The organism is Psychrobacter sp. PAMC 21119, assembly GCF_000247495.1.
GTDB lineage: Bacteria > Pseudomonadota > Gammaproteobacteria > Pseudomonadales > Moraxellaceae > Psychrobacter > Psychrobacter glaciei.
Map to the genome: position 1 here is coordinate 1 of NZ_AHVZ01000011.1, position 57,671 is coordinate 57,671.

A 57,671-nucleotide genomic window follows, 5' to 3' on the forward strand; every position below is an offset into this window, starting at 1 on the left:
TGTTCAAGTAGTTTGGCTATATTTGGCATGTCTATTGAATATTTAGGATTCAGTTATATACTTTGAGGTTTGAAACTACTTTTGCAAGAGGTCTAGTTATCAAAGACGAATTATCAAGTTGATTCATTTAGACATACTAAAGCTGAGTTAGACTCAGAAATTAAAGAAATTGATGGCAAGCTTAAGAAAGTAAAAAAAGAAATAGCTGAAATTAGATCTATCGAAGAGAAGTTGAAAAATAAAGAAGATCTTGATAATCAAGCTAGTAGATACGTAGGTAGATTAGAGGAGTATTTGGAAAGTCTTGATAGTTTGAGTGATTTTAATGATAGAGGTTATGACAGTATTATTAAAGATATAGAATACATTGAGTCTCAATTAAAAGAAGAGTTTAATGTAGATAGTAAAATAAGAACAGCTGAAACGTATATCAATAAACAAATGAATAAGATAGGCGAAAAATTCGACTTTGAAGAAGATTATAAACCTATCAACTTAAAGTTCTCATTATTAAATTTTGATCTTTACTACAAGACAGACGATGATGAGAAAGTATATTTACGCTCTATGGGTAGTGGTGCGAATTGGCTATATAGCCATCTTTCATTATTTCTAGCATTGCATAGATACTTTTGTAAGATAGGTGATAAATCAGTTATACCTCCTATTTTATTTATTGATCAACCTACTCAAGTATATTTTCCTGCAAACATAGAAGACAATTCAAACAAGTTTGATGCTAAAGAGCTTGTTAAAAAAAGGGGTAAGCCTGAAAACCTTGATGCTGATATGAAATCAGTAAAAAATATTTTCGAGCAGTTAGTACAGTTCTGTACAGATACTAAAGATTTAACAGGTATAGAACCACAAATTATTATCACTGATCATGCTGATGGACTAACCTTAGATAATGTTACTTTCGATGATTTAGTCGTAGCAAGATGGCGGAATCGTGGATTTATTCATCCTTTACCTGATGAAGGTTATAATGTTGTTGAAGATAACGTCGTTGATGAAGAACAGGCAGTTGATGGTGTTAAAGCTGAACAACTTAATCTTCTAGATCCGCCTAATTAACTGAAAGATAAGTAAAGTCTGACTTTAAATTAAACTTTGTCATGAAGGCGCGTTTTAGCCCTGACATGAGAGCCGTAAAAAAATTGCAGTGCAATTTTAGGCTTGCAAGAGAAACTCTCTTAAATGAGAGTTTCTTAAGGCTATCCAAGCAGATAATAGCGAATGGCAGGATTGGCTCCAACTTTATAATAACTCTAATAACCACGAAATCTAACGCGGTACTTCGAAATCCCATCATATAAACTAACCATACCAACCAAAAAAACCTCGCAATCGCGAGGTTTTTTGCTTTATCTAATATTACTAACTTATCAAGTATGACTGTTTGTAACTGCACCAGCGTTAGCAACTTGGCTCTGATTGACTATGACTATTTAGCCGACTTGTAGTAGTCAACCATCATAGTGCCTAACGTGCCATTGTCATCGATAGTGACGATTCTGACCGTACCTGACTGTGCTGCGGTACTAGATTGCACTTGTCCAGCATTACCTAAGACGACTTGGTTATTTTTCGCCGCCATTGCTCCGTTACCGATAGCGATGCTATTTATGCCGCCAGCCATAGATTTATTGCCTAACGCTACCGAGTTTGCACCTTGTGCGGCTGCCGCTTCACCAACTGCGGTAGAGCGTACACCGCTAGCATTGGCTATATGGCCAAACGCTTGCGCGCGTTCAGCGGTGGCTTTTGACTGCCAACCGATAGACGTTGAGCCTAAACCTGCGGCATTGGCTTCGCCGCCGACAGCCGTTGCGGAGTTTAGACCTGCATTGGCTTTATTACCGACAGCGACGGTGTCATTGGTGCCACCAGCCATGGCGGCTTCACCAACAGCGGTAGAGCGAACACCGCTAGCATTGGCTAGATGACCAAAGGCTTGTGCACGTTCGGCAGTGGCTTTTGACTGCCAACCGATAGACGTTGAGCCTAGACCTGCGGCATTGGCTTGACCACCGACAGCGGTTGCTGAGTTCAGACCTGCATTGGCCATATTACCGATAGCAACTGTGTCGTTAGTGCCGCTAGACATAGCACTATTGCCTAAAGTAATGGCAGTAGAGTTAGCGTTTGCCATCATTTGAGCGTTTGCAGTAACAGGTTGAGCCTCAGCGCCTGTTGCCATAGCAGTGCATGCAGAAGTGGCGGCAATGGCGAGAGTAAGCGCACTAATTTTTAGTGTTGATTGTAGTAGAAAGTCCATTTTCATGAGTAAATCCTTTTTAAAAGCCCAAAAGGCTGGTTGGTGTGATTAAAGAGTACGTGCAGTAATAAGTAAAATAGACATACCGCAAGAAACCCCGCAATCGCGAGGTTTTATTGAGTTAAATAGCGATTGGTTGAGTCGATATTTTTGCGCCATTTACCAAGCGAAGGTTACCCCGCCACGTGCCCCGACTTTACCAGTATCAAGACCAAATCCTGCACCCGCTGAGATCGTCATGCTGTCATTCACGCGTCCAGCAAATGAGGTGCTCAGTGCTGAGCCACTATTATAATAGCCTGTGCCAATGGTCATGGCGTAGCGTTTGCCTGAAGGAATGACTGGTGTCTCGAGCGCTAGCGCCATTGCGATACCGTCTTCCGCTTCATCTAAGCGATCTTCTTGACGGTTGTACTCGTTGCGTAGATCGTTAATTTGTCTCGCGTTGCTAACTGAGGCTGTGCCTAAGTTGGCGACTTGAGCATCTGTGTTGGCTAGCTGGTTTGCAGTAGCCAAAGAGTTGACAGAGACGCTAGCGCCTAACGTGCCATTGGCATCGGTAGTGACTATGTTGGTTGCGCCTGACTGTGATCCCGTACTGGCTTGTAATTGACCGGCATTACCTAAGACGATTTGGTTGTCGCTTGCTGCTGTTGCACCATTACCGATAGCGATAGCATTTGCGCCACTAGCACTAGATTTATTACCCACTGCTACAGAAGAATCACCTTGAGCTGCTGCCGCTTCGCCTACTGCCGTAGAACGAACACCGCTAGCATTCGCTAAATGACCGAAAGCCTGTGCACGTTCAGCAGAAGCGGTCGATTGCCAACCTACCGCGGTAGCACCCGCTTGAGTAGCTTGAGCTTGAGCACCGACAGCCGTTGAAGAAGTGCCAGAAGCTGTGGTTTGACGGATACCACTTCTATCACCACCAATGGCCACACCATCAAGACCCGAAGCGACTGAGTTGTTACCGATAGCGATGGCGTTGTCTGACTCAGCGCTGGCCGCTTCACCGACAGCAGTAGAGCGTACGCCGCTGGCATTGGCTAAGTGACCGAATGCTTGTGCACGTTCAGCCGTTGCTTTTGATTGCCAACCCACTGAGGTAGAACCCAATCCTGCTGCATTGGCTTGACCACCGATTGCAGTGGCTGAGTTCATGCCAGCGTTTGCCGCGTTACCGATGGCGACGGTATCATTAGCACCAGCTGCGGTAGCTGCTTCACCGACAGCAGTAGAGCGTACGCCGCTGGCATTGGCTAAGTGACCGAATGCTTGCGCGCGTTCGGCAGTTGCTTTTGACTGCCAACCGATAGAGGTAGAGCCTAATCCTGCAGCATTGGCTTGACCGCCAACTGCAGTGGCTGAGTTCATGCCTGCGTTTGCCGCGTTACCGATGGCGACGGTATCGTTGGTGCCACCTGCCACGGATTTATTACCTAACGCTACCGACGCTTCGCCTTGAGCAGCGGCTGCCTCACCAACTGCTGTAGAGCGTACACCGCTTGCATTGGCTAAATGACCGAATGCTTGCGCACGTTCGGCACTAGCGGTTGATTGCCAACCTACCGCAGTAGTACCCGCTTGAGTGGCCTGCGCCTGCGCACCGATAGCCGTTGAAGAAGTACCCGAAGCAGTCGTCTGACGTACACCACTTCTGTCACCGCCGATCGCCACGCCGTCATCGCCTGAAGCAACGGCAGTGTTGCCTATCGCAACCGCATTAGTACCTGAAGCCACGGCATCTTCAGCGCCAGCAAAACTTTGGTCGCCTGATGCGGTCGTTTGATGACCGACTGCGGTAGCCATAGCCCCAGAAGCTTCTGCCTGCCAACCCAAAGCGGTTGCACCTGGGGTGTTCGCTAAGCTTTCGCCACCAATGGCAGTTGTCGAGTTGCCTAATGCCTGCGCACCTGCGCGCGAGCCATTTTCAGATACACCACCGCCAAGTGCTACGGCATCGACACCGTCAGCTTGTGAGTTCGCACCAATAGCGGTAGCATTTTCAAAAGAGGCGAAGGCAGTGTTACCGATCGCCACAGCGTTTTCATCCGACGCAAACGCATTTTGACCCACTGCGGTGGCGTTGTCGGCAAAGGCGCTGGTGTTCGGGCCACAAGCTAGGGCATCTGTCCCAAAGCTGGTTGCGCCTCCTGTGTCCCCACTGCCTAATTGACATTCAGCCGCCATCACAGCGGAAGTACTCAAAGAAGCAGCGGCAATGGCTAGGGTAAGCGCACTAATTTTTAGTGCTGAGCATGGTAGAAAATCCGTTTTCATAATGCTATATCCTTTTTTAAAAGCCCTCGGGGCTAATTGGTTGGTAGAGGTCAATGTCTATCTTAACGCTCGTCATATCAGCGTACTCTGACGTAAACGACTAGGGCGTGTCATCATTTAGATTGTGAGGCTTAAAATGAGGAAAATTGCAGCCAAACAAGGAAGAAATTGCCGTAAACGTGAACATATTGACAATATTTCTGACGATGTTTGGCTAAATTTAGCCATTTTAAGACCACTAAATGTATCCATGTGCTAATTGATGATACGCCCTAGATATTGTTCAGAATTCGCAATATAAATGTAACATTAATGTTTGATAGAAATCTAACTATTGTTAGCATTATTTGCTTAAAGGTCGTTTAAGCCGATGAATAGATAAGTACGGTTGAAAGAGACTAAGACTGCTAGGGCGCGTCCTAATCATTCAAACAGTAAAGACAACGCTATTATCTAGACTATAATAAGTGACCACTATCTGTTAGGAGAATGTCAGTGCTATATAACTTTGATGAGATAATCGATAGGCGTGATACGGGGTCAGTCAAATGGCACTATACCGATGACACGATTCCACTATGGGTGGCGGATATGGACTTTGAGGCCGCCCAGCCGATATTAGACGCGATTGAGAAAATTGCGCAGCATGGCATATTGGGCTATACCAAACCCACTGCGGCTTTGTATAAATCGATTATTGACTGGCATGGTAGTCGTTATGATTTGCGGTTGGATGAGCAGCATATTTTGTTCTCACCCGGTGTCGTGCCAAGCCTCGCACTGATGATGAGCGTATTTACTGAAGTAGGGGATGCGGTATTGGTCAATGATCCCATTTATACACCCTTTATGACTAAGGTGGAGCAAAACGGTCGCAAGCTGGTGACCTCTGCATTAAAAGAAATTGAGGGTAAATATCAACTTGATTTGGCTGATATCGAAGCCAAAATAGTTGAGCATAAGGTTAAGCTTTATCTCCTTTGTAATCCGCACAATCCGGGTGGACGAGTGTGGAGGAAAGAGGAGCTAGAAGCGCTGCTTGCGGTTTGCAAAAAGCACAATGTAGCGATTGTCAGCGATGAGATTCATCAGGATTTAACCTTACAAGGTCACACATTCACGCCTTTTTTGACGCTAGCAAAAGGTTATGAGCACAAGGTAGTAAGCCTTACCTCTATGACCAAAACCTTTAATATCGCTGGTATCAAAGGCTCACTGATATTTGCTAAAGATGAGTCATTAATCAAAAAAATCAGCCAACAGCAGCAATTAAATGACGAGTATGAGCTGAATTTATTTGCTTATGCGGCTATGCGTAGTGCTTATGAACAGGGCGGTGAATGGCTTGAGCAGGCGCTTGGTTATATTGAGTCCAATATTGAATTAACCCTACAATTTTTAGAAGGGCATCTACCTAAGATTAAGGTGATGCGCCCAGAAGCGTCTTATTTAATCTGGCTAGATTGCTCGGCGTATGGCGAGGATGATCAGACGCTTTATGACACGCTTAGAGACGCTAAAGTTGAGCTAAATTCTGGTGTCAAATATGGTAATGAGGGACACCTTAAAATGCGTATTAACGTGGCCTGTCCTCAAGCGGTGTTGATAGAAGGCTTGAATCGTATTTATACAGCCTTAAGTAGTGATGACAGTTAAACAGCAACGCAAGCCATAACGCCTAATCAAGATTAAGGTTAGGCTGACGCAGATGTTTTATCTCATTTGGCAGGGTAGCCAGTGATGTCTTGAATGCTATGATACAAGGGCTGTAAGCGCTCGTACATCTTTAGATAGACTTCATTATACAAGCGCTTGTACAGCTGGACATTGGCATCAATGGGTAAGAATTCATCGCCCAAATGGGTCATCGCTTGTGTCGCGGTTAAATGGTCAGGATAAACGCCAAGACCCACCGCACAGTTGATGGCAGCGCCTAAGCCTGAGGCTTCATAAGTATGCGGTCGGTAGGCAGGCATGCCAAAAATATCTGCTGTGAGCTGCATGGCTGAGTCACTTTGGGAGCCGCCGCCAGAGACGCGCAAGTGTTTGATGGGCTTGCCCGTGCGCTTCTCAATGGTATCAAAGCCAAGTTTAAGCTCGTAGGCCAGTCCCTCTAAGATAGCGCGGTAAACGTGCGCCCGCGTGTGCACATCGCCGAAGCCAATGAGCGCACCTTTGCCCTCAAGCCCCGGATGACGAACACCGGGCGACCAATACGGCTGCATCATCAGACCCATAGACCCTGCTGGAATGTCTTTGACCGCTTGGTCGAGGAGCTTTTCGGTATCGATACCCTGAGTCTGCGCCAGCTGCTCCTCGTAGTGAGCAAACTGCTCTTTAAACCAGCTGACCATCCAAAAGCCACGATAGATCATATACTCATGGTTGTAATAGTTTGGCGCGGCGGCGGTGTAGGCGGGCATGTGCTTGAGGACTTCGACGTAATCGGTAGAGATGGTGTTAATAGTGGCAGTGGTACCAAAGCTTAAGCAGGCCGTGTCGGTAGCGAGACCCGCTGCCCCCAGAGCTTCGCAGGCTTTATCGCTGGCGGCAGCAATCATCGGTGTGCCCTGTAGAATACCTGTGGCCTCAGCGGCTGCCGCGCTGATTTGACCGAGCTTTTGACCGGGCGAGATAATTTTGGGCATTTGATCAGAGGTACAACTGAATAAGCGCCATTTGAGATCTGTGGGTTTTAGCCACTTTTGTGCTTTAAAGTTGTAAGGCAGGTAGCCAACCGAATGACCTGTCGAATCAGCGAGTTCGCCTGTGAGCTGATAAGTGAGGTAGGCGGAGAGATTGACATAGTGCGCAGTCTTCGCCCAGATTTCAGGCTCGTTTTGCGCGAGCCAATTACAGCGCGCTTTTTGCTGAGCTTCTTGTACTAGCTCGCCCATGCCGATGATTTTGGTCAATGGACTTAGGAAACCAATATCATTGGTCTCAGCGCGGCGCAAATCCATCCAGACGATAGCGGGGCGCAGCGGCTGTTTATCCTTATCCAAACAAATCATCGTATAGCGCTGGGTCGCGAGACTGACACCGGCGATTTGTGCTGGGGTGACATCGCAGCTTTGCCATAACTGCTGACATGCCTCGCTGAGCTTTTGCCAATAATAGTCGGCATGCTGCTCGGCATAGTTGGGCTGATTAGAGAAATATGGCTCGATAGGCACACGGGCTTTGGCGATCTCAGTGCCGAATTGATCAAAGATAAGCGCTCTGACGCTTTGGGTGCCGTTATCGATAGCTAAGAAATAAATCGGGTCATCAAGAGTGGTCATAGTTGTCCTTAACTATGTGGTGATAATCATAAACGTCAAAACGTGCTACTGAAATACATTTTCCTTGCTTGCTGTGCGACCTCAAAACTCCAGAGGCTGCGCAAAATATATCCCAGTAGCACTGACCTTGAATATCAACGTAACTTTAAAAAAATTAAGCCGCAGGCAGATGATAATAGCGTTGCCATAAGTTTTGATAGCGCTCAATTTCTTGCTGCCACCTTTGCTCATCCCATCCCAGCGCCTCTTGGCAGATTGGCTTCAGTCTGGCGCTAATTAATGGCGTCATCGCGCCATGCGGGAGGATTAAGCCTAAGCGCGTGCGCCGCAATAGTAAGTCATCTAAATGAATCACTTGCTCATAATGCGCGGCAAAGCGAATCTCCGCCCAAATGGTATTGCTATCGGTGACGTAAGCTAAGTCTTCATCATGGGCAAGTTCAAGCAATCTATCAAGTTGTAGACCGTAAAACCCTTGTAAGCGCTGTTGTAAAGGTTCTGGCAAGGTCGCAAATTTAGGATTGGTTGGGATTTGATTGCTAAAGACTTGGTCGCTGTCTAGGTTGTTGTTTTGAATAACTGACTCATCAAGGGCAAGCACTTCTTGACACTTTTTAAGGACATCAAGAGCAATCAGGCGAAAGGTCGTCAGCTTCCCACCGCTGACGGTCACTAGGTTATTATCCAGCCACACGCTATGGTCGCGTTTTTCTTTGCTCGGACTGACGCGCTTACCATCGCCACCCTCAGAAATCAGCGGACGCACGCCTGCCCAAGTGCTGATCACATCCTCTCGGTTTAGGTTGACGTCATCAAAGAGATCGTTGGTCGCGGTTAATAGATAGTCCACCTCTTCGCTGGTGATGCCGACCTCTTCATCGCCTAACGGTGGATGATCTAAATCGGTGGTACCAAGGACGGTGCGGTTCTCCCACGGGAAGACAAACACCGCTCTCTTATCGACAGGGTGCAAGAAGGTATAAGCTTGCGTAAGCGGTAAGCGCTCTTGGCTAACCACCAAATGACTGCCGCGAGACGGACGAATTTGCTTATTAAAGGTTTGCTCGGTTTGTTGGCTGGCTTGCATCCGTAGCGTATCTGCCCAAGCGCCCGTCGCACTGACCACGACTTTGGCATGAACGTTATAAGTCTGAGCATTGTTAGCTATAGAATCTGAATCAGCGGTATCTTTTAGCGCTGCCCCTACCACCAATCCTTGCTCATTAGTGAGTAACGTCTCAGCTTTTAAATAGTTAATCGCCTGTGCACCGTCATGTATCGCTTCGTCCAGCACGCGCATCACGAGTCGTGAGTCATCGGTAACGGCATCGCTAAACTGACTGGCACCCAAAAAATTATTTTGCTTGATATGAGGATTCAGACGCAAAAAAGCGTCCTTTTTAAAGTAGGTAAAATAGCGCTTGCCTGCCAGCTTATCGTAGACACGAAGCAAAGTATTGAATATCCAAGGCGGTGGAAACTTGCCTTTATAGTGCGGCATGACGAAATGCATCTCGTTGACCAAGCCGCCAGCTTCACTCAGCATGCGCTCACGTTCACGCACGCTAAGCAAAGTCGTTTTATAGTCGCCTGATGCAATATAGCGCAGCCCACCATGTACCATTTTACTAGAGCGGCTAGACGTGCCCCAAGCAAAGTCTTTTTGCTCGATAAGTAATACCGCCAAGCCGCGCCGCGCTGCTTCGCGGGCAATCCCAGCACCAGTAATACCGCCGCCAATAATGAGCATATCCCAAATCTGTGATCGAGATAGGGGCGCTAGGGCTTGCTCACGTTGTGTGGTTTGGTTCATAGATGATTCATCTTAGTTATCCATTGATATGACATAGGCAGTTTTAAACAAAAAAGCGTGATGATTACGGTGTGTGACAGCAATGATTTTTTCTTGCGTGCTGCGTGCTGTGCTAGACAGAGGCTGCTTAAAAAATATTGCTATAGTACTTATCACTCCTCTTTTTAAGCAATCACTCTTCAAGTAAAACGCCCGGATTCATACGTTGTTCAGGGTCTAAGCTTTTGATCATATCACTGGTAACTTGTAGGCCAAGCGCGCCTTTTTCAGCGCGAAGATAAGGGGCGTGATCACGACCAACGCCATGCTGATGCGATATCGTGGCTGTACCATTAGCCAAACTAACACTGGCGGCATGTTTGATTTTTTGCCAGCGTTTTAAGGTAGCAGCGTGATCTTTTGCCGCGCGGAAGAAGTAAGTGGTATAAAGACTGGCACCTTGTTTATAAACGTGCGAGATATGAGTAAAGGCCATGACTTCCTCGCCTTCATCCGCGAGCGAAGTTTTCACCGCCTCTTGCATCTGCGCCATTTGCTCATCGATATTAATCCAGTTGGTCGCGGTCTCAAAGGTATCGACCATGATGCCTTTTTCCCACAACGTACCACGCAAATAAGGAAACTTAAAACGTCCATGTGCCCAGATATTGCCCATGATATCGGTTAGCTTACCCGTGATACTGCCGTGCTGCTTTAGTAGTTTTTTGAACTGGGTAAGTGCCAATTTATTCTGTGCTTTGTCACCTGAGACGCCATAAGTCAGCATGACTTTATCTGAGCTGAGTCCGCGCGCTTTTAGATAAGTGCTAATCGCTAAAAACTGACTAGGCGTAGTGCCCAGATGTAAGTGAGCGTCAGTCTCGACCGCATTACTTAGGCGTAGCATAGACAGGCGAGTATTACTTTGCACCGCTTGTTTTAATACGGCTTTACCTGCTGCCCAATTGGGTAAAAAAGCAACTTTGAATAGCTCTTCTTCTGGTTGTGACTGTACGCGCATTTTGACTGTCGTAAAGATGCCAGCACGACCTTCGGTGCCCATCATCATCTCACGCAAATCAGGCCCTGCCGATGACGCTGGAATATCAGCGATATTTAGCACACCTTGTGGGGTAACTAGCGTACCGCCCGCAAACATTTGCTCGATACGCCCGTAGCCCAACGACTGCTGACCACTAGAGCGCGCGGCGATCCAACCGCCAAGGGTTGACAGCTCCCAAGACTGCGGATAATGTCCTAGACGGTAACCGTGCTCGTCCAATTGTGCCTCAACCGCAGGCCCTTGCGTACCCGCACCAAAGGTTGCGATTTGGCTCTCGGTATCTAAGTCAATCAGCTGATCCATCTTGCTCATAGCGATAGTTAATACGGCACGCGAGCCCTTTTGCGGATTAATATGACCGACGACTGACGTACCGCCACCAAAAGGAATGACGATAAGATCATGCTCTTGGGCTAATTTAACTAATTGCTCGACATCATCAGTCGATTCAGGGAAAGCGACACCATCAGGGAAGACTTCAAAGTCACCACCGTGCATAGCGATCCAATCGGGGAAGCTTTGCCCACGCGCGTGTCTGAGTCTAATTTCACTATCGATAGATACCGTCTCAAGATCGGTAAGGGCAGTAGGTAAACGCGATTTGGGCACAGTTTTGAGCACTTGTTGCAAGCTCACAGACTTTAGCTTATTGGTTTTGCCGATGTGCGATTTGATCAATTTTGCGCCATGTGGCGAGACTTTTTTATTGATACTGACATTGCCCCAACCATTCCAGCGCGTTTGTTCGATGGGGGTATTTAAAGAGGTATTATCTTTTGAGACGCTATCTACACTGACGTTATCGATATTTTTATTATCAGAATTTACGGCGATAGGTGCAGACTGGTCAGATTCAGGACTTTTACGGATAAGGGATTTGATTTTGCTCATAGAGAGTTAGCCTTTCGATTTATTATATAGTCAAATCCTATATAAATCGGATGCGAGGTCAGGCGCGCTCAGTCTACTATCCTGTAGACACTTCACTCGTCTTCCTTGTATCCAAATTATCTTGAACCGACTATCACTTTTATTTAGGTTTGGATTGAGATATGGTGTTAATAATTAGAGCCAATTTAGCGACCGCCCAATGTCTGGTAATGAGCGTGAGCTAACGATACTAAATCTATCGCATTAAAGCCAAATTGCTTATCATTCGAGCATATCACAATATAAACAAAATTTTTATACGTACTCGTCATTTGTATAATAAAAAATTATCGTCTTTGGCGAATAATCATCAATATTCACTAATAATTATCGATAACCATCAATAATCGCGAACAATTACGCATCTAATAGCCAATAGAGGGCGTAAACTTGTTAAAATAGGCCACCAATTTATTTATTGATGGACATCGATTTATGACCACTGCCGCTGCCACTTCTGCAATACCGACTATCAAGCAAGACCGCATTCTTATCCTCGATTTTGGCTCGCAGTACAGCCAGCTTATCGCCCGCCGTGTGCGCGATTCTGGGGTGTTTTGTGAGATGCTACCCTTTGATATCGACACTCAGCGCATTACTGATTTTGGTGCCAAAGGCGTCATCTTGTCAGGCGGCCCTGAGAGCGTACACGCAGAGAATAGCCCGCGTATCAATGATGTGGTGTTTGACTTGGGCGTACCAGTACTGGGTATTTGCTACGGTATGCAAGCGATGGCAGATCGTTTTGGCGGGCAGGTTCATGCCAGTGATATCCATGAGTTTGGCGCAGCGACGATCAACATCAATGGCACTTCTACCTTGATCGATGGTATCGAAGATGCGGCTGGCACGCTCAATGTCTGGATGAGTCATGGCGATAAAGTGATTGAAGCACCACAAGGCTTCGATATCGTCGCCAGTACGCCAAGCTGTCCGATTGCGATTATGGCCAATGACGACAAGCAATATTACGGTCTACAGTTTCATCCAGAAGTGACGCATACTCTACAAGGTCAAGCGCTGCTTGGTCGTTTCGTTCATCACATCTGCGACTGCGCAGGCGATTGGACGCCAGACAATATCGCTGATATGCGTATCGCCCAGTTAAAAGAGCAAATCGGTGACAAGCAAGTATTGCTAGGTCTGTCAGGCGGTGTTGATAGCTCAGTCGTAGCCGCGCTATTACACAAAGCAATCGGCGATCAGCTGACTTGTGTATTTGTCGATAACGGTCTATTGCGCTTGCATGAAGGCGACCAAGTGATGCAAGTTTTTGCAGAAAACATGGGCGTTAAAGTGATTCGTGTGGATGCAGAAGATTTGTTCTTAAACGCATTGGCAGGCCAGTCTGATCCAGAAGCCAAACGTAAAATCATCGGTAAAACGTTCATTGACGTATTCGCCGAAAGCGCCCGTCAAGTAAGCGAGCAGAGCGATGGCAAAGTCGTTGAATTCTTAGCACAGGGTACGATTTATCCTGACGTTATCGAATCTGCTAAGTCGCATCAAGGCAAAGCACACGTGATTAAGAGCCATCATAACGTTGGTGGTTTGCCAGATGACTTGGCATTCAAGCTGATTGAGCCGTTACGTGATTTGTTCAAAGACGAAGTACGTAAACTGGGTATCACGCTTGGCTTGCCGCCTAAAATGATCAATCGCCATCCGTTCCCAGGTCCAGGTTTGGGCGTGCGTATTTTGGGTGAAGTGACCAAAGAATATGCAGATATCTTGCGTCAAGCTGATGCCATCTTTATGGAAGAGCTTGAGCGTTCAGGCTGGTATGCCAAAACTGCGCAAGCATTTGCTGTATTCCAACCTATCAAATCTGTCGGTGTGGTCGGTGATGGCCGCCGCTATGCATGGGTCATCGCGCTACGTGCGGTTGAAACCGTAGACTTTATGACGGCTCGCTTTGCGCATCTGCCATATGATTTGATCGAGACGGTATCGAACCGCATTATGAATGAAATCGCTGAAGTATCACGCGTGACTTATGATGTTTCGAGTAAGCCGCCTGCGACGATTGAGTGGGAATAAATCGTTTAAGTATTCTAAACGGTAACGGTGTTAACCTCGCTAGATGTACAAACACGTACTATCTGCGCTCGGTTGCCTTGTTACCATCTTAGACTACGTAAACTTATCTAAATAGCTTTTCAACTCAGATTTTTTGAATTGATATACAGCTTGTCGTCAATGAAAAAACACTCAACTTGGTTGGGTGTTTTTTATTGCTCAAAATCATCAGATAGTTGCAAATACCCCAGTTTTTTATTGAACATTTGTCTTTATTGTCTATAATATGGTCGACTTTAATCGGTTTTATTTATCATTGAAGTTGAGATAAAACTACAAACTGTTCAGTAAAACTAAGGGATAAGATGCTTTGTAATAACTGTGGTCAAGAAAACTCAAATGAAGCGCCTTTGTGTTCAAACTGTGGACACAATCTGTCTGACATTCAAGGACAAACACCACCACCGTTAACAGCGGTCAATATTTCTAAAGATGCGCAAAGCATGCAAAACACACCATCATCTGACTCTCAGACAGCTGATAGTTTATTGGCAGCCTTCGTCGGTGACAAGTATGACAGTTTTTACCGTGATAAATGGTTTAAAAATCATAAACCTACTTTAAGTACTGATAATAAAAAAATTAATTTCCAAAGTTTCAATCTAGCTGGTTTTTTCTTGGGCTCTTTTTGGTTTTGCTATCGAAAAATGTATCTAGCCGCCTTTTTAATCATACTTGGTATAACAGTCGTTGATCTAACTCTAATGTATTTGTTGGGCATGGAAAAATATAATATGTTAGGGCAGTCTGTTTTTATAGGAGCATGGGCTGGCCTAGCAGGCGTTTCAGGTAATTACTTTTATCTTAAACACAGTGTTAAAAAAATTACGAAGATTACGGAGACTCATGCAGATTCGGCTGTAATTAATGAACAATTAGCCAAGCAAGGTGGCACGTCGTGGATTGGTTCAATCGGTGTTACTCTCTTACTTATATTACTTTCGGGCGGTATAACCTACTTACTCGCGCCTGAGTGGTACTGGATAGTGTAGTACTTCTAATAAATAAGGTTGATCTAAGGAGGCGAGGTAAGAGTGATGGAACCATTAAAACAAGCATATGATTTGGAACTAACGGATAAAGATCATGGGCAAGGTTGGGCTTTTGGTCGCCCAGTCGGTATTGCCACGGATCAATGGCCGCGAAGCAGGATTAACGGTCTACCGATGGCGCACTTATGGACGATATTAGTGCCTGAAGCGTATCGCGTAAAAGGGAAAGATCTCGTGGCAATATCGCTTTTTCAAGCGGATGATCATGTTGAAGATAGGGTAGATGGTGTTGAAGATATGATTGCTAATCTCACTGAGGTAAATCATACAGACGCTGAGAATTTTTGGGCGTCACTGAGTCGCTATGCTAATCATCGTCACCCTCAAGAAATCTATCTTGAAGATATGATTGGTGGTGGCTGGGCATTGATTTGGCTAACCAAGGAGGAGTTTGAAGGTGAAACGACAACACTGCCTAACAAAGAAAATGGTATATATCCAGACTATGAAATTGAAGAGTGGAGTAGCACTTGCTTTGTCAAAGATGCACCTGCTCAGTTTATTCAGCACGTTGTCCGAATAGATGATCCTAATGTCGGAAAAATGCTTGATGAGTGGCCAGATGAAGGTGATGAGAATACTTATATTCCGATGTTCTCTGAAAAAGGTGAGATATTAAAGCTTGATAGGTTTCATGCAAAAAGTCATTTTGGTGGTACAGCTAATCCCATTCAGGGTATGCCAGAATTTAGCCCTTTTTATATTGAGTTTGAAGAAGAGTTTGGCGATGCCAATATGGGTGGTGGTAATGGGCAAATTGATTTGCTGAACGATCAGTTTGACTGGGCGTGTGGCTAAGTGTTGATTGGGTTAGGATGGTCATGTCAGCTCAATATGGCAATAAAAACACTCAACTTGGTTGGGTGTTTTTTTTATTACCCAAAGAAGTAGAAGACAAGTAAAGGTTAGTGCTCTGTCTCACTAACTATTATGCTATCTTTAAAATTGATTTTGGACAATTAAAAACGGTTCAATAAAAGGAATTTGGAAATGGATGAAGAACCTAGAAAAGAATACAAACTACCATCGATGTTAGAAATGTTTGATAAAGTTCAGAGTCAAATGAACCCGTTATCCTACCAGCTTGAAAAATTAAACAGTATACAAGAGATAGCAAACCAGTATGAGCATCTTAACCCAGCTGTAAATATTGCAAGAAAAGCTGTTCAACCAGTAGATTTGGCTTCCAGCAGTGTTGTAGACCATATTGCAGTAGCAATGAATGCTCAGTTGAGAGTTCCAGAAGCAATGGCCGTGCAAGATAATTTTCTTGAAATGAAAAAGGGGATGGGTGCCTACAATAATAGTCTCATGTCTGTGAGAGAGAGCCTGATACAAAGTACAGGAGGAACTAGTGTATATGAAAATATGATGTCATCAGTAAATCTAATCAGGGATTCGTTAGAACCATATAGAAGCACTTTTGATGCAGTGCGTACCTCATTTGAAGCAAGCGAATCTTTTAAACTTGTAAGAGAGCTACAAGCTCAAGTAGCTTTGGCTAATTCATTCTCATCAGAATATTCAAGTCTTTTTGAGCAGTTTGATTCGTTACGCAACTTTGAGTCCTTCCAATCAATATTTAGACTAAATGACGTTCAGTTTGAAGAGGTCATAAGTACTAATTTGACGCAAGAAGACATAACTAATTTTTCTAGCAAGCCAATTTCTGAAATTGATTCCGACTTAAGCGATGAAATAGAGTCAGGCAAAGATTTTAGTTTATATTCAGAGAAAGCTAAAAAGATTTTACATTTCATCTGCACCGTCATCTTATTACAGTACATAATTGGTATGGCTAGTAGCGTAAGCGTTAATTATATTCAGCAGTTCCAAGAAGAATCAAAAAATTTAGAGACTTCTAGAGAGATAAAGTCTTTTATTAGATCACCTCTTCCCTTAGTTGACCGACGAGCGCTAAAAGGACATCGAGTTACAACAGTAAATACTTTAAATTTTCGTGATAACTTGGGTAAGAATTCAACGATAGTTGATACTATCCCTATTGGGACTATAGTGAGAGTTATGGATAAGTCAGATAAATCTTGGCTGTTAGTAGAAGTTGAAATTGACGGTGAACTAGAGCAGGGTTGGGTTTTGAGACGTTATACGACTTATTTTAAGTAAATTAGTTATAGAAAAATTAGTTTTTAAAATCTACTTTGTGAACGCAAATGAACGCAAAATCTATTTGGTATGTATAGGACTATTTAATGACTAATGAAAACGAAACGTTTAATTACGATCTAATCATACCAAAAGGTGGAAAAATAGATGGTTTAATATTTGAGAATGACCATGTCAACATTCCTATGACACTATTTTATAGTATAGAAGTTGAGCTAGAAACGTTCGAGATCGAAAATGAAGTTACTGATACTTCTTTGATTCTAGACTTCATAAGCTTTAATATCAATGATCTAAAGGAACTCGAAAATAGAGCTTTTGATTTTCGAATTTATCCTGAGAAAAATTATATCGATGCTTCAGTTTATATATTATGGACACATCATCCTGTATCTGTGTCAAAGCTGACTTTTGGAAAGATAGACAACGGTTATATAGCAATCACCATTGATTATAATATTCAATATTTGCATTCGAATGTTCAAGACTCAGTGGTTAGAACATTGAGTACCACCCTTAAATTAGACAAACTATCTATTTACTCTGAAATACTAGAGCCGACTCAAGATAATTTTGCTAGTGCAATAAAGCTAATGTCCAATTTCTATAATATTGAAGGATTAGAGACGCCAAGAATTAACTGTAACGAATTTGACGTTAAAAACATTGTATTCGATATCAAACAATAATCTTTTAAAAAATAAAAAAAGCAGCACCTCAAAAGAGATGCTGCCTTCTATGTATAAAACTAGCTCTTAAAAACCTAACCCTTCACATTCACTACATAACGCCCAACCGTCTTGCTCGCCATAAAGCGATCTAAGTATTCAGGTGTTTGTTCAAGCGTAATCTCTTCGCCATAGCTCTCTAAATTAAGTAGTTTCATATCAGTCGCGACACGCTGCCAAATGGCTTCTTTGTCAGCCAGTGGAATATATACCGAATCGATACCCAATAATGACACCGCACGGGTGATAAAAGGTATCACAGACATCGAAAACTCAGCGCCGCCCGCCAAACCACAACTGGTTACCGCGCCGCCCGCCTTGGTTTGCTTGAGCAAGTTTGCTAAGTAATCGCCGCCTATGGTATCAATGGCATTTGCCCATAGCTCACGGCCGACAGGCTTGTTACCGATTTCATTGATGGTGTCGCGATGACGTACTTCGCTCGCGCCCAATGCCTTTAAGTGCTCGCTTTGCTCAGGCTTACCTGAGAATGCAATCACTTCATAGCCCAGTTGCTTCAATATCGCGATACTGATGCTGCCCACGCCGCCCGTTGCGCCTGTGACAGCGACTGGGCCATCGCTTGGTTTTGCGCCCATTTTTTCTAACTTTTGCACACTTAACGCTGCGGTTAGACCACCCGTACCGTAAATCATCGCTTCTTTTAATGTCAGCGACGACGGGCAGGGAAGCGCCCAATCGGCAGGGATAGAAATCATTTGTCCCAAGCCACCATCGGTATTCATGCCGAGATCATAGCCAAAGACCACGACTTCTTGCCCCTCTTCAAAAGTGCCAGACTTATCACTGACCACGACGCCTGCCGCATCGATACCAGGAGTGTGCGGATAGTTTTTAGTGATTCTCTTATTACCTGATGCTGACATCGCATCTTTGAAATTTAACGAAGAATAATGCACTTCGATCAGCAGATCGTTCTCAGGTAAATCGCTGACGTTACGCGTTTGGATGCTTTTGTCAAATTTACCATCGCTGGCCTCGTGAACGACCAAGGCTTTAAAGGTTTTATTATTAGACATTATATTATTCCTATTTTATTGCTCTTGTATTGAATGTATTTTCAACGAATCTCTTAAACGAGCAGCTTAAGGCTTAATCAATACCTTGCCTTTTTTACCCGACTGCAATTCGCCATCGACCGCTTTGGTGATATCTGCCAAATCAAAAGTGGCTTCGACCGGTAGCTTTAATTTGCCATCGACCGCCCGTTCAATGAGCTCATTCACTAGGCGCTGCTTATGCTTCACGCTCATCTCTTGGCTGAGCTTGCTGCCCCAGAAGCCTTTCATTATGGCTTGTTTAAAAATCATATCAGTAGGATTGATGGCCATGGGCTTACCTGACATCAGACCAAAAGAGGCCAAAGTACCATAATGACCTAGCAAGGATAATAGCTCGCCACTGTTCTCACCACCGACGGAATCAACCGCTGCACTGATAGCCTCATCACCGACGATATGACGGACTTGATCCTGCCAGTCTTCATCTGAGGTATTAATATTGTTTTTGATCCCCAACGCTTCCAATTCTTTTATTGCGTCACTGCTGCGCACCACGTTAATGGTTTTGATACCGCGCGCCGCTGCCAGCATCGCAAGCGACTTGCCGACTGCGCCATTGGCAGCGTTATGGATGACCCATTGACCCGGTTGTAATTCTAGGAATTCAATCATCATTAGAGCGCTGAGCGGCATCGCGATAAGTTGCGCAGCCATCTCATCGTTCAGACTGTCGGGTACAGGAAATATCATATCGGCTGACGCTACGAAGTATTCCGCCCACGTCGCTTGTACACTTGCTGCTGCCACGCGCTGTCCGACTTTTAAGTCTTTGACCTCACTGCCAACTGCATCGATGACGCCAACTGCTTCAGAGCCGCCAATCGCTGGCAATTCTGGCTTGAAGCCGTACTGACCGCGAATAGTGAGCAGATCATGGTTGTGAATGGAGGCGAGGGTGGTTTTGACGCGTACCTCATTGGCTTTGGGTTCTGGAGTAGGACTGTCGCCTAAACTGAGGACTTCCGTTGGTTTGCCAAAGTTGCTATAAGTTGCACTACGCATAAGGTATTCCTTTATTTATTTTTGAGTGTAGTCAATCCTATATAAATCAGATACAGCGTCAGGCTCGCTTAGACTACTACTTGTAGTACTTTCACTCGCCTTCCTTGTATCCAAATTATGTTGAATCAACTATTTTTTTTTGATTATGTATAGGGATTGGTCATGGCTGCTAGGGCATGTCTTCATATTAAAAATGAGGATGCGCCCTAGTCATAAGCCAAGATCTACAGTAACAAGGGATGCTTAAGTACCTCAATATTACTTTGGTTAAGTGATGTTGTCGGTTATCCACCGTTGTACAGCACTAACTATATAGCGTTGCGTCTCATCAGCTTTCGCTTTATCAATGTCACCCTCTTTTGTCTCGACCACTTGATATAGTCATTCCAAGATGAAGAAAATACAGCAGGACTGGGATGCTTCGTTTTTAATGTTGGTTTTGCAGCCTCTATCAGCATAGGCACAGCAAGCCAAAAAATCTATACCAGTTTCACGTTATTAAACAACGTATCCATTCTACTTAGTATTAACTACACTTTGATTTCACGCGATTTTTTAACAGCGACTCACCTCTATCATTGATTTGGACCCGTCTATATTCGCCTGTATTCATTAGCACTATAAAATGTCAAACAGATGTCAGCTACAATTAATAACATCAGAGTAGTGTTTTGACGAGTGATGCGTTTTTTATGAAGAAAGTGTACAAATATTTGTAGAATTCCATGAATTAGTATGTTTTTTGTTCATTTTCACTGATTGTTAGTATATGCGGATATTTGGCTAAATTTACGTTTTCCCTATGAACTGAAAAATTGTTGACATCAATAACTTTTTTTATTATTACTATTACCAATAGTTTTCTAACGTTCATTATTAACAGATGGTCAAACTACGACCTCTAACAACGTAATAATCGATATGAAAACGATAAATTTTCAACTTAAATGAACTTACTAACAGATTAATCAATCTGCTCGCCATCTGCCCGCTAGGACGCCATATGACCCACAACGCTCTCTCCCCTCGTACTGCTGTATTTTTACCTACTGCTCTTGTACTGGCTATGTTCATGACCGGTTGTAGTGACAATAATACAAACAACAATGCCAGCTCATCAGCCGATATTGATCCAAGCGTACTGGCAGAGACTCAGGAGTTGGTCATTAATAATGCAGCTGAACCTGAGTCGCTAGACCCTCATAAGGTATCTGGTGTACCTGAGTCTAATATTGGTCGTCAATTATTTGAAGGATTGACCAATACCGATGCAGATGGCAAGACCATTCCAGGAATGGCAACTGAGTGGGAGAGTCCAGACAACAAAGTGTGGACGTTCAAATTGCGCGACGCTAAGTGGTCAAATGGCGATCCTGTGACGGCGCAAGACTTTGTCTATAGTATGCGCCGATTGGTCGATCCAGATACCGCATCCCCTTACTCAAGTTATTTGGTTGATGCAAAGGTCGTCGGCGCTGACAAAATCGTCGAAGGGGCGGCTGGCATCGAGACGCTCGGGGTAAAAGCAATCGATGACAAAACACTGCAAGTCACGTTGTCAGAGCCTGTACCTTATTTTCCAGATATGCTGATTCACAACTCCGTCAAACCTGTCCATCAAAAAACCATCGTAGCATTCGGTGATAAATGGACAGATCCTGCCAACATCGTCGTTAATGGTCCTTACAAAGTCAGTAAGTGGAAGATCAACGATGAACTCGTTCTGACACGCAATCCTTCTTATTATGACGACGCCAATACGACACTGAACACCATCACGATACTACCGATTCCTTCTAGCACCACCGATGTTGCGCGCTATCAGGCTGGCGAAGTGGATGTCACTTACAACGAGATTCCAACCGAGCAGTTTGCGTCTTTAAAAGAGAGCAATGGCGATGAGCTTAGAGTTTCTCCTTATCTTTGTACGTATTACTATGAATTTAATACGGTCAAACCACCTTTTGATAATCCAAAAGTACGTCGCGCGCTAGCCTTGGCATTGGATCGCGATACCATTACAGATAAGGTGATCGGTCAAGGACAAACGGCGGCTTATCAGCTCACGCCTACCGCCGCGAATGGAGATGTGGCTAATACACCAGAATGGTCTACTTGGGACAAAGAAAAGCGTATCGCTGAGGCCAAAAAATTACTAAATGAAGCCGGTTACAACGACAGTAATCCACTCGCATTTGAGCTGCTGTACAACACCAATGACAATCATAAAAAGGTCGCGGTTGCTGCCACGTCATTATGGACGCAAGCACTGGGTTTTGTTGATGTGACGTTGACCAACAAAGAATGGAAAACCTATCTTGATACGCGCCGCAACGGTAACTATCAAATCGCTCGTGCTGGTTGGTGTGCGGATTATAACGAACCTTCAGCCTTTTTGAATATTGCCAAATCTGACAATAGCGGTAACTACGGTAAGTACGCCAATACCAATTTTGACAACTTGATGGCTCAAACGTTAAGAGCAGGCGTCACGCCTGAGCAGCGTGCAAGCTTATATCAAAAAGCTGAGGCACAGTTAGATCAAGATATGGGGCTACTCAATATCTATCATTACGTCAGCCCTCGTTTGGTAAAACCTTACGTCATCGGCTTTTCAAAGAACGATCCTCTAGACAATTGGCAAGGTAAAGATATTTCTATCGCCAAGCACTGATCATTAAGCACTGATCATCAAAGAATGACCATTCAATAGTCTTATCAGCAGGTGCTATGAATAGGAGTAATTCCAATTGATAGCGTCAGTCTGCTATGGATTAGAGGAAATCTGAAAGCGGCGTAAATACTCAAAGCGCGCCTTTTAAAATCACGCAGCGTTGTACAGGTAATCTTATAAAGAGGCATTATGCTAAAGCTTATTTTTCGGCGGATTTTAGAAGCCATTCCGACCATGTTTGTTTTGATAACCGTGTCCTTTTTTATGATGCGCTTGGCACCGGGCAGCCCTTTTAGTAGTGAGCGCAGCTTGTCACCAGCGGTATTGGCCAATATCGAAGCCAAATACAATCTTAACGATCCCATGTGGTTGCAATATATCAATTATCTAAAGCAGCTGGCAGTAGGTGATTTTGGCCCGTCTTTTAAATATAAAGACTACACAGTCAACGAGCTATTGTCGCAGTCGTTTCCAGTATCTATGGAACTGGGCATGTACGCTTTTATATTGGCACTAGTGTTAGGACTGATCCTAGGTGTGATAGCGGCGCTCAAGCAAAACTCATGGATGGATTATGTGTTGATGGCGTTTGCCATGACAGGTGTTGTGATTCCAAGCTTTGTAAAAGCCCCGCTATTGGTGCTTATTTTTGCCATTATTTTGCAGTGGCTGCCAGCAGGTGGCTGGAACGATGGGGCAGCGCGAAATCTGATATTGCCCGTCACCGCCTTAGCACTGGCTTACGTTGCCAGTATCGCGCGGATTATGCGCGGCTCCATGATTGAAGTGATGAATAGCCAGTACATCCGCACGGCTAAGTCTAAAGGCTTACCGATGCGTCAAATCGTGATGAAACACGCACTTAGACCTGCTTTGTTACCTGTCATCTCTTATCTGGGCCCTGCCTTTGTCGGTATTATTACTGGCTCTATCGTGATCGAGACTATTTTTGGTTTGCCGGGTATCGGGCAGTTATTTGTGAATGGGGCATTGAATCGTGATTATGGGGTCGTGCTTAGTTTGACCATCTTAGTTGGTGTATTGACGATCGCCTTTAACGCCATCGTCGATATTTTGTACGCCATCATTGATCCAAAAATCCAATATTGATATTAATATTGATGGCCACTTAAAAAAAACCGTATAAATGCTAATCATCGCTTAAAAATAAATATCAGATTCTCAATTAGACTCTCAATTAGATAAGTAAAAGGACGACTATGAGCCTGACCGTAGACCAGCCAACCGAGCTTATGGATACGCCTGTTAAAGAGATTAAAGGTCGCAGCCTGTGGCAAGATGCGTGGCGACGTTTTTATCAAAACAAAGCAGCAGTGACGAGCTTTTTTATCTTATTACTCGTCGGTATGTTTGTCATCTTTGTGCCCATGCTAGCGCCTTTTGGTTATGCAGATACCGATTGGAACTTTATGCAGTCTGCGCCCTCGATTGAAAACAAGCACTATTTCGGTACTGACTCTCTGGGTCGAGATTTGCTCGTGCGTACAGCAGTTGGCGGGCGAATATCGCTATTGGTAGGTATCGCTGGCGCCACGGTGGCGGTACTGGTTGGTACGGTATATGGCGCAACATCAGGCTATCTGGGCGGCAAAGTCGACATGATTATGATGCGCTTTTTAGAAATCCTTAGCGCTTTTCCTTTTATGTTCTTTGTGATTTTGCTCGTGACGATATTTGGTCGTAACCTTATTTTAATTTTTGTCGCTATCGGATTGGTCTCTTGGCTAGATGTCGCTCGTATCGTCCGTGGTCAAACGCTGAGTCTAAAAAGCAAAGAGTTTATTGAAGCAGCACACGTCGGCGGGGTATCTGGCTTTAATATTATCCTACGTCATATCGTGCCGAACGTGCTTGGCGTGGTGGTGGTTTACGCCTCTTTATTAGTGCCAACGATGATTTTATTTGAGTCATTTTTGAGCTTTTTGGGACTTGGCGTACAAGAACCTATGACCAGTTGGGGTGCGCTACTCCAAGAAGGCTCGCAAACGATGCAAGTCGCTCCTTGGCAGATTTTGATTCCCTCGGCTTTTTTGGTCATTACTTTATTTTGCTTTAACTTTATTGGCGATGGTCTGCGTGATGCGTTTGACCCCAAAGACCGCTAGGTTCAAGCTCGCTAGGAGAACAACATCATGGCAACTCAAGATATCAATAGCGCACCTAAAAAAATAGATTCTACTGTACGCAAAGTAGGCGCCGATTCTGTACTCAATACTCAAACCAATCTGGCTAATCAAGAAAGCAGCTTGCTAGCAGTCAAAGACTTATCCGTGCAATTCACGACCGAAGATGGACTTGTGACCGCCGTGAATGGTTTAAATTTTAACCTGCATGAGGGTGAGACGTTGGGCATCGTCGGTGAGTCAGGCTCTGGCAAGTCGCAGACGGCGTTTGCCATCATGGGTTTGCTGGCAAAGAATGGCCGCACCAAAGGTTCCGTAAAGTTTGAAGGCAATGAGCTACTGGGATTATCGCAAAAAGCTCTGAATAAAATCCGTGCTGAGCAAATCGCTATGATTTTTCAAGATCCGATGACCTCTCTAAATCCCTATATGAAAATAGGCGACCAGCTTGCCGAAGTGTTGATTTTGCATAAAGGCATGAGCAAAAAGCAAGCGTGGGCAGAGTCGATACGTATGCTCGATGCAGTCAAAATCCCTGAGGCAAAAAACCGTATTGGCATGTATCCGCATGAGTTTTCAGGTGGTATGCGTCAGCGGGTCATGATTGCGATGGCACTGCTCTGTCGGCCCAAACTACTGATTGCCGATGAGCCAACGACAGCGCTTGATGTGACCGTACAAGCACAGATTATGGTGCTACTCAATGAGCTAAAGCGTGATTTTGGCACCACTATTGTTATGATTACACATGATTTGGGTGTGGTGGCAGGTATCTGTGATCGAGTGCTTGTGATGTACGCTGGTCGCACCATGGCATATGGAGAGACGGAAGAGATTTTTTATACACCGACGCATCCTTATACTATCGGGCTATTAAAGGCCATTCCGCGTCTGGATGATGATAAAGGCAAGCTTGAGACCATTCCTGGCAGTCCACCCAATCTACTTAACCTGCCTACTGGCTGTCCTTTTCATGAGCGCTGTACGCATGCGATAGATATCTGCCGTGATGTACCGCCGCCGCTTGAGTTTCTACCCAATGAGCGTCAACGCGCTTGCCATTGGCAACCTGAGATGCAAGTCGATAAGTCAGCAGACATTAAAGAGAGCGTTTCAGCAGATACTGATATTGATACGGGCACCAATAATCCATCAACGCTTGAGGGCTAGAGCATGACACTATCAAATACAGAGATGGCAAGTTCAGAGATGGCAAATACAGAGATGGTCAAGAACAGCAGCCAAGCCCCGCTATTACAAGTGCAAAATGTGCATACGACATTCAATATTAAGCAAAAAGGCACGTACTTTTGGCAAAAACCTGACACCTTAAAGGCCGTCAATGGTGTCTCATTTGAGCTATTCGCTGGCGAGACTTTGGGCGTGGTAGGTGAGTCGGGCTGCGGTAAGTCGACGCTAGCAAGAACGATCATCGGCCTCATACAAGCCAATTCCGGCAGTATCAAATTCGGTGATGAAGAGATCGTTGGCGCTTCCAAAAAAACCATGAGAATGAAGCGCAAAGACATTCAAATGATATTCCAAGATCCGCTAGCGTCGCTCAATCCGCGCATGACTGTAGGCGATATCATCGCAGAACCGCTGCGGACGTATTATCCAAACATGAAAAAAGCGGAAGTACAGGATGAAGTACGCGCCCTGATGAAAAAGGTTGGCCTGCTCTCCAATCAGATTAATCGCTATCCGCATGAGTTTTCTGGTGGTCAGTGTCAGCGCATTGGTATTGCGCGCGCATTGATATTGAAGCCTAAAATCATTATTTGTGATGAGCCAGTCTCTGCCCTTGATGTGTCTATTCAAGCGCAAGTTATTAACTTATTGCAAGACATACAGCAAGAGATGGGATTGGCGCTGATTTTTATCGCTCATGATCTGTCAGTGATTAAGCATATCGCCGATCGAGTACTGGTCATGTATTTAGGTCATGCTGTTGAGCTAGGGGTAGACAAGGCCGTGTATAGCAATCCGACGCACCCTTATACCCAAGCGCTGATGTCTGCGGTGCCATTGCCTGATCCTATCGCCGAACGTAATAAAACCATTCAGTTGTTAGAAGGTGACTTACCAAGTCCGATCAATCCACCCTCAGGCTGCGTATTCCGTACCCGCTGCCCGATCGCAGACAGCGAGTGTGCCCAAATCAAACCTGAGTTAGAAGGTACGTTGAACCATAGGGTCGCTTGTCTAAAGAATAAGGTTGACGCCGTAGCGGTTTTATAGCGGGCAGACTATGTTTCAATAAAACTCAATTTTACTCAACACATGCTCTTGCACTAGGTAGGCGCAGATATAAGCGCTGGGCCACGCAAAAACGAAGGCCAGTCCCCACGAGTGCAATAGCTCCATAAAGAAACCATCTATAAAGCCTACTTTGACCAATATCAATGCCGTCGAGATAATGAGCGACATCATCATCGCCATCAAACCCGTAAAGATAAGTCGGTAGTACTTACGGCGCGTGCGTATTCTAATAGTGGGAAAGTTGGCCATAGTATTCGGTTGTCCTACATGAAAAAACCACGCTCAAATAATAATACCAGCATGACTTTATAATTCGGTAAAGGGTTGAGTAAAGCATTATTCTAAATTTTATTAGCGACATTCTATTAGAGGCTATGATATAGCGTGTAAAGCTATTGAGAAAACGATTATTATCAATCATAAGCTTTGTTATATCTTAATAATAATGACTATGTCCTTAAAGAAATATCAATTTAGGCAGTCGATTTTGCTACGATAAGTAAAATAAAAAACAGCTAGGAGAATATCATGACCGCTCAAAAGCAACGACACTCTCAACAAAAAACCTTAGGGATCATCGGCGGTATGAGTTGGGAGAGTACCGAGAGCTATTATCGTCTGATTAATGAAGGGATAAAGGATAAGCTGGGCGGATTACATTCAGCAGATTTGCTCATACATAGCGTAGATTTTGGCCCCATTAATGAGCTCCAAGAGCAAGATGAATGGGCTGAGCTGGGTGTAATAATGGCCAGTAGTGCTCAGCGTTTACAAGCCGCTGGCGTAGACGGGATAATGATTGCTTCTAATACGATGCACAAATTGATCGATGACGTGCAAGCCGTGACCAATGTACCCGTGATTCATATCGCTGATACGACGACTGACGCTATCAAAAAGCAGAATCTAACTAAAATCGCATTATTAGGTACGCAGTTTACGATGACCCAAGATTTTTATAAACAGCGTTTAATCGACGCAGGTTTGCAAGTGCTTATCCCTGAAAGTGATGAGCGCGCAGAAGTACATCGAATTATCAAAAAAGAGCTATGCGTCGGTCAATTTAAAGACAGCTCGCGTCAGTATTATAGCCAAGTCATTAAAGATTTAGCCGCACAAGGGGCAGAAGGCGTGATATTAGGCTGTACTGAGATTGGCTTACTGATTAAACAAGCCGATAGCCCAATACCAGTGTTTGATACCACTGCCATTCATGCGGCAGCAGCGGTAGCATTCTTGCTGGGTGAAGACTAACGCATTTCATCCATGCGCTTATTTAAAACACTATCAATTGCATAGAACATTGTCGATTGAATAAAGTAGATACCTTAATATCCTCGTTGTCGTAAAAACATTGACTTGCGCGTAATCATAAACCAATTTGCCATAAATGGGCTTATGCTAAGATTAAGTATTCAAGATGTTTTGCCAACCATAAACGAGGATGTTTCAATGACATTACTGCGCACGAGTTTAGCTGCTCTACTGACTCTTTCTGTTGTGGGATGTACGACGCCCAATAGTTTTACCGTCGCTACGACCCAAAAGCTCGTACAGTATGAGCGCAATAAATCAGACCTTGAGACCAAAGCTATGACGCTGGCATCTGGCGAGCAGATGACTTATCTAGAAGGCGGCAACTTAGCTGGCGAGCCTTTATTATTGATTCATGGTTTTGGCGGTAATAAAGACAACTTTACCCGTATCGCCGATAAATTAGGAGATTATCATCTGATTGTCCCTGATTTATTAGGTTTTGGTAACTCTAGCAAGCCATCAGAGGGAGACTACCGCGCAGATGCTCAAGCAAAGCGCCTGCACGAACTGCTACAAGCCAAAGGGTTGGCATCCGCTATTCACGTCGGGGGCAACTCGATGGGCGGTGCTATCAGTGTCGCCTATGCAGCGATGTATCCTAATAGCGTCAAAAGCCTATGGTTATTGGACAGTGGCGGATTTTGGTCAGCCGAGACGCAGCGAGAGTTCAAAGCATCAGACCTTGATAATAGCCCGTTATTGATTGACAACACTGAAGAGTATTTTGCGATGTATAAGACGGTCATGTACAAGCCGCCTTATGTTCCCAAAAGCGTGCAAGCGGTCTTTGCACAAGAAAGCATCGCCAATCGGGCGCTAAATACTAAGATACTCAAACAGATCATCGAAGACAATGTAGAGGCACGCGCCAAAGTTGTCGCTCAATACAACATCCCGACGCTAATCGTTTGGGGAGAAGAGGACAAGGTCATAAAACCTGAGACTGCCAAAATAATGAGCAAGCTGATGCCACAAGCACAGGTCATCATGATGTCGGAAGTGGGTCACGTGCCGATGGTAGAAGCGGTGGAAGATACGGCGAAAGATTATAAAGCGTTTCGTGCAGGACTAAAAAAGTAGTAATTTAGAAAAATTGTGCTCAAAAAAAAGGAACACTAGAATGAATGTCTGGTGTTCCTTTTTTTGTTTAGGGTAATAATTTGAGTGATTTGACTATATCACAGACCCTATTAAAAAATGGCAAAATTAAAATGCTGGGTTAGAACCTAACTGACGTCAATCAAACTATAGCGTTTTCACCAAGCGCTCTAGCAACTCAATCGTCCTTTCTTGTCTGACCAAGGCGACCCCTTGTCCTGCCCATAAAGACTGATGCTCTGGGTCAAGGTTATTGGTCGCATGGCCACGCAAAACTTTGGTCATCGCATTTAATTGTGGGTAAGGCGGCAGCTCATGTGCGCTTTCAAATTGCGCAAAGTCACGCAGATAATCGTTTAATAAACCGCGTGCCTGCTTACCTGAAAACAGCCTCGTCAAGCGTGTCTCAGCACAGCGTTTATCTTGACTGGCATCGAGCAGCGCTTGCTTATAAATATCATTGATACCGCATTTATCTGTGGTCAAAAAAGCCGTACCTATTTGTGCCAGCTCAGCACCAGCTGCTTGAATCGCTTTGATGGCTTGCCCAGTCATGATGCCACCTGCTGCGATTAACGGAATATCGGTACATGCACGCGTTTGACTGATCAGCGTCAATAATCCCAATGGATCATTTTCACTTTGCGCGAGCCAGCCACCGCGATGTCCACCCGCTTCGACCCCTTGTACACATACCGCATCTGCACCAACCTCTGTCCATGCTCTCGCTTCTAATGGATGATTGGCCGTACCAATGACACGCGTGCCTAGACTTTGCAGGCGCTCAACTTGCTCAGCACTAATAATACCAAAGGTAAAACTGGCAACAGGAACAGGATTGTCATAGAGCACTTGTAGCTGCTCTACAAAGTTTGGCGCTGGGCGCTCAGGTAGCGCCATGTCTATATCATTTACTTGATAGTATTGACTTAGCCAAGCGGGGATTTCGGTATCAAAGGTGCTCGACTCGTGCTCAGATAACACCATTAGGTTGATCATAAAAGGGCGATCGGTCAGTGTTTTGATTGTATCAATTTGGCTGGTCAAAACATCTGGCGCAGTCATGCCAGATCCTAATGAGCCCAGTCCACCAAAGTTACTGACCGTCGCCGCCAGCTCAGGTGTGGTTGCGCCTGCCATGGGCGCTTGAACGATAGGGTAGGTTAACTCAAGGGTGTTAAGTAAGGTCATGACTGGTCGCCTTTTTAGTAGGGTGTTTGCATGACTTACTTTAACAGAGCTGAGTAAAGAGTATGTGAGATAGTGTTTATTTAGTTGCTGAATATGAGAGGTGTTTTAACTACATTTCTTGTCATACATATCTGAAAACGCATTTGAGAAATATCTAATTTTTACATCTAAAAATTCTGAATCCTCGTTTTCCCACTTAGGCAGCTTATTTCCAAGACTAATATATTCTTTGTACAATCCGTTTGTACTTGGTTGTATATTTGAAGGAGGTACCACAGCTCCTACCGAACCTTTATTGATACTAATATAGCCATCTTTAGTCTTATAAGATACGACATCATAGCTGACCCAACCAGTATAAGAGTTATCTCCATCACTTCTAATCACCTCGTTAGTAGTCATATTGAGTGTGCGTAATGGATGTGATTTAGTTTGGCTATAGTTTTGGTCGAGATATTTTTTGGCTTTATCATATACCTGTTTTTGCTCTTCCTTAGTATCGACAGTTTCCATAAGAAGTAACCTTTGTAAGCGCTCTTTATCGTCGAAGGTTAAATATATATGTGAGATCTCAATACTTGCAATAGGCTCCATAGGCTCGCCGTCATATAGTCTAATCCAAATAAAAACGATACAATCTTATTAACAATTGCATTTAATGAAATAAACGATGACTTATTCAATAGACTATCGCAAACAGGTACTTTCTAGCATAGCTGATGGTATGACCATACGAGAAGCTGCGCTATTTTATGGACTTAGCACCAGCACCATTCACAGCTGGCAGCAGAACCTAGCTCCTAAAACAACCAGAAATAAAGCACCAACTAAAATACCTGATGACGCATTGATTGAAGACGTAAAAAGATACCCAGATGATTATAACTATGAAAGAGCTCATCGCTTGAACTGTAGTAAAACGGGCATCTTCAATGCTTTAAAGCGTCTTGGTATCAGTCAAAAAAAAGACCTTAGAACACCCGAAAGCGTGTCCGATAAAAAGAGCGATATTCCAGAGTAAGCTTGATCGCTTTACTCAGCAAGGCTATCCCATTGTCTATATGGATGAAAGCGGCTTTGAGGCTGAAACCATTCGTTCTCATGGCTATGCACCGATAGGTAAACCCTGTATCGATAGCTACAACTGGCAAGCAAAGAAGCGTACGAATGTCATCGGAGCTCTCTATGAGAAAATGCTGTTTGCGCTTGAGTACGTTGAGACAAATATCGATAGCAATATATTTTATGACTGGTGTAAGTTCACACTTATTCCAAGTCTTAAAACCAAGAGCGTGATTGTCATGGATAACGCTCGGTTTCATAAAAGCAGACGTATTCAAAAACTACTCAACAGACATGGCCACCGTATTCTTTGGCTGCCGCCGTACAGCCCCGATCTGAACCCTATCGAGAAAAAATGGGCACAGGCTAAATTTCTACGCCAAGGGTGGATGGAGAATAATCTACCTAAACTGTTTCATGATATAGGCTGTATCGATTTTATAAAGACTTAACTATATATTGACCAATGAGGTAAAATAGTAAAATCATCACTATTACAAAATAGTTTGAATTTATCAGTAGTCAGTTGACTATATTTTATTACATTCAAGCTATCTGCTTGAGTACTATCAAACTCCAAATAAAAAGGTTTGTCGCTTTCATTAGTATTTGTAGCTAGCTCTGAGCACCCTGTTAAAAGCATAGCGGGTAAAAGAAAACTAAGGAAAACGTTAGCTAATTTACTATTCATTATAGTTATTGCCAAAACCTAAGAAAATGGAATCCAAATATACTATAGCTCATATCACTTTACTACTCTCTACCCGTCCATAAGAATAGATTCTAGCTAAGATAGGCAATTTGTATACACCTTAATTAGTGAGGCTTATGAAATAATATTGAATTTAAAAAAAGAGGCTGACCTTCAAAGCCATCAAAAGATGCTAAAGAAAGCCAACCCATTTTTATAAAATAATTGCTTAGCTTAAACGCTTAGTTCAACTGCAATGACCCTTTCGCATTCATCAGCAGCTCAACCACATCATCACCACTGATGACTGTGAAGCGTTTATCAATGGCCGATTCTTCTACGCCACCATGTTTCATACACGCGCTACAGACCAATACTTGACCACCTTTTTCGATAAAGGCTTCTAACAACTCGCCAGCAGGTTCAAATGGTGCGCCAATATTGACGTTATCTAAAGCGTTCGGCAATGCCAAATGTACTGCATCTACCATCAATATCACTGAGGCAGAATGGCCTTTTTTAAGCGCCACGCCTGCCATCGTGAAGGCTAGGGTAATTTTGCTTGGGTTTGATTCACTATTATCAAATAATGTACCGACATAATCTGTTGTGTTAATCATATGGTTCTCCTATTAGCGTTTTGTCATAGTAAATAACTGACTGACTAATAGACTACCATTTATTATACTTTTTTATATAGTGTATTGTTATCAAATAGTATTGCTTAAGTTACTTAGCCTATCGGTGGCCATGGACGATCACTGTCACTCTCTATCCATTCAGCGACATAGCCAGTTGGCGGTAGCTTCCAATCAGACTGATTTAAGGCCGCAAGCACACGTGCCGTTTCGATGACTTTACCGCCTTCGGTCACGCCCGTACGTAATAGGGCAGATGAGCAGGGTTTGCCTTTGACCCACATCGACTGCTCGATATACATCCAGCGTTCATCGAAGCCTGCAATGTGCGTTTTCATCGTGACTTTATCAAAGGCGCGAATACGCTTGCGATACTGAATGGTACTGCCTGCGACCACCAAGCCCCAGCGATTTTTTAACAGCTGTTTGCCCAGTCCGGTACGTACTGCAAAGTCCGTACGCCCCATGTCATAGAGGGTTAGCACGCGCCCATTATTCATCTCTAAAAAGTTATCAATATCTGACAACCGGCAGCGCAACTTAATCTCGCTGGTATCTTTAAACGTTAAGGTATTGCCCCTCTTTACTTGCAGCGCGGCATAGGCGATGGTACTGGCATAGCGAAGAAAAGGATACATAGAGCAGTCTCAAAAGTTAAAAGGTAGGATTTGGCGTGTCAGATTATCATTTATTATTAGAAGGTACGCCAATAGAGTTGAAATAAGCACTGACGGTTTCGGGTATCCAATTGATATCGAATTTTGAGACTTTGCCTTTTTTACCCTTTGCCTGCTCACTCTGTGACTGTTTTTTGTCTGAGCGATAACGCAGATAGCCGATATGACCACCGTGCTTAGTGTCGAGGATGGTGACGCTGTCAGAGACATCATTTGGGGTGGCGGTAAAGCCAATAAAAGGGTCGTCTTTGGCGCTGATTAATAGTAAAGGCTTGGTTACATTGATCAAATAAGGAAGGGCAGAGGAAGATTGATAATAGTGATTGTTGGAGCGGTAGCCATGACGCGGCGCGGTGAAGATATCATCAAAGTCGCTGATGCGATTGACCGCTTTGATCGCATCGATTTCTTCTTTAGTGATATCGTTTGCCAACGCTTTTTTGATAATAGGGTTGAGTAAGTAAGGGGTGTAGATGCGATGGCTCAAAAAGCTGTGCATACTGAGCGCAGCCGATGACATATCGACGGGCGCAGAGATGACAGCCGAGCCTTTGCAGATGGCTTTATCTCCATACTCGCCCATGTATTTTGCCAAGGCATTGCCACCGAGTGATACCCCAGCCGCATAAATATTGGCGTATTGCTCGCTGAGATTTTGTAGCGCGTGATGCAATTCATTGGTATCGCCCGCATTATAAAAAACTCGACCATTGGCTGGAATACCGCCACAACTGCGAAAGTGCGCCACCACAAAATGCCAGCCTTGCGCATGCATTTGATACGCTAAAGCGCGCGCATAGTGGCTGTCGCTACTGCCTTCCATGCCATGGAACAGCACAATTAAGGGTGTCTGTTCACGCTCGCCATTTTCGGTTGCTTTTACAGGATGCGCATCATAAAAGTCATAAGCGATATCGGTTTCACCTAGTGAATCTTGCATCACCATCCGACGATAAGTAGGCGTTTTTGGCGCAAAAAACTTGGGCAAGATACTTTGTAAATGCGGATTGGTCAGCCAAAAAGGTGGGTTAAAAGGGGCAGGTGAGAAAGGTTTGGTGGATTTTGAAGTTGACATAGGGTGGTCTTATTTAATTATCATTGAAAAGCAATGGCTCATCATAACGCTAGCAATGGTGAAAACCAATGGTTTTCAGTGAACGTCTGGTTACTCAAAATCATCAACAGTTTAAGGGTCATTCAATACCCGTCCATCCATCGCAAGGCGTTCTTTTAAAGTCTCAATATCTGCCTCAGCGAGCGTCACAGTCAGGGTGACTTGCTTACTATATGTGACATCATCGATGCTGCCGTTTAGACTCTCGACCACATAGCGGCATTGCGCTTCGGTCGCAAACTCTGCGAGTATCTGTACTTGCGCCATGGCTACATAAGGACTTAAGGTCATCTGGTCGACCGCCGCTTGCGCAGAACCTGCATAGGCACGGGTCAGACCGCCAGCGCCTAGCTTAATACCACCAAAATAACGCACCACAATGATAATGACGTTGCCAATAGATTTGTGTTGTAGGACATTTAATATCGGACGTCCTGCGGTGCCACTTGGCTCGCCATCGTCGTCGAAGCCTGCACTGGTGGTGTTATCAGGATCGCCAATGATATAGGCCCAGCAGTAGTGACGGGCATCCGCATATTGTACTCGTAGCTGTTCCACGTGAAACATTGCTTGCTCGCGTGAATGCACTGGATACGCATAAGCGATAAAATCAGATTTCTTGATTTCTAGGCGCGCAGTGACGGCACGTTTTAGCGTTTGATAGCTCATATTTCATCAGGTCTAGGTAGGATATGGTAAACTTGTCTAACTTTCACTGTCGCCATATTGGGTGCAGTGTTCATTTAATTTTTCATTATAGTACCATTTCTCACGCTTAAAGATAACGAGCGAGTCGCGCCCGAGTGCTAATCTAGTAGCCTTGGCGTGGCGGATAGAATTAGCGATTTCGTTAAGTTCATCCCGTTAGCGGCAGGGTTGGAAGTGGTAACATAACACTGATGGTAGTCAATCGTATGCGTTTAGATAAATTTATTAGTAAGGCCACCGAGCTGTCGCGCAAAGAATCCAAAAAGATTATGCACGCGGGTGAAATCACGGTCAACGATCAGATCATCAAAGATCCAGGCATCCATGTCGATATCGTCAACGATGATGTGATGTGGGCAGGCGAACCGCTGTCGGTCGCGGCGGGCAATCGCTATATCCTATTGCACAAGCCTGAAGGCTTTGAATGTACCTTAAAAGCGAAAGAATACCCCATCGTCACCGAGCTGATTTCGGTACCAGAATTGGGTAGCTTACGTATCGCGGGGCGTTTGGATGTCGATACCACGGGTGCTTTGCTCATCAGTGATGATGGCGGCTGGTTGCACCGTGTCACTAGTCCCAAGCATGAGCATGCCAAAGTCTATGAGCTGACTTTAGCTGATGCGATGGATAGTGCAGCGCAAGAAAATGCAGTCAAAGAAGTCGCTGAAGGAATTCTACTAGAAGGCGATCACGAAGAGACCAAACCTGCCATCCTTGAGTTCATGGATGAGACGCATGCCCGTCTGACCCTAGAGCAAGGCAAATATCATCAAGTCAAACGGATGATGGGCTACTTTGGCAATAGAGTGACGGAGCTGCATCGTGCCAGTATCGGTCATATCAGTTTAGACGGTCTCGATAAAGGGGATAGCCGCTTCTTAACCGAAGAAGAAGTTGCCAAATTCTAAATTTTCGCCTTATTGAACCCTAAAATAATTTGTGAAAATAAAATTTAACATAAGCAGCCACTGTTAAAGTGTGCTGCTTTTTGCTGTCTGTTATTTCTTTTAGCTATAGTCGATACTGAATAAAGTAGATACACGATATTATCGTATGAGGCTGCAAAAAATTATCCCAGCCTCGCTGTATCCTTTTTATATTGACCTATCTATATTTGTATTGCCTGTCTCTTAAAGCTCAGTAGCAATTTTGCAAATTTGGCCTTTTAATCGCTGTCAAAGTTAGCGCATATGCTAAAGTCCCGTTATCTTTTTAATCTATGTTTTTACATAATGAAGTGGATGCTTGTTAGAGAAACTTACCGAACATGTCTGTTAAAACACTTCTTTTATAACAAATGGGACTGTCTCCGTGAAACAATTTTTATTAAAGTCTGCTGGTTTGATGAGCGCGATACTATTGGCGACGACAGCTTGTGCCGAGCCGAGCGCCACTGATGCTACTAATAATGAAATCAGCTCAAGCGCGCAAACCACGCCAGCCGCTGGCACGGTAAGCCAGTCGGTGGACAAGCGCTTGCGCCAGTTGCTAACGCAAGCAGGGATTAAGACGCAGATAACCTCAATTGTGCCTTCTAAGTTGCCCAATATGTATCAAGTCAACCTAGCAGGACAGCTGCCATTGCATATCACTGAGGATGGCCGCTATGTCATCCAAGGCGAGCTACAGAAAAACCCCAGCAAGCGCGTAGTAACCAAAACGCCAGTACGCAGTAATCGTGACCAAATAGGAAAGCCAGTTAGTGCTGCCGTCAAATCATCGTTACTTGCCAATATGAGTGCGCTGAAGAATATGAGCGCTAAAACGCCTTTCTTTTATACGGCAGTGCCGGGCGTTATCTGGGGAGCAACGCTAGAAGGAGTGCCTTTCTTGCTATCGGACGATGCGCAATACATCACTGACAGTGAGATATCCGTCATCGAAAACGGTCAGTTTATCGGGCTTGATGAAACGTTTGAAAAACGCAAAAATCAATCGGTGTTTGCCGCTTTAAACGAGTCGCAATTGATTACTTATCCAGCCATTAGCGCAGAAAAAGCCATTATCTATGTGGCTACCGATGTCAATTGCCCTTATTGCCGTAAGCTACATCAACAATTTCCTATGCTCAATACTAAAGGCGTCACAGTAAAAACCATCGCCTATCCGATATATGAGCAGTCACCTGCGCAAATGCGTGGTATCTGGTGTCAAGCTGATGAGGACAGCCGTCGCAAAGCCCTTAATAAAGCCATGCTAAGTGGAAAAATGATGCCAGCCGCTGCCAGCTGTAATGTTGATTATGTGACGCCCAATCGCGAAAAAGCGGCGGGACTGGCAGTCATAGCCACGCCTGCTATTTACCGTGAGGATGGCGTACTCTACCAAGCGAGCTTTGAGAGTCCTGAATTTTTAGAGTTTCTAGGTATTAAATAACCTTTGGGCATTAAATAACTTATCGTCTGTCAATTTTCATAAGTTATTTTTCATAAGTTACTTTTAAAATGACCTTTTCTATAAGTTACCTTCTTTAAAAAATGCATACCAAAGGCGACGACCTTCACTATCGAAATGCCTGACGGTATCAAAAAACTGTTGCCGTGCGCGCTCATTGACCAGCGGTGCAGGTAGCAATGGATCAAAAATCACACTGCGGATACCAGCATCACCGAGCATATAGACTTCACGTAGGGCAGTATCACGAGGTAGTGTATCTTTAGCAGCCGACCAGTCATGCAACCGTTGCGAGATTTCTTTATAGCCTGCTTCCAGCTGCATATCGGACCAGAGTGATAATGCTTTGTCCTGTCGGACACCATCAAAGGCGCTGGCTTTAAAGACGGCAGCCTCCTCTCCTAAGCCAAGGTCTAACAGTCGTGCGCGTACGGTTTCGACGCCGCCCGATAGATTGTTGGGGCGCAGATAAAGACCGGTATCCAGCTCGCGGAAACCTAACAAAGAAAGCGCGCGAGCACGGGCGCGGAGCACTTTGCGGTCGCTACGTGGTAGGCCGCCCGTGGTAACGGCGATCCATGAGTTGTCCCATTCTGTCACCCGCTGATCAGCCGTCGACCATGCCGCTACATCAGCACCCAGTTTTTGCCCTTCAGCACCCAAGCGATAAATAGCAGCATCGACTGCCTCGACCAGTCCCGCTTGTGTCAGCCTTGCCATGGTCACGCGCACGCTATTTTCGGTCATATCAAATAGCGCACCCGCACGAACGGCCTCAGCAGCCGTCAAGGTTTCCTCGTCCGCTGCAGTCAGTAGTCGCAAAAGGAGAAGACGCGGTGTTGGCCAAGAAGTATTACTATTTTTGACAATATTTGATTTCATATGTAATATTAACATTGTACTATGGAAGGTACAAGCCAAAGCGATCTATCAAATAAGGATGTTGTCGATGATGAACCAATTCAATACACATGAGGTGTGCAATCAGCCGGTTGCGCTAGAAAATTATAATGCATGGCAGACAGACATAGCCTTGATGGAAGCGGTTGCTCGCGAGGGCGGATCATGGGCGCAGGATCATCTGAGCGCATTTGGCGCTCGTACTGGTGGCGATTTGATTGATAGTGGTTTTGCTGCCAATGAAAATCCTCCTAAACTTTGCAGTTTTGACCGCTATGGTCATCGGATAGATGAGGTCGAGTTTCATCCTGCCTATCATGAGCTGATGGCAGCTGGGATGGAATACGGCATGAGTAGCTTTGCTTGGCGGCATGAAAATCGTGAAGGGGCGCATGTGGCACGGGCGGCGGTGATGTATCTTGGCTCGCAGGCGGATGCAGGCTTTGGTTGCCCGATGTCGATGACTTATGCAGCGATTCCTGCGCTACGCCATGCACCGGCTCTGGCAGAAAAATGGTTGCCCAAGCTGTTATCAGCAGAATATGATCCACGTAGCCTGCCGATGGAACAAAAGACGGGCTGTACTATCGGTATGGGCATGACTGAAAAACAAGGCGGCTCAGACTTACGGCGCAATACTACCAAAGCACGTCGTCAAAAGGATGGAAGCTATGAGATCATCGGTCACAAGTGGTTTTTTTCAGCGCCGATGTGTGACGCGCACTTGGTATTGGCACAGACCGAAGGCGGTCTTAGCTGTTTCTTAGTACCGCGCTTTTTGCCCGATGGCACGCGCAACGCGGTTCGGATACAGCGCTTAAAAGATAAGCTGGGCGATTGGTCCAATGCCTCATCCGAGGTCGAGTTTCATGGTGCTTTCGGTGAATTGGTTGGTATAGAAGGGCGCGGCATCGTCACAATTTTAGAGATGGTGGCGTTAACCCGCTTGGATTGTATGATTGGCTCGTCAGCGCAGATGCGCCAAGCCGTTGTACAGGCGATTCATCATACCAGCCAGCGCGAGGCTTTTGGCAAACTGCTGGTCGATCAGCCTTTGATGCGCAATGTATTGGCTGATTTGGCTTTGGAGTCCGAAGCTGCCATCGCTCTGACCATGCGCGTTGCTCGCGCGGTTGAAATGAGCGGCAAAGATCCGCATGAGACTGCGTTGGCACGCATTGCGACAGCCATTGGTAAGTACTGGATATGCAAGCGTGCACCCGTATTAATCAATGAAGCGCAGGAGTGTCTAGGCGGTATCGGCTATGTAGAAGAGAACATTTTGCCACGCCTTTATCGGCAAGCACCATTGAATTCTATCTGGGAGGGCAGTGGCAATGTGCAGTGCCTTGACGTACTGCGCGCTTTGCGCAAAGAGCCGGAAACGCGCGAAGCCCTATTCGCCGAATTGCAAAATGCTGCTGGCAAGAATGCGCATTATGATGCCGAACTTAAATGCTTGGCAGAACGTTTCGAGGATCTTGAGACGCTTGAGTTTCGAAGTCGCTATGTGATTGAGCGCTTGGCATTGATGCTACAGGCGTCGATTTTTCTGCTAGGAGATCATACAGACATCGCGACGGAGTTTTGCCGCTCGCGCATTGCAGGTGAACACGGCCTGACCTTTGGCACCTTGAGCCCCGACGCACCAGTGGCGCAATTAATTGAACGTGCTGCGGGTGCAACTACAGCAGTATAAATACCAGCGTCACTTTTTTACGGTGTATCTTTTATATGCTGGGCAAGTAAGGCAATGTGCTCGACGCCAATCCCGCAGCAGCCACCGATGATATCCGCGCCAGATGCTTGCCAAAGTGTGGCCCATTTTAGGTAATGCTCAGGTGTGGTGTCTGTGCGTATTTGGCGCAGTTGGGCGTTGGCTTGCTTATGGACTTGCTTGGAAGCAAAGGCATTGGCGTAAACACCAAGTTGTTGCGTGCCTCCTGCTTCGTTGACAATGGCTTTGGCGACCTGCAATGCTGAATCCATGACCTCAGGTTGACTACAGTTGAACAGTATTGCCGTCACATCCAGAGCCATCATGGCGCGAACGGCCTCTGCTACTGTTTCGCCAGAGCGTAGCGTGGGTGTATTTACTGGGTTTGCTTCGCTGCTGTTATCAGCGATGTCTAGTTGACTGTCGTCTAGCGTAAAGGCAATCCAAATAGGTTTTGGCGTCGCTTTGTTTTCATTCTCTGTAAATTCGGTAATCAACTGCTGCCATGTTGTCGCTTCTATAATGCTGCTTTGGGTTTCCACCAGCCAAATATCCACATAAGCTATTTGCGCGGCTAATAATGGATGGGCTATCACCGGTGCTTGCTTTGGGTCGAATAGATCGGGTCGATAAGAGCCAAACAATGGCGGCAAGCAACCAGCGATTTTTACGGGGGCTATTATAGGGGCAGCACTGGCAATAGAGGTTATGCTAATAGGCTTTTTACTTTCTTGTACAGCTTCAAAAGCGAGCTTAGCGGCTGTTTCTATCAGCTTTTTGACCTCACTAAAGAATTTATCGCCCAAATGGTAAGGGGTCACCGCGTAGCTATTGACCGTGATGACAGTAGCACCGGCTTTTATATAATCTAAATGAATATCACGAACGCTCTCTGGTGCCAAGCTCAGTGCCAGCGCCGACCATTCAGGCTGCCGAAAAGGCGCACCGCGCCGCTCAAGCTCACGTCCCATTCCACCATCTAACAACGTGGTTGGAGGACGAGCGTTAGATTGAGCGTGAATGCCCTGAGGCATTATTTGAGTTAGCATGACAATCTCACTTCTAAAATAGTGCAATAGTAAAGCAGGCGTATTAAGGCAACACGATATCAACGATTTTCCAATGAATCAGACCGTCGCGCTGCATCTCTATCGTGAGCGGGTAGCCTTTTACTTGACCGCTAATAGTGAAGCAATTAATACCGCAATAGTTCAATGTCGGCTTGTCACTGTCTGATCCTTGTGCCGCCTGCTGTTCGAGTTCCGCTGCTTGTTTTTTCATGATTTGCTGCATTTGGCTTTGAACCACTGCATTAACATCGCCGCGCTGGATGATTAAGTTTTGAATCAGGTTTTTGAGGTCGACTTGATTGCTCGCGATAGCCCATGCAGCGGCTAGCTCTTTGGTCGCGCTATTGGCTTGACCTTGAGTATTGATGACTTTCTCGATGTTTTGCGGGGTGATGGCACCAGCGACTGCCTGCGTGATAAAGCCATTGGCTGCATCAGTTAATGGCGCACCTCCCAGCTCAGCAACCAATGGATATTGAGTCATGGTATTGGCAAATTGATCGGTCAATTGAGTTTCGATACTTGGACGCAGCTGTTCATAATCAATGGCGGCAGCGATAGCGGCACCGTCTTTGGCATCGTAAGCGTTTTTGAGTTGATAAGCACTATAATAAGGTGAGCCCGCATAGATGGTCACAGCAATTATGATCAATAAAAACAGCAGTTTTTTCATAAAAATTCTTACCTTATCGCAAACTTAATCGGCATCAATATGGCGCTAAATATTAGCACGACTTAACCTTGGGCAGGTATAAAAAGCTTTGTCCATTTACTACCAAAATCTTTTTTGATCTGACCAAACCTAGCGAGTCGGTAATTTCATGACGTCAAAGCTTGATAAATTACTCAGCTATCTCCATAAATAGCGCAAACTTTTAATAATTGATTTGGCTAAGCAGCATCCCGCCGTATTCGCTTATAAGATTCATACCATTATTGCTTCCTTTCGCTCGTGTTCTGCTATGTTTCATGTGAAACCTAACAGAACAATCGAGTACAGAAACAAGGCGATAATTGATTTGGTTTGGTGAATCGACCAGCAGGCGGCACTGTAAAGACGATAGGAGAGCCCATGAGTAAGCGCGATTTTTATGAAGTATTAGGTGTCAATAAAACCGCTGATAGTAAGGAAGTGAAACGAGCTTACCGCAAGCTGGCGATGAAATATCATCCAGACCGCAACTCTGATGATCCTGATGCCGAAGACAAGTTTAAAGAAGCGTCGATGGCTTATGAAGTGCTTAGCGATGAAAGTAAGCGCTCCGCTTACGATCGCATGGGGCACTCAGCCTTTGAAAATGGCATGGGCGGTGGCGGCGGTGCTGGTGGTGGCAATTTCCAAGACATCTTTGGCGATATCTTTGGTAACTTTGGCGATATCTTTGGTCAATCACGTGGCGGCGGCGGTGGACGTTCACGTCGCGGCTCAGACTTGCGTTATGTCATAGAGCTGACCCTAGAAGAAGCGGTACGCGGCTGTAAAAAAGAAATCAGCTTTACCGCGCCTGCACCTTGCGATACTTGCGATGGTAAGGGCGCAAAAAATGCCTCTGATGTCGTGACTTGCCAGATGTGCCATGGTCAAGGTCAAGTTCGTATGCAGCAAGGATTCTTTGCCGTTCAGCAAGCTTGCCCACAGTGTGGCGGCTCTGGAAAACAGATTAAAAACCCTTGCTCTGACTGTCATGGGAATGGCGTCAAAGACAAATCACGCACGCTAGAAGTATCTATCCCAGCAGGCGTTGATGATGGTGATCGCGTCCGTTTATCGGGCGAAGGTGAAGCTGGCGGCGCAGGCGTGCAAAATGGCGATCTATACGTTGAAGTACGCGTCAAACCGCATAATGTCTTTACCCGTCAAGGTGCCGATCTCTATATGGACGTGCCAGTGAGCATTACCGATGCGGCATTGGGTAAAGAAGTTGAGATTCCAACCCTAGATGGCAAAGTCAAAATCAAGGTCGCAGAAGGGACGCAAAGTGGTAAATTATTACGTGTCCGTGGCAGAGGTGTGACGCCAGTACGTACGACCATGAAAGGTGATTTGATCTGCCGTGTGGTCATCGAGACGCCAGTTAATCTGACTCGCGAGCAAAAAGACTTGTTACGTCAATTCCAAGATACGCTCGATGGTGATAGCAAGCATCAGCAGTCACCGCATAAAAAATCATTCTTCAAAAAGATTGGTGACTTATTCGATTAACTGAGTTGTTTTAATCACTCGTTCGGTTGAATGACTAAATACAAAACCCCCAGTGTTTCACATGAAACACTGGGGGTTTTTATTGGAAGTATAAAAAACCATTCAGGCGGTGATATTTGCTAAACTTACGACAAATAGTATTCAAAACCTTTCTTATTAATATAGAGCTTTTAGGGTAAAAATATGAGCCAACAGATAACAGCGCAAGAAAATACAAATAAACAAGCCATCAGAGTCGGTGTCATCGGTGCTGGTGGTCGTATGGGGCGTATGCTCATCGAAGCCGTACAAGATAACACGCAAACCACGCTTAACGCCGCGATTGAACGCAAAGGATCTAGCCTTGTGGGTACGGATGCGGGCGAAGTCGCTGCTATCGGACGCTTAGAGGTGCAAATTGTCGACGATTTGCAGACAGTGATAAATGACATCGATGTGCTGATTGATTTTAGTTTGCCTGATGCCACTGAACAAAATATGCAGATTTGCGCGGCTAACGATGTGGCGATGGTCATCGGCACGACTGGCTTCAATGAGCAACAAGAGCAAGTATTGGCAAAGGCAAGTGAACAAATTGCCATCGTCTATGCGGGCAACTATTCAACAGGCGTTAATCTGTCATTAAAATTGCTCGGCATGGCGGCAAAAGCGTTTGGCAATGATGCAGATGTAGAAGTCATTGAAGCGCATCATAAGCATAAAATCGATGCGCCATCGGGTACGGCTTACATGATGGCAGAAGCGGTCGCAGAAGCACGTGGACAAAACTTAAAAGACGTTGCTGTCTATGGTCGTGAAGGGCAAACGGGCGAGCGTGAAGCAGGCACTATTGGTATTCATGCCATTCGTGGTGGTGAAATCATTGGCGATCATACCGTGATGTTTATTGCTGAAGGTGAAGTCGTCGAGATTACCCATCGCGCGCGCGCACGGATGACCTTTGCTGCTGGCGCTGTACGTGCCGCAACTTGGGTTATTCAGCAAAAAGTTGGGCAATATAACATGCAAGATGTTTTAGGCTTAAATGACTAGTGTTTGAGTCATCTAATATGAGTGAGGTTGATATGACAGATAATCCCAGTATTACTATCAAAAACTTTAAAAGCTATAAGGATGCAACTTTACCATTATCACCTTTAACGCTATTAATAGGGGCGAACGCGTCAGGGAAGAGTAATGCTATCGAAGCGTTTCGTTTTCTAAGTTGGGTGGCTGGTGGTGAGCGCTTATCGACACTCAAAAATAGAGTGAATGACAGTGATAAGGTGGTAAGAGGTAGTGTTTTCGATTTGGCACTGAATAATAAAAATTTCACTTTATCAATGCAGCTAAACGAGGCAAATTATAAAATTGATTTTATAGTTGACTTAGATGAGTTGTATATTGTGGACGAATGTTTGTCATTAAGTATATCAAATGATATACAGAAGCTTTATATATTAAGGGATGCACTGCTGAATAAAGAACACTTAAAGACTTTAAACTTGGAAAGCTTGATATATGAGAAGTTTTTGTTAACAAATAATGAGGAGCACAATGTATTTATTACTCATAATAATAGTTTCATAGGTCTAAGTTCGATCAAAACAGAATATTCTAAAGATTTAGCATTTCTTCATATCCTTATAGAGTTGCATGACAAAATCTATCACAATAAGAATTTTGGAAAAGATATTAAAAACGCTATAAATAATTTTGAAAATAATATTCATGAGATTGACGATAAATTCAAATTAACTCGTTTTTTTGACTTTCAACCAAGTAATATGAGACAAGAGAGTATTGTTAGTAAAGAGCTTAATTATAACGGTTCGAATGTTGCTGGTGTTTTATTTCACACATTAGATAAAGACAATCACTATAAAAACAAATTATTGAATTTCATTAAGTATATACCTGAGCAAAACATTACAGATATTAAATTTTTTGTAGATAGTAGACGTAGAGTTGAGCTCGTTCTGATAGAAAAATTTGGCAGCAAGAAAAGAGAATGTCCAATGGACTTGCTATCAGATGGTACGTTAAAAATATTAGGTATTGCTGCAGCGCTACTGTCCGTCCCAGAAGGGGCGACGGTAGTCATCGAAGAGATTGATAATAGTATCCATCCCACGCGTGCGCATGAAGTACTAAGTCTAATGCGCCAGTACGCCGAGGAGCGTAAGCTTAAATTATTATTATCAACGCATAATCCTGCCTTAATGGATGCACTACCAGATGAAGCACTCGCAGATGTCGTATTTTGCTATAGAGATCCGAAAGAGGGCGATAGTAGGTTGGTGCGGTTAGGGGACTTAGATGATTATCTTGGCTTAGTCGCTCAGGGCTCATTAGGAGACTTGGTCACTCAAGGTATCGTTGAGCGCTTTGTGAAGCAACCAACCACACCGGAGCAGCGTAAAAAACAAGCATTGAATTGGCTAAATCAGCTACAAGGAGCTGATTAAATGGTAGATATTTGTTTGATGGATACCACCATATTATTGAATATTTTAGATGTACCCAATCGGAATAATGAGAAAAGTAATGTCATGGCCGATTTCAAAACCTACATAGAATCGGATTGTCGATTTATTATACCGTTCGTAGTGGCGGTTGAAGTTGGTAATCATATTAGTCAAAATGGTGATGGAACCATACGGCGACAAACTGCTCAAAGATTTGTTGATATGATGCAAAGTACGTTTAATGGTGATTTACCATTTGAAATAAGTGATTTTGAATTGAAACTAGAATGGCAGAAATGGATCGCTGATTTTGTTGATAAAGCTGGACAGAATAAAACGTCTGATAAACCTAATGAAGGTATGAGCTTGACAGACTTATCGATTATCAAAGAATACGAAGATATTCAGGCGAAGAACAAAGCGAATAAACGTAAACATGTAGATGTGTTTATTTGGTCACTTGATTCGGATTTAACCGCTTATGGACGCTCTTATTAAAAAAGTAGTGATTCCATTATTGATTACAGCCGCATGCTTTGTACTGAATACGTCGGCTATCGCGGCCACTTACCAAACCTACGTCATTCATACCTATGGTGGCGATGCATTATTGCCATCAGTTCGTCAGCAGCTAAATACCAGTCGCGATGGTGGCACAGTTGCAACCTATCAGGATAAGCTGGTACTCCGCACGACTGCTGCTAATTATCAGGCAATACAGCAGCTATTGAGCCAAATTGACCGCCAACCACAAGCGTTAACGGTCGCTGTGCGTGTGGGCAATAATAGCAGTGCTCAAGGTAGTATCCAGCAAGGGCAGGTTATTATCACCAATCGAGGTATCCAAGGCGCAGGCATGATTAACCAGCGCAACAGTCAGCAGCAAACAAATAATTTATATCAAGTGCAAACGCTGTCAGGCAGTGCCGCGAGTATCAGTACAGGCACGCTCTATGCGCTGACTCAGACTAATACCTACCCAACTTATAATCGCCCGTCGGGACAGATTATTATTCAGCAGCAAGTATTATTGCCAACGACGCAAGGTATTGCCGTTACGCCAAGGCTGCTTACCAATGGTCAAGTCGAAGTGCAGTTATCACAAGTTGAAGAGAGGCTAGTGCGTTCTAATGCGTCTTATAATCAAAATAGTCATCAAGCCATTCAAGGTCAGCGCTTAGATAGTACCATTATCGTGCCACGTGGACAGTGGGTGACTATCGGTCAGATTTCACAGAATAGCCAAGCCCAACGCTCAACTTATGCAAGTAATCGCGCTATGAATAATACTAACAGCACGCCAATCTGGATAATGGTGCAGTAGCATTGCATGGATTAATATTGTTTTTGGCATAAAAAAGCGCGGCACTGCGAATCATAGTACCGCGCTTTTTTTAAATAATACTGACGAAATGCTAGTCAATATAAATCACTTCTAACGGCGGAAAACCATTGAACTCAACAGACGAATACGAGTTAGTATAAGCGCCAGTGGTTAACCAAAAGATTTTATCACCAATCTCTAGCTCTTCTGGCAACTGATAGCCTGCTTCTTCATACATGATATCGGTTGAATCACAAGTTGGACCAGCTAACACGACCGTACCTTCGCTGGTTGACGTTTCCATCTTAGGCGTATAAACCGGATACTTGATCGCTTCACCCAAGGTTTCAATTAAGCCTTGGAATAAGCCCACATCGGTGTATACCCAACGCGTCAAGTCGGTGTTCGACTTACGCGAAATAAGCACCACATCGCTGACCAGCACCCCTGAACCACCAACCAATGAACGACCGGGTTCTAGGATAATCTCTGGCATGTCTTCGTCATTATAGTCATCCGTCAAATAACGAGTGATTTCTTCAGCATAGACTTTTACCGGATTGACTTCACTGATATAGTTCGCTGGAAAGCCGCCACCTAGGTTAATCATTTGTAGCTTAATATCTTCTTCGTTTTTCATCCAGTCAAACATATACTTGACCTTGGCTAAGGCATCATCCCAAGCGGCAACGTCTTTTTGTTGGCTACCCACATGGAACGAGATGCCATAAGGCACCAGACCCAAATCACGGGCTTGAATCAACAGCTCAATCGCCATATTCGGATGACAACCAAACTTGCGTGATAATGGCCATTCAGCGGTCTCAGAGCCTTGCACTAAGATACGCACAAAGATTTTTGAACCAGGGGCATGCTTAGCAATATTTTTTAGATCGGCTTCTGAGTCAGTCGCATACAAATCAATGCCTTTCTCAAATGCATATTTGACATGTTCTGCTTTTTTGATGGTGTTGCCGTAAGAAATACGCGATGGCTCAACGCCGCAGTCGAGGACACGGTCAAGCTCATAGATGGACGCACAATCAAAGTTTGAACCAAGCTCGGCCAGTAAATTAATGACCTCAACTGCAGGGCTGGCTTTCATCGCATAATGCAACTTGGCATTCGGAAAAAAACCAACCATTTCGTGATATTTGGTTTTGATACGGCTAAGGTCCACCACTAAGAATGGGGTTTCGCGACCTTCGGCAGCTTTGGTGAATTTCTGCCAGCCGGCAGGGTCAAAATATTGGTCAATTTTGATCATGGTCATGGTAGGAAACCTTTAATAAAAACAATATGTGGTGGATAATAAAAAATAGCGTTGCTTTAGAAGGGTCGAGCAAAAAAGCCCTAAACGCTCTAAAGACGGATTGTATTAAGCATTGGTGGTTTGCGGCTGTTTTTCAGCGGATTGCTCGCCTTGTTTTTCACGTATTTTGAGCACTTTACGAACTTTGTCACGTGCCCGAGTTTGTTTGAGACGTGATAAATAATCGACGAATATGACCCCATTTAAATGATCCATTTCATGCTGAATACAGACGGCAAGTAAGCCTTCTACCTCTTCATCGATTTTTTCACCATTCTCATCTAAGGCTTCAATACGCACTTTGTTTGGGCGCTCAACACTGTCATAGACTTCAGGTACGGACAAACAACCCTCTTCGTACGGTTGCTTTTCTTCCACCAATGGCGTGACTTTCGGGTTAACAAAGACCTTAGGATCGTTTTTGTCTTCTGACAAATCGATAACGATGAGCTGGATATGACGATCTACTTGACTGGCAGCCAAACCAATACCTTGGGCATCATACATGGTCTCAATCATATCAGCGATTAAGGTTTTTATTTCAGCAGTGACTTCCTTGACAGGCTTTGCAATGGTGCGTAATCGCGGGTCTGGATAGCTTAAGATAGGGAGTAATGCCATACGGCTCACCTCAATAATAAATATAAAATAGTGGAGCTATTATAAGATAAATGGGGACAAAAGTAATGCTTATCAATGCCACCTGTTGATATCGCCGTGTTTATGTCGCTATGGATAAGCGCAATACAGCCAGACAATAAAAAAGGTCTCGCTTATCGCCAGACCTTTTTTTGTCAGTCGTATATCACATTAAACGTGATTAGATACGACGCTTGCTCATAATCATCTCATAGATGAATAGTAAAATTATGGCACCGATTACTGAGAATATTAGACCAGTAAAACCACCGTCAGCATTTATGCCGATTAGTCCGGCCAAGAAGCCACCTACTAAAGCACCAACAATACCCAATACGATGGTCATTATCCAACCCATAGGGTCGCTACCTGGCTTGATAGCTCGTGCCAATAAACCTGCGACCAAACCTACAATAATCATCCAAATAAAGCTCATATCATTCTCCTAAATTTATTATCAATTATATGTTATTTATTAATTCGTTTATTAATTTCGATAACTACATTGTAGGGACTGTCTAGAACTAAAGGTAAGCGCGAAATGTTACCAGTGTATGAGCTGTGTGAGGAAAACCCTCGATTTGCTAAGATACACGTAGGATAAGTAAATGAAAGGTTAAGAAGGTAGCGAAGTCGCAAACGCAACTCATGGCTTATGAGTTATGGCTATTGCAAATGCTGAGACATTCCAAAGTAATCAAAAAGTCTGATAATAAAAAAGCGTTGCTCTTTCATAATAAGCAACGCTCTTATTCAAAACCAAATCTATACTAGCTTGGGCATGTCATCAATTGGCACATTGATACATTTTACATAGCCTTGTTACGTGGCCTTTTTACATAGCTTTTTTATATAGCTTTGTTATGTAGCGCAGTTAATAAGCGTTGATGAATACCTTCAAAACCACCATTAGACATAATCACAATGGCGTCACCAGCTGTTGCATGCGTGTCGATATGTTCGATAATGGCATCGACACTAGAGAGCACTTGTTGGTTGCTCATAGTGGAGTTTGTAGTATTAGTGCCTGTAGCAGTGGCCTGATCAATGACGTCTTTTAGACCCCATTCTAGTCCTGTCGGCTCATACCACAGTGTATAGTCGGCGAGGGCAGCAGACTCAGCCAAGCTGTCTTGATGAATGCCCATTTTCATGGTGTTACTACGTGGCTCAATGATGGCCCAAATACGTCTGTTCGCCAGTTTCTTTTTGGCACCATCTAACGTAGTGGTAATGGCAGTGGGGTGATGGGCGAAATCATCAAAGACTAAGATGTCATTTACCTCACCGATCAGCTCCATGCGACGTTTAATACCAGCAAAGGCAGACAATGCAGCGCAAGCCGTTTTGACACACACACCAACATTATAAGCTGCCGCAACAGCCACCAGCGCATTATTCACGTTATGAATACCGCTCATCGACCAGTCGACGACTCCCGTGGCGTCTTTATCAACAGCGTCAGCAATAAAATTTACGCTAAACTGACCACCATCTTCGCTGATAAGCTCAGCCTGCCACTCGCTGTTATTGTCTAAATTCTCATCTTCTACATTGATAGTGTTTGCTGCTGAATCCAGCACGGTGGTTCGCCAAACGGGTGTCCAAACGCCTTTTGCCAACGTATCCTCTAAGCTGGCGGTCGCTGCTGGCATAATGATTTTACCAGTGCTCGGAATCATGCGCACCATATGATGAAATTGGGTCTGAATAGCATTGAGATCCGCAAAAATATCCGCATGGTCAAATTCAAGGTTATTTAAAATAGCCGTACGCGGGCGGTAATGAACGAACTTTGAACGCTTATCAAAAAATGCAGAGTCATATTCATCTGCTTCAATGACAAAATAGCCAGTATTTGCCGAATCGTCATTATCAATTTTGTCAGCGCCCAAATAACTGCTGTGAGCGAAGACCTGCTGTAAACGCTCATCAGTGGTATCAACAAGTGGCACACCGCCGATTAAAAACCCAGTGTCGATGCCTGCATAATGTAATATCCAAGCGAGCATGGTCGTCGTCGTGGTTTTGCCGTGAGTACCGGCAACGGCTATCACGTGGCGCGATTGCAACACTTCCTCAGATAAAAACTGTGGCCCTGACGTATAGCGTAGTCCTGTGTCCAACATATATTCGATTACGTCCATGCCGCGCTTCATCGCGTTGCCGACGACGACCAAGTCTGGTGCTGGCTGCAGATGTTCTATCAGGTAGCCTGCTTCAATAGTGACGCCTGCATTTTCTAATTGGGTGGACATGGGCGGATACACATTGGCATCAGAGCCAGTCACAGTGTGCCCAAGTTCTCGCGCTAGTAAGGCCAACGAGCCCATAAAAGTACCACAAATACCAAGAATATGAATGTGCATAGACGTTCCGTATGAGCGTAAATTGAAAGAATGAAAACGTGAAATTGTTTGTAATATCAGCAGAATAAACAGCTGATTATTATAGGTCGAACCCCACCTAAATATTACCCGTACCAATGACCTCTATTGCAGAATGAGCAAGCAGTTATCAAAGTATCAACAGGGTAGACAGCCACTCATTGTAAAGTAAACACTATTAGATGACCAATAAAAAACGCCTTAAAAGTAGGCGCTGTTTGGTGTGTTGGCTTAGGTATTTATTTATTCGAACTTGTTGATATCTGACGGTCTGTCTACTGTCTTATTTACGTGACAAGGTATAGTCATTATTAGGACTCTTGTTTTCGTCCATCAATATAAGATGGTTGTCTTGAATACTATAGGTCTCAATCTGTTTTTGTTGATAGACAATCGTGATCTTATTATTGTCTTGACGATAGATGCCAGACTCAAAAAGCGGTGAACGTGGCGTCTCAGGACTATTATAAATACTGGTTTTGAGTACTGAGCCATCAGCGAATAAGTTTAGTGTGACATCGATATTATCACAAGACGAACAAGGCACCATACCACCATAATCGCCCATCAATGTAGCTTGTAGCGCACTATCATTATTTGACTCTGAAATCATCGGTGCGCTACGTGCATGCGTGTCATCAGTGGGCTGTGCGGCGCTAATAAGGGATTGTCCAGTATCTGCATTAGCCAGCGCATCAGCATTCGCTTGCTCATTGTCTTGCGAGTCATCGGCGACCCCTTGCAGATCAGAGCGCTCCGCATTATCGACGGGTGCAACTTTAGTGCTCACACCTTTACTCGTCGTAGACGAAGAACTGTCGCAACCGAGAAGTAGCAAACAGATGGGCACCGCTAACAGCAGTCGACCAGAGTGTCTTATGGTTTTAGAAGTAGTAGAGAAAATAGACGTAAGATATATCATGGCATACCAAAAACAGTTTTTAATATAGATTCTAGAAACGTTACGAGTATTGTCAGTTAAGATCGATTTGGCGCTATTATCAGAGACAAAAGCGGACAAGCTTACCGAGACTAAATCAGCATTAGGCGCTGATAGTATGCGTTTATCGGTTGGTATCGATCAGTAATAGGGTTAAGCTTATTAGGGCGTGTCTTCAATTCACTCGATAGTCATCTAAATGGGCTAAAAATGGCTAAATCTTGCCAAACATCGTCAAATAGCTGGTTAATATCCCGATATTATCTGCGCTATTTTTCTTGTTTGGCGGCAATTTATCTCATTTTTATCACCATTTTTGAAATGAAGACACGCCCTAGATATTTAACTTATTGGACATGGTACTTATTAGGCAATGGCTTGCAGTTAATGACAGGATAGCCAGAGCATATCCTTATGCCAACTGAGCACATAAGCTGTCATACCATATCAAAGCATCACAGATGCCTATGTGGACTTTTTGTTATCAAGCGGTATGATAAAGAGGATAAGTGGGATGAAGGGGCAGTGAATGCAGTGAACAAGGGCGTTTAGAATTAGTAAGGACGATAAAGAAAGAATAAAAAAAATGGCAAACCTCTATATCTAGAGAGTTGCCATTTTATGAAAAGATAGAGGGTTACCGTTTTATTGAACCGTCAACCGCTTCAGTTATCATTAAGCACGACGAACAGCTGCGGTAGGGCGGATGATACGCCACAATATCAGTACGTGTACGATCAATAGAATACTAAAAAGAATCAGTGATTGCTCAGGAATACTTAAGCCCATAAGTGTCCAGTCGACAGAGGCGCATTCGCCAGAGCCTGCAAAAACCTCTTTAAACACTTGCAGAATAGGAAGGGTGTCCATCCAATAGTTCAGACCTGGACCACACGAAGGGACTTGATCGGCAGGTAGATGCTGTAACCAGACATGACGCGCAGCAACCGCAGTCGCCCAGCCAATACCTGCTAAGCTACCAAGCCATAATATGAGTCTTACCACTTTAGATTTTGGATTAAACAGTGCTGATATTAAGGCAAAACCGCCCATTACTATGAGGCCAACACGTTGAAAAATACAAAGTGGGCAAGGTGATAGACCCAGATGGCGCTGTAAATAGAACAGCGCAAAACTCATTCCTATCACTGCCATTAATACTAAAAATACTTGCAAGTTACGGTAAGTGGTTAGCTGTTGCATTGGTCGAATACTCTTATAATATAATCAATAAAACACTATCAACAATAAAAACGATGGACAATAACAAAGGTTAATTAGCGGTACTGTTGTAAGAAGTCCATAAAGTCTTCTGTTTCAGCCACCTCAATCTCTGCTTGCTGTAGTATTGATTTTTCAGCCAATACTTCATATTTAGCTTGGGTATTGGGGCTAAGGGTTTGCTGCAATAGAGAGTCACGATGTTGCTGCGCTAGGGTAAAGCCCAGCTGCCATAAACTGCCTAGACGTTTGCTATCAGAGTTTACTTGCGCCGATATGGTCGACTCAGAATGTCCCGCTTTGCCTTGCATCAACGCCACCGCCGCACGGTAATCATTGCCACCATAATGCGCATCGAGTAGGGCTGCTAGTGGTTGCATACGACCTAAGTGCATCAGCATCCAACTTTCTAGTGACTGCTCCGCACCATTGTTAATGATGTGCAAATTGTCACGGCGACCTTCATTGACCACGCGCTCAAGATTGATGGCCAAAGCTTCTTCCTCTTCAGGCATCAATTCAGGCGAATCATTTAGCAAGCAATACAGCGCCATCACTTCTAAAAAACAAGCACTAGATAGACGGATACCGATATCGCTATACGGATCAAGATCGATGGCGCGGAACTCGACGTAAGCAATCCCGCGACGCTCAAGTGCCTCGGTAGGGGTCTCGCCACTCATCGCAATTTGTTTAGGACGTATCGGGCTATAGTATTCATTTTCTATTTGCAGAATATGGTTATTGATCTGGATAGGATTGCCATCAGCATCATTTAAACCAAGCTTCTCAAAGCTCTCATGTGGCGTTTGAATCGCACGGCGCAATCCAGCGACATATTCTGGTAGATAGTTATAGCGGATATCGAGGTGTTCTTGCACACTATTGGTATAGCCAAGCTTGCCCATACGTAGGCTAGTGGCGGCAGGCTTATAATAGGTTGAATCGTTCAGCAGCTCCAAATCGTGCTCGCGCCCTGATATAAAGCAAGGACACACACTTGGACTGGCACCTAACAAATACAACACGAGACTGGTTAAGCGCTTAAAGTTGCGAATAAGACCTAAGTATTTTTCGTTCTTGAAATCTGTCAACGTTTGGGTTGGGGCGGTGGGTGCTTTCGCTTGCCACGCTTCAAACAGACCATCACCAAAAGATAAGTTGTAATGTAGACCAGCGATAGTCTGCATGCGGCGACCATAACGGATGCCTAAACCACTGCGATATAGGGTTTTTAGCTTACCGGTGTTAGAGCTGCCGTAATTCGCCAATGGGATATCTTCATCTTTGGACGACAGCATACATGGCATAGACAGTGGCCACATCAGCTCACCCTCAGGCATACCCTGATACACCAATACGTGCAGCTGACGCAGCATGTTTAGCGTCTCTTTTGGGGTGGCTTTTGGGTCAGTGATGAGCTCAAGCAAGCTCTCCGAATAATCAGTGGTGATAAACGGATGGGTGAGTTTTGAGCCAAGTTTGGCTGGATGCGGTGTCTGTGCCAAAAAACCATCAGGCTTAACACGTAAGCCCTCTTTTTCGATACCGCGGAGCATACCCGTTAAATGCTGAGTATCAAACCAATTAGGGATTTCAAAGCTAACAAAGCTAGGCACAAAATTACTCATAATAGTCATCTATTGTTATTTGTTATGGCGGCTCAAAACACGACTGGTGTATGACCATCAAAGAGGTGGGTATTTAGGTTGATAATGACGTCAGTTTAGCTCAAAGCGACCCTGAAAACCACGGACAATTACAAATACAATAAGCTTTAAGCGAAGTGATTTGTCTGGATTTCGGCACTTTTTTTTGGGCAAACTGGTCAAGAATACAGCTTGGTTATTACTACTAGGTCTTTATAAAAAAAGCATCTACCCGAGAGATAGATGCTTTGACTGTCATGTTCTGGGCTATTCAACATAGTGCTACAGTCTATTCAGATTAAATAGAGAATGATGAACCACAGCCGCAAGTCGTGGTTGCATTTGGATTGGTCACGACGAAACGTGCGCCTTCTAATCCTTCGGTATAGTCAACAGTAGAGCCTTGCAGATACTGATAACTTAGCGAATCGACGACCAAGGTCACATCACCATTGTCAAAATTGGCATCATCCTCATTTAAGTCATTGGCAAAGTTGAAACCGTAAGAAAAACCTGAGCAGCCACCGCCAGTCACATAGACGCGTAGCATAAGATCGCTATCACCTTCTTCTTCACGTAGGCGACGTACTTTTTGTGCGGCACTATCGGTTAGGCTTAATATCGTTGGATCTACTGGCTGGCTTGAGCTTGGGCTAAATTGGTTGGCTGATTCGTTCATATCTACCTCAGTTGCTAGGATCAAATGCGGTCGTCGTCCTGTTTGGGTTTGCAACTGACATCGTTGCAAATAAAGATACGCGCGGCGTTTGATTCGATTGGGTGCTGTCGTTATGGCAAAGTCGTTGCAATATTATAAGGTTGGTATTTGGGCTACTACTATATTAATAATCTGCTGGCATTAATCTTTTGGCAGTATATCATAATGGGGGTGACGATTCGTTTGTCAAGAGTGACAGTCGTCAACGTGGGTTTTAAGACAGGCTTTTTTATCATAATAACTGATTGGTTTTGAAATAGTTATTTAATCGTTTGCCTATAGGCCAAGCGTTTGAAATAATAGCCGCCAGATAGCATACCCCATGTGTGTTTTTTATTGCCTTGTATTTATATTATTGTTGAGATGAAGAAATTATATGATCGAATTTAAAGACGTTGGTGTTCGCCGTGATGGTCGTGAATTGTTTGCAGGTGCAAGCTTCCAGCTCCATCCGGGCCACAAAGTTGGCTTAACGGGCAACAACGGCACTGGTAAATCGACCTTGTTTGCTTTACTGCTGACTCGAATGGGCACTGGCGATACCGAGGTCACACTTGATAGGGGCGAAGTGAGCATCCCTGATAGCTGGCATGTGGCGCATATGGCACAGGAAGTTGGTGCAAGTAGCCAGTCTGCGATTGATTATGTATTGAGCGGTGATGAGCAGTGGTATGAGATTAATGCCTCTTTGAATGATTTGAGCAGCGTTAGTGATGAGCAGATTGGGGTGTTGCATCAGCAGTTCGACGAAATTGATGGGTATCGCACACCGACCAAAGCCGCGCAAATCATGGCAGGTCTTGGCTTTAATACGAGTCAGCATGAGCTACCGGTAGAAGGGTTTTCGGGCGGCTGGCGTATGCGTTTGAACCTTGCCAAAACCTTGATGAGCCGTGCTGATCTTATGTTACTCGATGAGCCAACCAACCATTTGGATTTGGATGCGATTCTGTGGCTAGAAACGTGGATCAATGCGTTTACCGGTCTAGTGATCGTCATCTCGCATGACCAAGCATTTTTGGATGCGACGGTTGGTCATATTCTTCATGTAGAACAACAAAAAATCACCCTTTATACGGGTAACTATCAGCAGTTTATTCGTACCCGTCATGAGCGTATGGCGCAGCAGCAGCAAGCATTTGAAAAACAAGAAGCGACTAAGGCGCATTTGGATGACTTTATTCGTCGTTTCCGCGCCAAAGCCAGTAAAGCCAAGCAAGCCCAAAGCCGTATCAAGCAACTTGAGCGTATGGCTGAGCTGTCACCAATGATGGCGGACAACCCGTTCTCGTTCCGCTTCTACGAGCCAGCAAATATGAGCTCACCGCTGATTGAGTTGACCAAAGCAGATATTGGTTATAGCGACGTACCACTGCTGCATAATGCCAATGTGCAGGTGACGCCGGATACGCGTCTCGGCTTGCTAGGCATGAATGGCGCAGGTAAATCAACACTTATCAAGGCA

The 57,671-nt window shown here is 44.5% G+C and carries 50 protein-coding genes (1 of these 50 running past the window's edge); 25 read left to right on the forward strand and 25 right to left on the reverse strand.

Annotated features, from left to right (window positions below; translation table 11 throughout):
* Positions 1-231: 231 nt before the first annotated feature.
* Positions 232-1,077, forward strand: coding sequence for a DUF3732 domain-containing protein (locus RH96_RS03870; RefSeq protein ID WP_010197556.1), 846 nt, complete (start codon positions 232-234; stop codon positions 1,075-1,077).
* A 370-nt stretch (positions 1,078-1,447) separates the two neighbouring features.
* Here RH96_RS03870 and RH96_RS03880 read toward each other — a convergent pair whose 3' ends face one another.
* Both RH96_RS03880 and RH96_RS14520 read right to left on the reverse strand, forming a co-directional pair.
* Positions 1,448-2,287: a membrane protein gene (locus RH96_RS03880; protein ID WP_010197560.1), complete on the reverse strand. Its 840-nt coding sequence runs from the start codon at positions 2,285-2,287 to the stop codon at positions 1,448-1,450.
* A 153-nt stretch (positions 2,288-2,440) separates the two neighbouring features.
* Positions 2,441-4,567 (reverse strand): YadA-like family protein, encoded by a 2,127-nt coding sequence (locus RH96_RS14520; protein WP_010197561.1) that lies wholly within the window; start codon positions 4,565-4,567, stop codon positions 2,441-2,443.
* A 489-nt stretch (positions 4,568-5,056) separates the two neighbouring features.
* Here RH96_RS14520 and RH96_RS03890 point away from each other — a divergent pair, with 489 nt between their 5' ends.
* A complete protein-coding gene (locus RH96_RS03890) occupies positions 5,057-6,223 on the forward strand; it encodes a MalY/PatB family protein (protein WP_010197563.1) in 1,167 nt (388 codons plus the stop codon).
* Between the two features lie 62 nt (positions 6,224-6,285).
* Here the strand turns inward: RH96_RS03890 and RH96_RS03895 are convergent, their stop codons facing one another.
* The 3 genes from RH96_RS03895 to RH96_RS03905 form a co-directional block, all read right to left on the reverse strand.
* The gene (locus RH96_RS03895) at positions 6,286-7,851 is read right to left on the reverse strand and encodes an FGGY-family carbohydrate kinase (protein ID WP_010197565.1); all 1,566 of its coding nucleotides are present in this window, start codon (positions 7,849-7,851) and stop codon (positions 6,286-6,288) included.
* A gap of 154 nt (positions 7,852-8,005) precedes the next feature.
* Positions 8,006-9,664 (reverse strand): glycerol-3-phosphate dehydrogenase/oxidase, encoded by a 1,659-nt coding sequence (locus RH96_RS03900; protein ID WP_010197567.1) that lies wholly within the window; start codon positions 9,662-9,664, stop codon positions 8,006-8,008.
* A gap of 172 nt (positions 9,665-9,836) precedes the next feature.
* The gene (locus tag RH96_RS03905; RefSeq protein ID WP_010197569.1) at positions 9,837-11,597 is read right to left on the reverse strand and encodes an FAD-binding oxidoreductase; all 1,761 of its coding nucleotides are present in this window, start codon (positions 11,595-11,597) and stop codon (positions 9,837-9,839) included.
* Between the two features lie 474 nt (positions 11,598-12,071).
* Here RH96_RS03905 and guaA point away from each other — a divergent pair, with 474 nt between their 5' ends.
* The 5 genes from guaA (at position 12,072) to RH96_RS14525 (ending at position 17,583) form a co-directional block, all read left to right on the forward strand.
* Positions 12,072-13,676, forward strand: coding sequence for a glutamine-hydrolyzing GMP synthase (guaA, locus tag RH96_RS03910; protein ID WP_010197571.1), 1,605 nt, complete (start codon positions 12,072-12,074; stop codon positions 13,674-13,676).
* Positions 13,677-14,020: 344 nt separating this feature from the next.
* On the forward strand, positions 14,021-14,707 hold the full coding sequence (locus RH96_RS03915) for a DUF2628 domain-containing protein (protein WP_081501572.1): 687 nt from the start codon (positions 14,021-14,023) through the stop codon (positions 14,705-14,707).
* Positions 14,708-14,752: 45 nt separating this feature from the next.
* Positions 14,753-15,565, forward strand: coding sequence for a hypothetical protein (locus RH96_RS03920; RefSeq protein ID WP_010197574.1), 813 nt, complete (start codon positions 14,753-14,755; stop codon positions 15,563-15,565).
* Between the two features lie 192 nt (positions 15,566-15,757).
* Positions 15,758-16,894, forward strand: a complete 1,137-nt coding sequence (locus tag RH96_RS03925) for an SH3 domain-containing protein (protein ID WP_010197576.1) — start codon at positions 15,758-15,760, stop codon at positions 16,892-16,894.
* An 86-nt stretch (positions 16,895-16,980) separates the two neighbouring features.
* The gene (locus RH96_RS14525; RefSeq protein ID WP_010197577.1) at positions 16,981-17,583 is read left to right on the forward strand and encodes a hypothetical protein; all 603 of its coding nucleotides are present in this window, start codon (positions 16,981-16,983) and stop codon (positions 17,581-17,583) included.
* 74 nt (positions 17,584-17,657) lie between these two features.
* Here the strand turns inward: RH96_RS14525 and RH96_RS03935 are convergent, their stop codons facing one another.
* Together RH96_RS03935 and RH96_RS03940 are read right to left on the reverse strand one after the other, a co-directional pair.
* Entirely contained in the window at positions 17,658-18,662 is a 1,005-nt protein-coding gene (locus RH96_RS03935) for an oxidoreductase (protein ID WP_010197579.1), read from the reverse strand.
* 66 nt (positions 18,663-18,728) lie between these two features.
* A complete protein-coding gene (locus tag RH96_RS03940) occupies positions 18,729-19,706 on the reverse strand; it encodes a zinc-binding dehydrogenase (protein WP_010197580.1) in 978 nt (325 codons plus the stop codon).
* A gap of 1,003 nt (positions 19,707-20,709) precedes the next feature.
* On the opposite strand from RH96_RS03940, the gene RH96_RS03945 reads away from it, so the two are divergent.
* The 5 genes from RH96_RS03945 (at position 20,710) to oppF (ending at position 26,765) form a co-directional block, all read left to right on the forward strand.
* The gene (locus tag RH96_RS03945) at positions 20,710-22,380 is read left to right on the forward strand and encodes an ABC transporter substrate-binding protein (RefSeq protein ID WP_010197591.1); all 1,671 of its coding nucleotides are present in this window, start codon (positions 20,710-20,712) and stop codon (positions 22,378-22,380) included.
* Positions 22,381-22,569: 189 nt separating this feature from the next.
* Positions 22,570-23,490 (forward strand): oligopeptide ABC transporter permease OppB, encoded by a 921-nt coding sequence (oppB, locus tag RH96_RS03950; protein WP_010197597.1) that lies wholly within the window; start codon positions 22,570-22,572, stop codon positions 23,488-23,490.
* A 110-nt stretch (positions 23,491-23,600) separates the two neighbouring features.
* Complete coding sequence (gene oppC, locus RH96_RS03955; protein WP_010197600.1) at positions 23,601-24,506, forward strand: oligopeptide ABC transporter permease OppC; 906 nt, start codon at positions 23,601-23,603, stop codon at positions 24,504-24,506.
* Positions 24,507-24,533: 27 nt separating this feature from the next.
* Positions 24,534-25,694 (forward strand): oligopeptide ABC transporter ATP-binding protein OppD, encoded by a 1,161-nt coding sequence (gene oppD / locus RH96_RS03960; protein ID WP_010197603.1) that lies wholly within the window; start codon positions 24,534-24,536, stop codon positions 25,692-25,694.
* Between the two features lie 54 nt (positions 25,695-25,748).
* Positions 25,749-26,765, forward strand: coding sequence for a murein tripeptide/oligopeptide ABC transporter ATP binding protein OppF (gene oppF, locus RH96_RS03965; protein WP_026037120.1), 1,017 nt, complete (start codon positions 25,749-25,751; stop codon positions 26,763-26,765).
* A 15-nt stretch (positions 26,766-26,780) separates the two neighbouring features.
* Here the strand turns inward: oppF and RH96_RS03970 are convergent, their stop codons facing one another.
* A complete protein-coding gene (locus tag RH96_RS03970; protein WP_010197607.1) occupies positions 26,781-27,035 on the reverse strand; it encodes a DUF2798 domain-containing protein in 255 nt (84 codons plus the stop codon).
* Positions 27,036-27,314: 279 nt separating this feature from the next.
* On the opposite strand from RH96_RS03970, the gene RH96_RS03975 reads away from it, so the two are divergent.
* Both RH96_RS03975 and RH96_RS03980 read left to right on the forward strand, forming a co-directional pair.
* Positions 27,315-28,040, forward strand: coding sequence for an aspartate/glutamate racemase family protein (locus tag RH96_RS03975; RefSeq protein WP_010197608.1), 726 nt, complete (start codon positions 27,315-27,317; stop codon positions 28,038-28,040).
* 198 nt (positions 28,041-28,238) lie between these two features.
* A complete protein-coding gene (locus RH96_RS03980; protein ID WP_010197610.1) occupies positions 28,239-29,183 on the forward strand; it encodes an alpha/beta fold hydrolase in 945 nt (314 codons plus the stop codon).
* Between the two features lie 165 nt (positions 29,184-29,348).
* Here the strand turns inward: RH96_RS03980 and RH96_RS03985 are convergent, their stop codons facing one another.
* Together RH96_RS03985 and RH96_RS03990 are read right to left on the reverse strand one after the other, a co-directional pair.
* The gene (locus tag RH96_RS03985) at positions 29,349-30,392 is read right to left on the reverse strand and encodes an NAD(P)H-dependent flavin oxidoreductase (protein WP_010197615.1); all 1,044 of its coding nucleotides are present in this window, start codon (positions 30,390-30,392) and stop codon (positions 29,349-29,351) included.
* A gap of 105 nt (positions 30,393-30,497) precedes the next feature.
* The gene (locus tag RH96_RS03990; protein WP_141629690.1) at positions 30,498-30,905 is read right to left on the reverse strand and encodes a hypothetical protein; all 408 of its coding nucleotides are present in this window, start codon (positions 30,903-30,905) and stop codon (positions 30,498-30,500) included.
* Between the two features lie 157 nt (positions 30,906-31,062).
* Here RH96_RS03990 and RH96_RS15170 point away from each other — a divergent pair, with 157 nt between their 5' ends.
* Positions 31,063-31,413 carry an IS630 transposase-related protein gene (locus tag RH96_RS15170; RefSeq protein ID WP_010197623.1) on the forward strand — a complete coding sequence of 117 codons (351 nt, stop codon included), beginning with the start codon at positions 31,063-31,065 and terminating at the stop codon, positions 31,411-31,413.
* On the forward strand, positions 31,340-31,906 hold the full coding sequence (locus tag RH96_RS14940; protein ID WP_227500937.1) for an IS630 family transposase: 567 nt from the start codon (positions 31,340-31,342) through the stop codon (positions 31,904-31,906). The genes RH96_RS15170 and RH96_RS14940 overlap by 74 nt, the downstream gene beginning before the upstream one ends.
* A 481-nt stretch (positions 31,907-32,387) precedes the next feature.
* On the opposite strand, the gene RH96_RS04010 is transcribed toward RH96_RS14940, so the two are convergent.
* The 4 genes from RH96_RS04010 to RH96_RS04025 all read right to left on the reverse strand — a co-directional run bounded on the left by RH96_RS04010 (position 32,388) and on the right by RH96_RS04025 (position 35,243).
* The gene (locus tag RH96_RS04010) at positions 32,388-32,765 is read right to left on the reverse strand and encodes a DsrE family protein (RefSeq protein WP_010197632.1); all 378 of its coding nucleotides are present in this window, start codon (positions 32,763-32,765) and stop codon (positions 32,388-32,390) included.
* 113 nt (positions 32,766-32,878) lie between these two features.
* Positions 32,879-33,421 carry an acyl-CoA thioesterase gene (locus RH96_RS04015; RefSeq protein ID WP_010197633.1) on the reverse strand — a complete coding sequence of 181 codons (543 nt, stop codon included), beginning with the start codon at positions 33,419-33,421 and terminating at the stop codon, positions 32,879-32,881.
* Positions 33,422-33,467: 46 nt separating this feature from the next.
* A complete protein-coding gene (locus RH96_RS04020) occupies positions 33,468-34,535 on the reverse strand; it encodes a YheT family hydrolase (RefSeq protein WP_010197634.1) in 1,068 nt (355 codons plus the stop codon).
* A 111-nt stretch (positions 34,536-34,646) separates the two neighbouring features.
* Positions 34,647-35,243, reverse strand: a complete 597-nt coding sequence (locus tag RH96_RS04025; protein WP_010197635.1) for a YigZ family protein — start codon at positions 35,241-35,243, stop codon at positions 34,647-34,649.
* A 245-nt stretch (positions 35,244-35,488) separates the two neighbouring features.
* Here RH96_RS04025 and RH96_RS04030 point away from each other — a divergent pair, with 245 nt between their 5' ends.
* Both RH96_RS04030 and RH96_RS04035 read left to right on the forward strand, forming a co-directional pair.
* Positions 35,489-36,193, forward strand: coding sequence for a pseudouridine synthase (locus RH96_RS04030; protein WP_026037122.1), 705 nt, complete (start codon positions 35,489-35,491; stop codon positions 36,191-36,193).
* 403 nt (positions 36,194-36,596) lie between these two features.
* A complete protein-coding gene (locus tag RH96_RS04035; protein ID WP_010197638.1) occupies positions 36,597-37,661 on the forward strand; it encodes a disulfide isomerase DsbC N-terminal domain-containing protein in 1,065 nt (354 codons plus the stop codon).
* A gap of 78 nt (positions 37,662-37,739) precedes the next feature.
* On the opposite strand, the gene RH96_RS04040 is transcribed toward RH96_RS04035, so the two are convergent.
* Complete coding sequence (locus tag RH96_RS04040) at positions 37,740-38,561, reverse strand: PaaX domain-containing protein (RefSeq protein WP_010197641.1); 822 nt, start codon at positions 38,559-38,561, stop codon at positions 37,740-37,742.
* 67 nt (positions 38,562-38,628) lie between these two features.
* Here RH96_RS04040 and RH96_RS04045 point away from each other — a divergent pair, with 67 nt between their 5' ends.
* A complete protein-coding gene (locus RH96_RS04045; protein WP_010197644.1) occupies positions 38,629-40,278 on the forward strand; it encodes an isovaleryl-CoA dehydrogenase in 1,650 nt (549 codons plus the stop codon).
* 17 nt (positions 40,279-40,295) lie between these two features.
* On the opposite strand, the gene RH96_RS04050 is transcribed toward RH96_RS04045, so the two are convergent.
* Positions 40,296-41,345: a homocysteine S-methyltransferase family protein gene (locus RH96_RS04050; protein WP_227500938.1), complete on the reverse strand. Its 1,050-nt coding sequence runs from the start codon at positions 41,343-41,345 to the stop codon at positions 40,296-40,298.
* Between the two features lie 43 nt (positions 41,346-41,388).
* Complete coding sequence (locus tag RH96_RS04055) at positions 41,389-42,039, reverse strand: DUF2939 domain-containing protein (protein WP_010197648.1); 651 nt, start codon at positions 42,037-42,039, stop codon at positions 41,389-41,391.
* A gap of 399 nt (positions 42,040-42,438) precedes the next feature.
* Between RH96_RS04055 and dnaJ the strand changes: the two genes are divergently transcribed.
* The 5 genes from dnaJ (at position 42,439) to RH96_RS04080 (ending at position 47,340) form a co-directional block, all read left to right on the forward strand.
* Positions 42,439-43,569, forward strand: coding sequence for a molecular chaperone DnaJ (dnaJ, locus tag RH96_RS04060; protein WP_010197650.1), 1,131 nt, complete (start codon positions 42,439-42,441; stop codon positions 43,567-43,569).
* A gap of 183 nt (positions 43,570-43,752) precedes the next feature.
* Positions 43,753-44,601, forward strand: coding sequence for a 4-hydroxy-tetrahydrodipicolinate reductase (gene dapB, locus RH96_RS04065; protein ID WP_010197652.1), 849 nt, complete (start codon positions 43,753-43,755; stop codon positions 44,599-44,601).
* A gap of 32 nt (positions 44,602-44,633) precedes the next feature.
* Positions 44,634-46,016 carry an AAA family ATPase gene (locus tag RH96_RS04070; protein WP_026037123.1) on the forward strand — a complete coding sequence of 461 codons (1,383 nt, stop codon included), beginning with the start codon at positions 44,634-44,636 and terminating at the stop codon, positions 46,014-46,016.
* Positions 46,017-46,514 (forward strand): hypothetical protein, encoded by a 498-nt coding sequence (locus tag RH96_RS04075; RefSeq protein WP_010197656.1) that lies wholly within the window; start codon positions 46,017-46,019, stop codon positions 46,512-46,514.
* Positions 46,498-47,340 (forward strand): hypothetical protein, encoded by an 843-nt coding sequence (locus tag RH96_RS04080; RefSeq protein WP_010197658.1) that lies wholly within the window; start codon positions 46,498-46,500, stop codon positions 47,338-47,340. The genes RH96_RS04075 and RH96_RS04080 overlap by 17 nt, the downstream gene beginning before the upstream one ends.
* 91 nt (positions 47,341-47,431) lie before the next feature.
* Here RH96_RS04080 and RH96_RS04085 read toward each other — a convergent pair whose 3' ends face one another.
* The 8 genes from RH96_RS04085 to erpA form a co-directional block, all read right to left on the reverse strand.
* On the reverse strand, positions 47,432-48,607 hold the full coding sequence (locus tag RH96_RS04085) for a type III PLP-dependent enzyme (protein ID WP_010197659.1): 1,176 nt from the start codon (positions 48,605-48,607) through the stop codon (positions 47,432-47,434).
* Between the two features lie 111 nt (positions 48,608-48,718).
* Entirely contained in the window at positions 48,719-49,273 is a 555-nt protein-coding gene (gene def, locus RH96_RS04090) for a peptide deformylase (RefSeq protein WP_010197660.1), read from the reverse strand.
* Positions 49,274-49,472: 199 nt separating this feature from the next.
* Positions 49,473-49,727 carry a GlsB/YeaQ/YmgE family stress response membrane protein gene (locus tag RH96_RS04095; RefSeq protein ID WP_010197661.1) on the reverse strand — a complete coding sequence of 85 codons (255 nt, stop codon included), beginning with the start codon at positions 49,725-49,727 and terminating at the stop codon, positions 49,473-49,475.
* A 412-nt stretch (positions 49,728-50,139) separates the two neighbouring features.
* Positions 50,140-51,660, reverse strand: coding sequence for a UDP-N-acetylmuramate:L-alanyl-gamma-D-glutamyl-meso-diaminopimelate ligase (gene mpl, locus RH96_RS04100; RefSeq protein ID WP_010197662.1), 1,521 nt, complete (start codon positions 51,658-51,660; stop codon positions 50,140-50,142).
* Positions 51,661-51,961: 301 nt separating this feature from the next.
* Complete coding sequence (locus RH96_RS04105; RefSeq protein ID WP_010197663.1) at positions 51,962-52,468, reverse strand: copper resistance protein NlpE N-terminal domain-containing protein; 507 nt, start codon at positions 52,466-52,468, stop codon at positions 51,962-51,964.
* Between the two features lie 825 nt (positions 52,469-53,293).
* Positions 53,294-53,821, reverse strand: a complete 528-nt coding sequence (locus RH96_RS04110) for a disulfide bond formation protein B (RefSeq protein ID WP_010197670.1) — start codon at positions 53,819-53,821, stop codon at positions 53,294-53,296.
* A 74-nt stretch (positions 53,822-53,895) separates the two neighbouring features.
* Complete coding sequence (gene gshA, locus RH96_RS04115; RefSeq protein WP_010197672.1) at positions 53,896-55,470, reverse strand: glutamate--cysteine ligase; 1,575 nt, start codon at positions 55,468-55,470, stop codon at positions 53,896-53,898.
* Positions 55,471-55,786: 316 nt separating this feature from the next.
* Positions 55,787-56,167, reverse strand: coding sequence for an iron-sulfur cluster insertion protein ErpA (gene erpA / locus RH96_RS04120; RefSeq protein WP_010197674.1), 381 nt, complete (start codon positions 56,165-56,167; stop codon positions 55,787-55,789).
* A 415-nt stretch (positions 56,168-56,582) separates the two neighbouring features.
* Here erpA and RH96_RS04125 point away from each other — a divergent pair, with 415 nt between their 5' ends.
* Positions 56,583-57,671 carry the 5' portion of an ABC-F family ATP-binding cassette domain-containing protein gene (locus RH96_RS04125; protein WP_010197676.1) on the forward strand. 933 nt of this gene lie beyond the right edge of the window, so only the first 1,089 of its 2,022 coding nucleotides appear in the window; the start codon lies at positions 56,583-56,585; its stop codon lies off the right edge, out of view.

Bases quoted from the DNA above. Each gene is read 5' to 3' on its own strand.
- RH96_RS04025 (WP_010197635.1), bottom strand. From the start codon at position 35,243: ATGAGCTATCAAACGCTAAAACGTGCCGTCACTGCGCGCCTAGAAATC.
- RH96_RS03895 (WP_010197565.1), bottom strand. From the start codon at position 7,851: ATGACCACTCTTGATGACCCGATTTATTTCTTAGCTATCGATAACGGC.
- oppD (WP_010197603.1), top strand. From the start codon at position 24,534: ATGGCAACTCAAGATATCAATAGCGCACCTAAAAAAATAGATTCTACT.
- RH96_RS04050 (WP_227500938.1), bottom strand. From the start codon at position 41,345: ATGCTAACTCAAATAATGCCTCAGGGCATTCACGCTCAATCTAACGCT.
- dnaJ (WP_010197650.1), top strand. From the start codon at position 42,439: ATGAGTAAGCGCGATTTTTATGAAGTATTAGGTGTCAATAAAACCGCT.
- RH96_RS03975 (WP_010197608.1), top strand. From the start codon at position 27,315: ATGACCGCTCAAAAGCAACGACACTCTCAACAAAAAACCTTAGGGATC.
- RH96_RS03985 (WP_010197615.1), bottom strand. From the start codon at position 30,392: ATGACCTTACTTAACACCCTTGAGTTAACCTACCCTATCGTTCAAGCG.
- RH96_RS04045 (WP_010197644.1), top strand. From the start codon at position 38,629: ATGATGAACCAATTCAATACACATGAGGTGTGCAATCAGCCGGTTGCG.
- RH96_RS04015 (WP_010197633.1), bottom strand. From the start codon at position 33,421: ATGTATCCTTTTCTTCGCTATGCCAGTACCATCGCCTATGCCGCGCTG.
- RH96_RS04020 (WP_010197634.1), bottom strand. From the start codon at position 34,535: ATGTCAACTTCAAAATCCACCAAACCTTTCTCACCTGCCCCTTTTAAC.
- oppF (WP_026037120.1), top strand. From the start codon at position 25,749: ATGGTCAAGAACAGCAGCCAAGCCCCGCTATTACAAGTGCAAAATGTG.
- RH96_RS03970 (WP_010197607.1), bottom strand. From the start codon at position 27,035: ATGGCCAACTTTCCCACTATTAGAATACGCACGCGCCGTAAGTACTAC.
- RH96_RS14520 (WP_010197561.1), bottom strand. From the start codon at position 4,567: ATGAAAACGGATTTTCTACCATGCTCAGCACTAAAAATTAGTGCGCTT.
- oppC (WP_010197600.1), top strand. From the start codon at position 23,601: ATGAGCCTGACCGTAGACCAGCCAACCGAGCTTATGGATACGCCTGTT.
- RH96_RS03920 (WP_010197574.1), top strand. From the start codon at position 14,753: ATGGAACCATTAAAACAAGCATATGATTTGGAACTAACGGATAAAGAT.
- RH96_RS03915 (WP_081501572.1), top strand. From the start codon at position 14,021: ATGCTTTGTAATAACTGTGGTCAAGAAAACTCAAATGAAGCGCCTTTG.
- RH96_RS04095 (WP_010197661.1), bottom strand. From the start codon at position 49,727: ATGAGCTTTATTTGGATGATTATTGTAGGTTTGGTCGCAGGTTTATTG.
- guaA (WP_010197571.1), top strand. From the start codon at position 12,072: ATGACCACTGCCGCTGCCACTTCTGCAATACCGACTATCAAGCAAGAC.
- RH96_RS03890 (WP_010197563.1), top strand. From the start codon at position 5,057: ATGTCAGTGCTATATAACTTTGATGAGATAATCGATAGGCGTGATACG.
- RH96_RS03880 (WP_010197560.1), bottom strand. From the start codon at position 2,287: ATGAAAATGGACTTTCTACTACAATCAACACTAAAAATTAGTGCGCTT.
- def (WP_010197660.1), bottom strand. From the start codon at position 49,273: ATGGCATTACTCCCTATCTTAAGCTATCCAGACCCGCGATTACGCACC.
- dapB (WP_010197652.1), top strand. From the start codon at position 43,753: ATGAGCCAACAGATAACAGCGCAAGAAAATACAAATAAACAAGCCATC.
- RH96_RS03905 (WP_010197569.1), bottom strand. From the start codon at position 11,597: ATGAGCAAAATCAAATCCCTTATCCGTAAAAGTCCTGAATCTGACCAG.
- erpA (WP_010197674.1), bottom strand. From the start codon at position 56,167: ATGAACGAATCAGCCAACCAATTTAGCCCAAGCTCAAGCCAGCCAGTA.
- RH96_RS15170 (WP_010197623.1), top strand. From the start codon at position 31,063: ATGACTTATTCAATAGACTATCGCAAACAGGTACTTTCTAGCATAGCT.
- gshA (WP_010197672.1), bottom strand. From the start codon at position 55,470: ATGAGTAATTTTGTGCCTAGCTTTGTTAGCTTTGAAATCCCTAATTGG.
- oppB (WP_010197597.1), top strand. From the start codon at position 22,570: ATGCTAAAGCTTATTTTTCGGCGGATTTTAGAAGCCATTCCGACCATG.
- RH96_RS04085 (WP_010197659.1), bottom strand. From the start codon at position 48,607: ATGATCAAAATTGACCAATATTTTGACCCTGCCGGCTGGCAGAAATTC.
- RH96_RS03900 (WP_010197567.1), bottom strand. From the start codon at position 9,664: ATGAACCAAACCACACAACGTGAGCAAGCCCTAGCGCCCCTATCTCGA.
- RH96_RS03940 (WP_010197580.1), bottom strand. From the start codon at position 19,706: ATGCGTAGTGCAACTTATAGCAACTTTGGCAAACCAACGGAAGTCCTC.
- RH96_RS04080 (WP_010197658.1), top strand. From the start codon at position 46,498: ATGGACGCTCTTATTAAAAAAGTAGTGATTCCATTATTGATTACAGCC.
- RH96_RS03990 (WP_141629690.1), bottom strand. From the start codon at position 30,905: ATGGAAACTGTCGATACTAAGGAAGAGCAAAAACAGGTATATGATAAA.
- RH96_RS04030 (WP_026037122.1), top strand. From the start codon at position 35,489: ATGCGTTTAGATAAATTTATTAGTAAGGCCACCGAGCTGTCGCGCAAA.
- RH96_RS04070 (WP_026037123.1), top strand. From the start codon at position 44,634: ATGACAGATAATCCCAGTATTACTATCAAAAACTTTAAAAGCTATAAG.
- RH96_RS04040 (WP_010197641.1), bottom strand. From the start codon at position 38,561: ATGAAATCAAATATTGTCAAAAATAGTAATACTTCTTGGCCAACACCG.
- RH96_RS04110 (WP_010197670.1), bottom strand. From the start codon at position 53,821: ATGCAACAGCTAACCACTTACCGTAACTTGCAAGTATTTTTAGTATTA.
- mpl (WP_010197662.1), bottom strand. From the start codon at position 51,660: ATGCACATTCATATTCTTGGTATTTGTGGTACTTTTATGGGCTCGTTG.
- RH96_RS03925 (WP_010197576.1), top strand. From the start codon at position 15,758: ATGGATGAAGAACCTAGAAAAGAATACAAACTACCATCGATGTTAGAA.
- RH96_RS04010 (WP_010197632.1), bottom strand. From the start codon at position 32,765: ATGATTAACACAACAGATTATGTCGGTACATTATTTGATAATAGTGAA.
- RH96_RS04055 (WP_010197648.1), bottom strand. From the start codon at position 42,039: ATGAAAAAACTGCTGTTTTTATTGATCATAATTGCTGTGACCATCTAT.
- RH96_RS03935 (WP_010197579.1), bottom strand. From the start codon at position 18,662: ATGTCTAATAATAAAACCTTTAAAGCCTTGGTCGTTCACGAGGCCAGC.
- RH96_RS03980 (WP_010197610.1), top strand. From the start codon at position 28,239: ATGACATTACTGCGCACGAGTTTAGCTGCTCTACTGACTCTTTCTGTT.
- RH96_RS14525 (WP_010197577.1), top strand. From the start codon at position 16,981: ATGACTAATGAAAACGAAACGTTTAATTACGATCTAATCATACCAAAA.
- RH96_RS04075 (WP_010197656.1), top strand. From the start codon at position 46,017: ATGGTAGATATTTGTTTGATGGATACCACCATATTATTGAATATTTTA.
- RH96_RS03945 (WP_010197591.1), top strand. From the start codon at position 20,710: ATGACCCACAACGCTCTCTCCCCTCGTACTGCTGTATTTTTACCTACT.